We start from the raw sequence: 56334 nt of genomic DNA on the forward strand, positions 1-56334 counted from the left end.
TCTTCGGTGTGGTGTACGTCCTGGACGAGCCGTCGGCGGGACTGCATCCGGCGGACACGGAGGCCCTGTTGACGGTGCTCGACCGGCTCAAGGAGGCCGGGAACTCCGTCTTCGTCGTCGAGCACCACCTCGATGTCATGCGGCACGCGGACTGGCTCGTCGACGTCGGCCCGCAGGCGGGCGAACACGGCGGGCGGGTCCTGCACAGCGGCCCGGTGGCGGAGCTCGCGGGTGTCCGGGAGTCGGCGACGGCCCGCTTCCTCTTCGACGCGTCGCGCACAGCTGACGCGGCACCTGCCCCCGTACGGGAAGTGCGCGCCGCCCGGGGCTGGTTGAAGATCGGCCCGGTCACCCGGCACAACCTTCGCGGGGTGACGGCGGAGATCCCGCTCGGCGCGTTCACGGCGGTCACCGGCGTGTCGGGCTCGGGCAAGTCCACGCTCGTCGGCGAGATCACCGAGGAGCTGCCGGGCGTCGGCAGGCTGGTCCGCGTCGACCAGAGGCCGATCGGGCGCACGCCGCGCTCCAACCTCGCCACCTACACCGGCCTCTTCGACGTCGTGCGCAAGGTCTTCGCGGCCACGGACACGGCGCGGGAGCGCGGCTACGGCGTGGGCCGGTTCTCCTTCAACGTGGCGGGCGGGCGGTGCGAGACCTGCCAGGGCGAGGGGTTCGTCAGCGTCGAACTGCTCTTCCTGCCGAGCACGTACGCGCCGTGTCCCGACTGCGCGGGCGCCCGGTACAACCCCGAGACGCTCGAAGTGACGTACCGGGGAAGGAACATCGCGGAGGTCCTGGACCTGACCGTGGAGTCCGCCGCGGAGTTCTTCGCCGACACCCCGCCCGTCGTACGCAGCCTGCGCACGCTCCTCGACGTCGGCCTCGGCTATCTGCGGCTCGGCCAGCCGGCCACGGAGCTTTCCGGCGGCGAGGCACAACGCATCAAGCTGGCGGGCGAGTTGCAACGCGTCCGGCGGGGCCACACGCTCTACCTCCTGGACGAGCCGACGACGGGCCTGCACCCGGCCGACGCCGAACTCCTCACGCGTCGCCTGCACGAGCTCGTCGACGCGGGCAGCTCCGTGGTCGTCGTCGAGCACGACATGGCGATGGTGGCGGGCGCGGACCACGTGATCGACCTGGGTCCCGGCGGCGGCGACCGGGGCGGCCGGGTCGTGGCGACGGGCACCCCGGCGCAGGTGTCCCGTGCCGGGAACAGCCGCACGGCGCCCTACCTGGCGCGCGCCCTTGGCAGGTAGGGCGGCGACGAGGGTCGGTCAACCGTCCCCATAGGCGGCGCGCAGCCGGGACTTCGCCAGTTTGCCCGTGGGGGTGCGCGGCAGCGACGCGGTGAAGTCGACGGTGCGGGGGGCCTTGTAGTGGGCGAGGCGGTCCCGGGCGACGGCCGGGTGCAGCACGAGGGTAGCGGAAGGACGGTTCGTCGCGCTCGAAGCAGACCGTTCCGGTCTCGCCGGGCGGCAGGACGCGCCCCTCCTCGTCGCAGATCCGCAAGGTGCCGAGGAAGCCGTCGCGGCCGACCGAGCCGGGCTTGCGCAGCCACTCCTCCGGGGAGATGAAGGTGATGCCGTTGCCCTCGGTCGACGAGTAGTACTCGTACAGGACGGGCCCCCACCACTCCATCATCCGCCGTTTGACCTCGACGGGGCAGGGCGCGGCGGCGTGGATGGCGACCTCCATCGACGACGGGTCATACCGCTCGCGCACCTGCGCGGGGAGCTTCAGCATGCGGACGAACATGGTCGGCACCCACTGACTGTGCGTCACCCGGGCCGCTGCGCGGCCGCGAGGGCCGCCTCGGCGTCGAAGGTCTCCATCAGGACGACGGTGCCGCCGAGCGCGGTCACCACGCCGCAGAAGCGCAGGGGTGCCGCGTGGTGGATCGGCGCGGGACAGAGGTAGACGGTGTCCTCGCCGAAGCCGTACATGGCCGACGGTGTACGTCGTGGGCCGGTCCCGCACGTCCCCTTCGGGCAGGGTCGGCTCGATGCCCTTGGGCCGTCCCGTGGTGCCGAAGGAGCAGAGCATGTCGGTGCCGAGCGGCTACCGGTCGGGCGGTACGGGGGATGCCGCGTCCAGCGCCTTCTCGTACGACCCGTCGTCGAGGCCGAGCACGAGCTGCGGCCCGCCCGCCAACTCGCGCACCCGTGCGCCCAGTTCGGTGAGCGACCCGGCGACGATCAGCGCGCCCACGCCGCAGTCGCGCACGATGTAGGCGGCCTCCTCCGCCGTCAGGTGGTGGTTGACGGCGGTGAGGTAGAGCCCGGAGCGCATGGCCGCCCAGTAGACCCGTCGGCGCTGACGACGGCCGTCCTTGCGGGGTCGTACGCTCCAGGATGCATGCCGGGTAGTCAAGCGCCCTGTCAGGGGCGCGGGGAACCGCGCGACCAGCCACAGAAAACCCGCACCCGAATCAGAAGAACTATCGACGCACCTTCCGCGTGGCCCGGAGCCACTCCTTGTTCATCGCGGCGATGGACGGCAGCGGAATGCCCTTCGGGCAGGCGGTCGCGCACTCGCCGGTCAGCGTGCAGCCGCCGAAGCCCTCCGCGTCCATCTGCGCGACCATGTCGAGGACCCGGGTCTCCCGCTCGGGCGCACCCTGCGGAAGCACGTTGAGGTGGTTGACCTTGGCCGAGGTGAAGAGCATGGCCGACCCGTTGGGGCAGGCCGCCACGCACGCCCCGCAGCCGATGCACTCGGCGTGCTCGAAGGCGAAGTCCGCGTCCGGCTTCGGCACGGGGGCGGCGTGTGCCTCGGGGGCGGAGCCGGTCGGGGCGCTGATGTAGCCGCCGGACTGGATGATGCGGTCGAAGGCGGAGCGGTCCACCACCAGGTCCTTGACGACCGGGAAGGCGGCGGCGCGCCACGGCTCGATGTCGATCGTGTCGCCGTCCTGGAAGGACCGCATGTGGAGCTGGCAGGTGGTGGTGCGCTCGGGGCCGTGCGCGTCGCCGTTGATGACGAGCGAGCAGGCGCCGCAGATGCCCTCGCGGCAGTCGTGGTCGAAGGCGACGGGGTCCTCGCCCTTGACGATGAGCTCTTCGTTGAGGGTGTCGAGCATCTCCAGGAAGGACATGTCGGAGGAGATGCCGTCCACCTCGTAGGTGGACATCGCGCCGTCGGCGTCGGCGTTCTTCTGGCGCCAGACGCGCAGGGTGAGCTTCATGCGTAGCTCCGCTGAGTGGGGTGGACGTACTCGAAGACGAGGTCTTCTTTGTGGAGGACGGGGGCCTCGCCGGTGGCGGTGAACTCCCATGCGGCGGCGTAGGAGAACTCCTCGTCGCGGCGGGCGGCCTCGCCGTCGGGCGTCTGGGACTCCTCGCGGAAGTGGCCGCCGCAGGACTCGGCGCGGTGCAGGGCGTCGAGGCACATCAGCTCGGCGAGTTCGAGGTAGTCGACGATGCGGTTGGCCTTCTCAAGGGACTGGTTGAACTCCTCGCCGGTGCCGGGCACCTTGATGCGGCGCCAGAACTCCTCGCGGATCTGCGGGATGCGCTCCAGGGCCTTGCGCAGGCCGCTCTCCGTGCGGGCCATGCCGCAGAACTCCCACATGACCTCGCCCAGTTCGCGGTGGAAGGAGTCGGGGGTGCGGTCGCCGTCGACGGACAGGAGGAGGTTCAGCCGGTCCTCGGTCTCGGCGAGGACTTCCTGGACGACGGGGTGCTCGTCGCTCACCTCGTCCTTGTGCGGGTTGCGCGCGAGGTAGTCGTTGATGGTGGACGGCAGGACGAAGTAGCCGTCGGCGAGGCCCTGCATGAGGGCGCTCGCGCCGAGCCGGTTGGCGCCGTGGTCGGAGAAGTTGGCCTCGCCGATGGCGAAGAGGCCGGGGACGGTGGTCTGGAGGTCGTAGTCGACCCAGAGGCCGCCCATCGTGTAGTGCACGGCGGGGTAGATCCGCATCGGCACCTCGTACGGGTTCTCCGCGGTGATCCGCTCGTACATGTCGAAGAGGTTGCCGTACTTCTCCTCGACCTTCTTCCTGCCCATGCGCTGGATCGCGTCGGCGAAGTCGAGGTAGACGCCCTGCCCGCCGGGGCCCACTCCCCTGCCCTCGTCGCACACGTTCTTCGCGGCGCGCGAGGCGATGTCGCGCGGGACGAGGTTGCCGAAGGAGGGGTAGATGCGCTCCAGGTAGTAGTCGCGCTCGTCCTCGGGGATCTCGTTCGGCGGCCGCTGGTCGCCGCGCGCCTTCGGCACCCAGATGCGTCCGTCGTTGCGCAGCGACTCACTCATCAGCGTCAGCTTGGACTGGTGGTCGCCGGTGCGCGGGATGCAGGTGGGGTGGATCTGGGTGAAGCAGGGGTTGGCGAAGTAGGCGCCGCGCCGGTGGGCCCGCCACACGGCGGTGGCGTTGGAGTTCATGGCGTTGGTCGACAGGTAGAAGACGTTGCCGTAGCCGCCGGAGGCGAGGACGACGGCGTCCGCGAAGTAGGTGTCGATCTTCCCTGTGATCAGGTCGCGGGCGACGATGCCGCGCGCCCGCCCGTCGACGACGATGACGTCGAGCATCTCCGTACGGGGGTGCATCTCCACGTTCCCCGCGGCGATCTGCCGACTGAGCGCCTGGTAGGCGCCGAGGAGCAGCTGCTGCCCCGTCTGGCCGCGCGCGTAGAAGGTGCGGGAGACCTGGACGCCGCCGAAGGAGCGGGTGTCGAGGAGGCCGCCGTACTCGCGGGCGAAGGGCACGCCCTGCGCGACGCACTGGTCGATGATCTCGACGGAGATCTGCGCGAGGCGGTGCACGTTGGACTCGCGGGCGCGGAAGTCGCCGCCCTTGACGGTGTCGTAGAAGAGGCGGTGGACGGAGTCGCCGTCGTTGCGGTAGTTCTTCGCGGCGTTGATGCCGCCCTGCGCGGCGATGGAGTGGGCGCGGCGCGGGGAGTCCTGGTAGCAGAACTGGACGACGTGGTAGCCCTGTTCGGCGAGGGTGGCTCCGGCGGAGCCGCCGGCCAGGCCGGTGCCGACGACGATCACGGTCTGCTTGCGGCGGTTGGCCGGGTTGACCAGCTTCGCCTCGAAGCGGCGGGTGTCCCAGCGCTCGGCGATCGGCCCGCTGGGGGCCTTGGTGTCGACGAGCGGCTCTCCCGTCGTGTACGCGGAGTACTCACTGGAGTGATTCATGGGTCAGCTCACCAGTCCGGTCATGACGGCCACGGGTACGGAGACGAAGCCCACGGTCAGCACCGCGGCGAGGCCGTTGGCCAGGGGCTTGAGGACGCGGTCGCGGGTCGCGGTGCCCACGCCCAGGGTCTGTGCGGCGCTCCACAGTCCGTGCCGCACGTGGAGGCCGACGGCGACCACGGCGACGATGTAGATGACGTTGCCGTACCAGGTGGAGAAGGTGTCGATGATGTTCTGGTACGGGTGCAGGTGCTGGTACTCGCCCGGGTGCACGGTGCCGGTCGTCAGGTCGAGGATGTGCCAGACGATGAAGAGGGCGAGGATGATGCCGCCCCAGCGCATGGTGCGGGTGGCGAAGCTCGCCTCGCGCCTCTTGTGCACGTACCGGGTGGGGCGCGCCCTGATGTCGCGGCGGCTCAGCTGGTACGCGGCGGTGGCGTGCGCGACGACGGCGACGACGAGCACCACGCGGAGCAGCCAGAGCGTCCACTCGTAGTGCATGAAGGGCTCGCCGACGGTGCGGAGCCAGTGCGCGTAGTGGTTGATCTCCGCCGGGCCGAAGAAGATCTTCAGGTTCCCGATCATGTGCAGGAACAGGTAGAGCAGCATGATCAGGCCGCTCACCGCCATCACCGTCTTCTTGCCGATGGTGGAGTCCCACAGCGTGCGGGTCATGGACGGTCGTTTGTCCGTCCGCGTTGCCAGAGCCATGTCACTGACGCTAAGGCCGAAAGTCCTCATCGGTCCAAGAGATGGTTCGGCTCATCTCCATAGTCTCTCCCTATCGAAGGCCGTATCCTGCGGTTATGCAATTCCAGCAGCTGCACTACTTCGTCGCGGTCGCCGAGACCCGGCACTTCACGCGGGCCGCGGAGGCGGTGCACGTCTCCCAGCCGTCGCTCTCGCAGCAGATCCGGGCGCTGGAGAAGGAGCTGGGCGCGGAGCTCTTCAGCCGGGCGCGCGGCAACATCACCCTCACGGACGCGGGCGAGGCGCTGCTGCCGCTGGCCCGCCGGATCCTCGCCGACGCGGACACGGCCCGGATCGAGGTGCAGGAGCTGGCGCAGCTGCGGCGCGGCCGCATCCGCCTCGGCGCCACACCGAGCGTCTGCACGGGCCTGCTGCCCGACGTGCTCCGCGCCTTCCACGACCGCCACCCCGGCATCCAGCTCCTCATCGAGGAGGGCGGCTCCCACGATCTCGTACGCGAACTGGCGCGCGGCGCGCTGGACCTGGCGCTGGTGGTGCTGCCGCTGCCGTCGCCGTCACCGGCCCTGACGACCGTGGAACTGCTCCGCGAGGACCTGGTCGTGGTCTCCTCGCCGGACCGGCGGGGCCTCGGCGGATCGGTCCGGATCGCGGATCTGGAGGGCGAGCGCCTCGTGATGTTCCGGCACGGCTACGACCTGCGGGAACTCACCGTCACCGCCTGCCGCGCCGCGGGGTTCGAGCCCGACTTCGCGGTGGAGGGCGGCGAGATGGACGCGGTGCTCGGCTTCGTGCGGGCCGGGCTCGGCGTGGCGGTCGTCCCGCGCATGGTCGCGGAGCGCTCAGGATCCGGCCTGCGGATGACACCGCTGGCCGGCCCGAGCCTGCACCGCACGATCGCGCTCGCCCACCGCAGCGACGTCGCGCCCCCGCGGGCGGCTCGCGAACTCCAGCGGATGCTGCTGGCACGCTGAGCCCCCGACGGGAGCCGTCACCCGGCGCTCCCCCGCGCCCGCGCCCTGCCCGTCTCCGGGTCACGGCCCGTCAGGCAGTACGTGCCGCCCGCCGGGTCCCGCATCACGAGCCAGTTCGCGCCGCGCGCCACGAGGACCGCGCCGAGGCTCTCGTGCCAGGCGCGCACCGCGTCCGGGTCCGAGCAGGCCAGGTCGAGGTGGGCCCCGGCGCGCCCGTCCGGGCCGAGACGCTGCAACAGGAGCCGGATCGGGAGGTGGGGAGGCTGCTGCACACGGTGGAACTCGGAGAGTGCGCTCGCACTGGACTCCCACCCCGTGAGCGCCGCCCAGAAAGCGACTTCCCCCTCGAACGCGTCCGGGGGCACGTCCAGGCACACCTGGTCCAGGCGGCTGACCGCGCCGCCGGGCGCCGCGACCGGCGCCGGACGCGCCGTCTCGCCCGCCCAGGGCACCACGCAGAAGAGCTGCCCGGCCGGTGAGCGCAGGACTTCGAGGCCCTCCTCCGCGTGCACCGCCGCGGCGCCGAGGCCGCGGGCCGCCCGCGCCGTCGCGGCGACGTCGTCCACCGCGAGGTCCAGGTGCGCGCCGCCGGACCCGGCCACGGCCTGCGCCTTCACGCACGCGTCGGCGGGTGCGCGCGGCAGCAGCGTCGCGAACTCGGCGTCGGCGCCCCGCGGTTCCGACAGGCGCGTGCCGGTGACCGCGGTCCAGAAGGCGCAGGCGCGGGGGAAGCGGTCCCGGGGCCGGTCGATGAAGGCGTACGTCCAGCGGATCACGGGTCAGCCCGTCGCGTCGGCGAGGGCCAGCTCGTGCAGCCGGTCGGGCGGGCCCGGACGGGCGTAGTACCAGCCCTGTGCCGTGTCGCAGCCGAGCTCCCGCAGCTGGTCCGCCTGCGCGCCCGTCTCGACGCCCTCGACGGTGACCGCGAGGTCGAGGCTGTGCGCGAGCGCGACGATCCCCTCGACGATCTTCAGGTCGACGGGGTCGGCGGGGAAGTGCTGCATGCCCTGCGTGAACGAGCGGTCGAGCTTGAGCACGCTCACCGGCAGGCGGCGCAGGTTGGCGAGGTTGGAGTAGCCCGTGCCGAAGTCGTCGAGCGCGATGTCCACGCCCATCTCGGCGAGCCTGCGCAGCGGCTTGAGCAGGTCGTCGTCGGCTCCTATCAGAGCGGACTCGGTGACCTCCAGGCAGAGCGCGCCCGGTTCGAGTCCCTCGCGCTCCAGGATGTCGACCGTGTCGGAGACCAGGCCGGGGTGGGTCAGCTGCATGGGTGAGAGGTTCACGTTGACCCGCAGGGGGCCCGCGGCAGCCGCCCCGTCGAGGGTGCGCGCCTCCCACAGGCGGGCCTGACGCACGGACTCGGCGAGGACCCAGCGGCCGAGGGGCACGATCAGGCCGGTGTGCTCGGCGAGCGGGATGAAGCGGTCCGGGCCGATGACGCCGTGCTGCGGGTGCAGCCAGCGCACCAGCGCCTCGGCGCCGCGCACGCTGCCGTCGGCGAGGTGCACGAGCGGCTGGTACTCGATGAAGAACTCGCCGCGGTCCAGGGCGGTGGGCAGCGCGGTGGTCAGTCCGTGCCGGGTGATGGCGCGCGCGTCGGCCTCGGGGTCGGCGAGCTCGTAGCGGTTGCCGCCCGCGGACTTGGCGCGGTACATCGTGATGTCGGCGCTGCGCAGGACCTCCGCGGCGCCGCGCTCGCCCGCGGGGCCCTCCACGATGCCGATGCTGCCGCGCACGGTCAGCTCGCGGCCGTCGACGCGGATGGGGGCGGCGAGCGCGTTCATGATGCGTCCGGCGAGCTCGTCCACCTCGGTCTCGGTGTCGGGTCCCGTGGTGAGCGCCACGAACTCGTCGCCGCCGAGCCGGGCCACCATCTCGCCGGGCGCGGTCGCGCAGGACTGCAACCGGTCGGCGACCTCGACGAGCAGCCGGTCGCCGGCCGCGTGGCCGAGGCTGTCGTTGACGGTCTTGAAGCCGTCGAGGTCGAGGTAGCAGAGCCCGAAGCGGGCGTCCGCGCCCGCCGCGAGCGCCTTCTCCAGGCGCTCGAAGAACAGGGTGCGGTTGGGCAGGCCGGTGAGCGCGTCGTGCGTCGCCTCGTACCGCAGGCGGAGGTTGAGCAGGCGGCGCTCGGTGGTGTCCTCCATCAGCGCCAGCTGGTACTGCGGGACCCCGTCGGCGTCGCGCAGCAGCGACACGGTCAGGTTGGTCCACAGGACCGTGCCGTCGGGGCGGTAGAAGGCCTTCTCCACGCGGTAGTGCTCGCGCTCGCCGCGCACGAGCTCCTCGTACAGCTTCCAGACGTGCGGCGAGTCGTCGGGGTGCGTCCACTCCCCCACGTTGCGCCCGCGGAGCTGGTGCTCCAGGCCGCCGAACATGCGGATCAGCGCGTCGTTGACTTCCAGGATGCGGCCTTCGAGGTCCGCTATCCCGATGCCGATCGCGGCGCCGTGGAAGACGGCCCTGAACCGTGCCTCGCTGGCGTGCAGGGCCTCGGCGACGGCGCTGCGCGCGCTCAGGGCGGCGCGGGAGATCGCCTCCTGCTCGGCGAGGGTGCGTTCCCGCAGCGCCCGCGCGAAGCCCGCGGCCATGGCGTGCTGGATGCGCGCGGAGCGGGCCCGCAGCGCCTCCTGGGAGCCTTCGCCGCCGCAGTACAGGACCAGGTAGGCGTCGACGCAGTCGAGGGTGCGGCTGAGGGCCTCGGGGTCGGTGCAGTGCGTGGCGACGAGCGCGGCGCCGACGGCCTGGCTCTCGGCCGCGTCGAAGACCCGCTCCTGGAGCGCGTCGTTCAACCGCCTGGCGAGCGGCACCAGTTGCCGCTCGAACTCGGGACGGGTCAGCGAGGTGGCCGTGACGGGGAAGATCGCACGGCTCCAGATGGTGGCGAACCTGCGGAGTCTGTCCTCGGGTCCGTCCTGCTCGCCGCTCAACGCTTCCGTCCCACGCCAGCGAAGCCCGAGAAGGAGTACGGGTCCTCCTCCTCGGGCGCGGTGTCGGGCCGCCAGTGCGGCATCGGCACCAGGCCGGGTTCCACCATGTCGTACCCCTCGAAGAACCGCGCGATCCGGTCGCGCGAGCGCATGATCAGTGGGTTGCGGATGTCCTTGTATACCCCGACCGTCCGGCCGGCTTGCTCGGGGGGGACGGGAATCCCTTCGTACGAGGCGTGACTGAGGATGACGAGGCTGCCGGGCGCGGTCGCGTCCCGCAGCTCGGCGACCGCCGCGTAAGGATCGTACGCGTCCTCGACGAAGTGGAGGACGGCGACGAGGAGGAGAGCCACCGGGCGGTCCAGGTCGAGGACCGAGGCGACCTCCGAACTGCCCAGAATGTCCTGCGGCTTGCGCAGGTCCGCGGCGAGTGCCGCGGTCCCCTCGGTGCCGTCGAGCACGCTGCGGCTGTGGGCGACGGCGACCGGGTCGTGGTCCACGTACACGACGCGGGCCTCGGGGGTGGCCTGCCGCGCCACCTCGTGGACGTTGCCGAACGTCGGGATGCCGGAGCCGATGTCGAGGAACTGGGTGACGCCCTCCGCGACGGCGTGGCGCACCGCGCGCCGCATGAAGGCACGGTTGGCCTGCATGATCTTCGGGAGCCCCGGCATGTGCTCCATGGCTTCGCGGGCCGCCTCCCGGTCCACCTCGAAGTTGTGCGAACCGCCCAGGTAGTAGTCGTAGATGCGGGAGACGCTGGGCATCGAGATGTCGATGCCCGGCGGTGCCCAGGCGGGACGCTCCATCAAGACTCCAAGACGTAGGGGGCGGCAGAGGCGATCCGGTGTTCGAGGGTGAGGCTACTGATCGTCCGCCAAGGGAGCGAGTCAAACCGGAAATTGGTCGTCCGTTCTCGGTCACTGCCTTTGGCAAGTGCCGTATCCCACAAGGACGACCGGCCCGCCCCCTCCCTGTGATATGGGAGGAGACGGGCCGGTTCGTCCGAATGCCGTGCGGGCGGGCTAGGGAGCGCCCACCGTCTTGCCGGTGGGGCTCGCGGCGTACCAAGTGCCGCCCACTCCTTGGCCGTTGGTGTCGCCGGGCTTCTTGTCGCCGGCGAAGGTGTACAGCGGCCAGCAGTCGATCGTCTGCTGCTTCTTGCCGTCGGGCCGGTTGAACACGGTAAAGCCCTTCTTGAGGATGCCTCGAGTGGTGTTCTTGTCCACGGGCTCCACGACGGGCCACTTGTCTAGGCAGGCGCCGGTGCACGCCGACTTCATCGGCCAGGCGGAGTCCTTCGTGAAGCGGTAGACGGTCATGCCGTTCTTGTCGACGACGATCTCGCCGAGCTTCGGGTCCTTGCGGGTGGACAGGCCCGCGAGGTCGGCGGGGGCGGTGTCGGCCGCCGGTGCGGCCTTCTTGCCGTCGGGGGCGGCGGCGAACCAAGTGCCGCCCACGCCCTGCCCCTTGGCGTCGCCGGGCTCGGTGTCCTTCGCGAACCGGTACATCGGCCAGCCGTCGATGGTGAGCTGCTTGGTGCCGTCGGTGGCGGTGACCTCGCCGAGCAGGGACGCGTCGACTCCCGGCGGGGCCTTGGAGCCGTCGGCCGCGACGACGGGCCAGGCCTTCAGACAGGCCGCGTCGCAGGTGGACTTGGGCGGCTGGGCGGTGTCCTTGTCGAAGCGGTAGAGGGTGAAGCCCGCACTGTCGGTGACGACCTTGCCGAGCTTCTTGCTGTCCCACACGGCGAGTTGTCCCGCGGACTTCGCCTTGGCGCCCGCGCCCTTGTCCGCGGCGCCGGAGTCCTCCCCGTAGCCGTCGCCCGCGCCGTAGCCGTCGCTCTTCGCCGGTGCCTCGTTGCCCACGTTCTGCCCGTTCGGAGACTGGTCGCCCTTCTCCTGACCGCACGCCGTCGTCAGCGCCAGCAGGGCCGCGGCTGTCGCTACGAGCGAGGCGTTCCGCCAGGATCGGGGGGAACCCCCACTTGGATGCAGCATCCTTGACTCCCAGTGTCAGCACAGGTGTTGTGGCGCCCGGTTGCGTCACACATGGCCCTAGGTACGGGTCGGGACGGCCGTCGCGTTCAACCCCGCCGCAAGATTCTTTGCGCGCCCCGGGGTGGCAGGGGCGGGGCGCCCGCGGTCGAACCCCTGTCGGGGGCGCGTCCTTCCTTCGGGTCATTCGTGGGCCTCGCGGGCGTGCCGAGGGCGTGCGCGGCTCATGCTCCCCGTCGTGCACGGAACTCCACGAGCCTTGTCGCCTCTGGTCGCCCGCGTGTTGGCGCTCGTCGGTCTCGCGCTGCTGCTCGCCGCGTCGACGGCCGCCGGCTCCGCCTCCGCCGACAACTGCGGGTACGCGTCGGTCAATCAGAGCGGCGGCGCCTCGGGCGGCGACAACGTGGCCGTCTCGGGTGACGGCGCCGGCTGCTGGGCCGGGCCCACACACCACCCGAAGCCCCCACCACCGAAGCCGCCGCCGCCTCCCCCGCCACCGCCGCCACCCCCGCCACCGAAGCCGCCCGCCCCTGAGCCGCCCCCGCCACCGGCTCCCGCGCCGCCGCCCGAGCCGTCCGCGCGGCCCGCGGCACCCCAGCCCCCGCCACCTCCGCCCGCCGCCGCGCCGGCACCCGACCCGAAGCCCGACCCCAAACCCTCCGCCCGCCCCCCGAAATCCCCCGCACCCGTGACATATCCGGAGTACAAGAGCCCGCGCCGCACCCAGCCGCCCCGCCACGGTCCGTCCCTCGTCTCGCTCACCCTGCTCATCACGGCGCCCGCGGTGCTCGCCGTCGCCGCGCTCCGCCCGCGCTGACCGCCGGAGGTCTCCATGTCGGAATGGCTTGTTCTCACCCTCGCGATGGTGGCCGCTTGCGGTGTTGTGCTCATCGTGACACTGCTGCGCCACCGCAGGACCGGCGCGGACTACGACGCGTCCGAGACCCCGGACGTGATCGAGTACATGACGATGATGATCGGTGTCGTGTACGCCATCGTCCTCGGTCTGGCCATCGCGGGTGTCTGGGAGGCGCGCGGCGCCGCGCAGGAACACGTGCGCCTCGAGGCCCAGGCGCTGCACGAGGTCTCGGAGCGGGCGCGGATCTATCCAGAGGAGGTCCGTGACCGGATTCGCGCCGATGTCCACACCTATGTCAGCCATGTCGTCACCACCGAGTGGGACACCATGCGGTCCAAGAACGAACTCACCGACCGCGGCGCGGAGCTCCTGGCCCGCGTCCGGCACGACGTGACGGACTACGAGCCGAAGTCGGACTTCGAGGCGCAGGCCTACCAGCCGCTGGTCGACTCGGTGGCGGCCGCGGACGACGCGCGCAGCGGCCGCGCGGACAGTGTCGGGGCGACCATGCCCGCGGTGGTCTGGTTCGGCCTGATCACCGGGGGGCTGGTCACCATCGGCATGCTCTTCGCCCTCCAGATCCGCCGCACACCACGCGAACTGGTCCTCGCGGGGCTCTTCTCCGCCCTCTTCGCCTTCCTGCTCTTCCTCATCTGGGACTTCGACGCGCCCTACAGCCGTGGCGTCGCCGCGACGGCGGAACCGTTCCGGGCGCTGTTCCCGGGTCTCGGCGGCTGACCGCGCCCCGCCCTTGGGCGCGGGGAGCCCGGCCGGATCGTCTCAGCTCCCCGCGCCCCGGCGGCCGAACCGCAGTTTCCACGGGGTGATCGCCGACTCCGCCTGCACCCGCAGGCTGAGCTTCGACTCGCCGCTGGCGCGCTCCTCGAAGGTGATCGGCACCTCGACGATGCGCAGACCGCGGCGGATCGCGCGGTAGTTCGTCTCGACCTGGAAGGAGTAGCCGTTGCTCCGCACCGACGGCAGGTCGATCGCCCTCAGCGCGGTGGCGCGCCACGCCTTGAACCCCGCCGTGGCGTCCTTGACGCCGAGCCGCAGGACGGCGTTGACGTAGAAGTTCGCCCAGGCGGAGAGCGCCTTGCGGTGCCAGGCCCACTCGGTGGCGAGCGCGCCGCCCGCCACGTACCGCGAACCCAGCACGACGCCCAGGTCGTCGCCGCCCGCGAGCAGGGTGCGCACCATGAGCGGGAGCGCCCGCGCCGGGTGCGAGAGGTCGGCGTCCATCTGGACGACCACGTCGGCGCCGTCGGCGAGGGCGCGGGTCATGCCGGCTACATAGGCGCGGCCGAGGCCGTCCTTCTCGGTGCGGTGCAGGACGGTGACCGTGCCCTGCGACGTGGCCGCGATCCCGTCCGCGACGTCGCCGGTGCCGTCCGGCGAATTGTCGTCGACCACGAGCACGTGGAGGTTGGGCAGCTCAAGCTCCTTGAGCAGGCCGACCAGGAGGGGCAGGTTCTCCCGTTCGTCGTACGTGGGGACGACCACCACGACCTTCGGAGAGGCCGCGTCAGCAGCCCGGGACGCCTGTTCCACGATCATTCCCCCGTGCGATTCCCGTTGCGGTCGGCACCACACTACGGCAGGGATCTTGAAAGTACGCCAACTCCCGCGCGTAGGGCACCTGTTGAGGCACGAGAGAGCCCACCCTCGGCAGGCCCGTCAGCGCGCGGGATGTCGTGGGCCGACGCGCGTTGGCCGTGAACCGCGCTGCGCCGCGCCTTCGGACGGCGCACTCTGGTGCCATGGCCTGGCAGTCACCGATCGTCGTCCATCCGCCCGCCGCCGACGGCGGGCGACGGGTCACCGTGCGCGGCAGGGAGGTGGGCGTCGCACACAGCGACCACGAGCTGACGGAGCTGCTGCGGCGCGCGGGGCTCGGCGAGGCCGACATGGCGCTCGACGACCCGCACCTCGTCGAGTGGCGGGGCGGACCGCACGTATGGAAGAAGACATGAGCCGGGCGAAGACATGAGCCGGGCGAGCACGTGAGGCCGTCGTCGGCGAACGACGTGACCCCCACCGTCGGCGAGGACGTGAAGCCGCCACGCCGTCCCGTTCCCTCGACCGGCCCACACGGTTGCCCCGTTCGCGCGACACGGATCGCGCGGGCCCGGGCCCCTATCTAGCGTTTCGGGCATCGAGGTGCATTTCAGGCATCAGCGGAAGAAGGTCCGCAGCTGCTCCTCGTGGACCCGGAGGATTTCATCATGCGCGCGATACGCGTCGCTTCGGCCGCCCTGCTCACCGCTTCCGCCCTGGCCCTCACCGCCCCGCCCGCATCCGCGTCCGCGTCCTCGCCCGTGCGCGAGGAGAACGTGACCGCGTTCGGCTTCAGCATCACCCCCAAGACGGTCGCCGCCGGCGGACAGGTCACCCTCAACGTCGACGGCTGCGACGGCGAGACCAAGGTCTCCTCCGGCGTCTTCGACGACACCACCATCCCCAAGGGGCAGAAGTCCGCCACCGCCCACGTGTTCTGGGACGCGAAGCCCGGCGCGATGTACGAGGTGACGTTCACCTGCAACGGCAGCAACCCCGGCAGCGACAAGACCGACCTCACCATCGCCACCGGCCGCCCCGACGGCAACACCCGCCCCGACGGCAACACCCGCCCTGACGGCAACACCCACCACAACCCGCAGAAGGGCGTCAAGGCCGGTGTCGGCGGCAGCTTCGGCGGACTCGACCTGCATGAGATCGCCCTCGGCGGCGCCCTGATCCTGGGCACCCTCGGTGCCGCGTACTACAAGACGCGCCGCCGCACCGGCGAGGGCAATTCCTGACCCGCGCGCTCCTGGCCCGGAGCGCCGCCGCGCTTCGCCCCCCGGGCGTCTCCAGGACCCGGGGGCGAAGGACGGTCACCTGCCGGGCACGGGGCGGAAGGGGGGCGCGCCGGCCCGGCGGGAGCTCAGACCTTGTTCTCGGAGCGGCGGCGCATCCAGAATACGCCGCCGCCGACGAGCGCCGCCGTGACCAGGGCGCCGCCGATGGCCATGTCGGTGCCGCTGGCCCCGGAGTTGCTGCTGCCGCCGAAGCCGCCGCGCACACCGCCGTGGATGACGGTGAACGCCGCCGGGCGGGTCAGGGTCTTGCCGCCGCAGTGAGCCGTGATGTCGTACGCGCCGGGGTGGGCGTGCGAGTGGACGATCGCGGTGGCGCTCGCCGTGGTGCCGCCCGCGATGCTGTGCAGCTTCGTGTCAGGGAAGGCGTGCGACGTGATCTTGCTGCCGGGCGACTGGCAGGAGGATCCGTCGACGGTCACCGTCAGGTGGCCGCCCCTCGGGATCACGCTGGGCATCGCCACGATGTTGGTCGGGTCGGCCCACGCGGACGCGGCCGGGGCGGCGAGCCCGAGGGCCCCGACGGCCGCGGCGGCGACCGCGACGGCACGAGTGGTCCGCCTACGAGAAGTACGCATGGCAATCCTCCGCGGAAGGCGCCCCGGGGATACCGTCCCCGGTCGATCGGCGAGAGCGCCTCCCAGACTGACCCTCAGATGCCGAGGTCAGGCCCGCATTTCGGCGCTCGGCCGTCCTGGTGAGACGACACGCCGGGGCGTGTCCGCGCAACCCGCCATCACCGCAGGTCACGGACCGTCAGAAATTTCCTGCCGGGGGCGACTCGGATGGCGCACCCTGGCCCCGGGGCCACCCGTTCGCTCCCGCCCTTTCGCACGCCGCGCGCCCCGCGCTTAGCGTTCTGGTACGCGCTACGGACGCGGCACCTGTGCCGCGTCGAGAGGGGATAGAGAATGCCTTCGCCCCAGCCGGCCGACGAGTTCGAATTCCAGGATCTCCAGGGTTTCCAGGAGGACGAAAAGCAGCGGAAGCGCGCCCCGTGGGGTGTGATGGCGCTTGTCCTGCTGACCGGTCTCGCGCTGATCCGCAATGGTTCCGGGGAATTCGACGTGGGCCCGCCGCAGCCCGCGTCCGCGGCTGCCGCGGACCGCGCGCCCGAGTCGGGCGACGGCGCCCCCGCGCCCCTGACGTTCTCGCCCGCGGAGCGCATCCGGATCAAGGGCATCCAGGTGGACGCGCCGATCATACAGGTGGGGCTGGACTCCGAGGGCTGGGTGGACGCGCCGCCGCCGGGGGACCCGAATCTCGCCGGCTGGTTCACCGGCGCCGTGTCACCGGGCGAGAAGGGCACCGCCGTGGTGGTCGGGCATGTGGACAATCAGCAGGGTCCTGCCGTCTTCTACGGCCTCGGCTCACTGAAGAAGGGGCAGCGCGTCGAGGTCGAGCGCAGGGACAGGCAGACGGCCACTTTTGAGATTTATGGCGTCGAGGTTTTCGACAAGGATGCTTTTCCGGGCGAGCGGGTCTATGGAAACAGCGGAACTCCGGAATTGCGCGTCATCACCTGCGGCGGCGGTTTCTCGCAGCACGCCGGTTATGACGGGAATGTCGTGGTGTTCGCCCGTCTGGTCGCCGGGAGCTGACGCGGGCCGGGGCTGATGGGTCGGGTCATGTCAGGTGGGGGCGCGGCAGCGTGATGCGGTATCCGGAGTCGAGGAGTTCCGGGAGGTAGCTGTGCAGCGCCTCGACGCTGCCCGAGCGGTCGCCCCCCGCGTCGTGCGAGAGGACCACGACGCCCGGCCCGGCGCCCGCGCGGACGCGTCGCACGATGGTCCGCGCGCCGGGTTCGGTCCAGTCGAGGGTGTCGACCGTCCAGGCCAGCGGCTCCATGCCGAGCTGGGCGCCCAGCTGGAAGGCGTTGCGGTTCCACGCGCCGTAGGGGGCCCGGAACCACTCCGGGGGCATCCCGGTCACTTCCTCGATGATGTCGCAGGTGCGTTCCATCTCGTCGCGCATGGTGGCCCTGCCGAGGCGGGGCAGCAGGGGGTGGCTCCAGGTGTGGTTGCCGATCACGTGCCCGTCGTCGGCCATCTCGCGCAGCAGGTCCGGGCTTTCGGCGACCATCTCGCCGCACACGAAGAACACCGCGCGGACGTCGTGCCGGCGCAGCGTCCGCAGGATGGCCGGTGTGTAGAGCGGGTCGGGCCCGTCGTCGAACGTGAGGACCATCGACCGGTCGCGGCCCGGCATGCGCAGGATCGGCGCCTTGCGCACGTGGGACAGGGCCCTGGTGTAGCGCTGCGGGCCGCTTCCCATGATGGGCCGCAGGCGGTACGCGGAGGGCTTGCGTGCGCGTACGGCCTGCGGGCCCCCGGCGGGGGCGGTGGGTGCGGGCGTGGCCGGTCCTTCCGTGCCCGCGCAGCCCGCGGTGGCGGCGAGCCCGAGGACCGCGGCGGCGCCGAGCAGCACCCGACGCCTCGGCGACAGCTGATCGTCTTTCATGACTAATCCGTCGCATGGCCGACAGCCGGCCCCGGACATCAACACCCGTGACGGTCCTGGAAAGCACCCGTTCAGACGCGGCGGACGAGGGGGAAGGGCAGGGTCTCCCGGATGGTCAGGCCGGTGAGGAACATGACGAGCCGGTCGACGCCGATGCCGAGGCCGCCGGTGGGCGGCATCGCGTACTCCAGGGCGTCGAGGAAGTCCTCGTCGAGCTCCATGGCCTCGGGGTCTCCCCCGGCGGCGCGCAGCGACTGCTCGGTCAGGCGGCGGCGCTGCTCCACGGGGTCGGTCAACTCCGAGTAGGCGGTGCCCAGTTCGGTGCCGAAGGCGACGAGGTCCCAGCGTTCGGCCAGGCGCGGGTCCGCGCGGTGCCGGCGGGTGAGCGGGGAGACGTCGGTCGGGAAGTCCTTGTAGAAGGTGGGCAGCTCCGTCTTCTCCTCGACGAGCCGCTCGTACATCTCCAGGACGACGTCGCCGCGGCTGTCCTCCGCCGTGTACGGGACGGCGGCCCGTTCGCAGAGCCGGTGCAGGACCTCGGTCGGGGTGTCCGCGTCGATCTCCTCGCCGAGTGCCTCGGAGAGCGCGCCGTGGACGGTCTTGACCGGCCAGGTCCCGGAGATGTCGTGCTCGACGCCGTCCTTGTACGCCACGGGTCTGCCGAAGGCCGCGGTCGCGGCGCCCTGGATCAGTTCGCGGGTGAGGTCGAGCATCACGTCGTAGTCGGCGAAGGCCTGGTAGGCCTCCAGCATCGTGAACTCGGGGTTGTGTTTGTAGGAGACGCCTTCGTTGCGGAAGGTGCGGCCCATCTCGAAGACCTTCTCCATGCCGCCGACGCAGAGCCTTTTCAGGTACAGCTCGGGGGCGATGCGCAGATACAGGTCGAGGTCGTAGGCGTTGATGTGGGTGGTGAAGGGGCGGGCGTTGGCGCCGCCGTGGATCTGCTGGAGCATCGGCGTCTCGACCTCCAGGTAGCCGCGGTCGAGGAGGCCCTGGCGCAGGGCCTGGACGGCGGTGGAGCGGGTCCGGACCACGTCGCGCGCGGCGGGGCTCGCGACCAGGTCGAGGTAGCGGCGGCGCACCTTGGCCTCGGGGTCCGTCAGGCCCCGGCGTTTGTCGGGCAGCGGGCGCAGGCACTTGCCGGTGAGCCGCCAGCCGGTGACGAAGACGGTGAGCTCGCCCCGGTCGCTGGTGCCGACCGTGCCGGTGGCGGTGATGTGGTCGCCGATGTCGGTGCCGGTGGTGAAGCGGCGCAGGGTCTCGGGGCCCGCGGTGGCGCGGGTGAGGGCGAGCTGCCGGTCGCCGGACCAGTCGCGCAGTACGACGAAGACGACGCCGCCGAAGTCTCGTACGAGCATGACGCGCCCGGCCACGGTGACCTGAAGGCCCGTCATGCTGGGCGTGACGACGGCTAGTTCGTGGGTGCGTGGGGGCAGGCCGACCGGGTAGGGGTCGATGCCCGCGGCGCGGAGCCGGTCGAGTTTGCGGTGGCGGATGCGGATCTGTTCCGGGAGCTTCGATGCCGGGTCGGCGCCGGGGGCGTCCCGGCCGAGGCCGAGTGCGGCGATCGGCGGGAGGCCCTCGGTGGTGGCGGGCCGGTCGACGCCGCGGGGCTTGTGGCCGTTGCCCCACAGCTTGCGCAGGGACGGCACGGAGACGAAGCCCTCGGCGATGCCGGAGGCCAGGCTGATGCGGGCGAGTGCGCCGCTGTCGCCGTAACAGATGAAGCGCGGGTACCACTCGGGGTGGTACTTGGCGTTCGAGCGGTAGAGCGCTTCGAGCTGCCACCACTTGGAGAGGAACAGGAGCAGTCTGCGCCACAGCCGCAGCACCGGGCCCGCGCCGATGCGGCCGCCCTCCTCGAAGACCGAGCGGAACACCGCGAAGTTCAGGGAGACGCGGCGCACGCCGTACCTGGGCGCCGCCGCGCACAGTTCGGCGACCATGAACTCCATGACGCCGTTGGGTGCGGTGCGGTCGCGGCGCATCAGGTCCAGGGAGATGCCGTCCCTGCCCCACGGGACGAGGGAGAGCAGGGCGAGGAGCCTGCCGTCGGCGTCCAGGGCCTCGACGAGGAGGCAGTCGCCGTCCTCGGGGTCGCCGAGCCGGTCGAGGGCCATGGAGAAGCCGCGCTCGGTCTCGGTGTCCCGCCAGGCGTCGGCCTTGTCGACGATCTCCTCCATCTCCTCGTCGGTGAGGGTGGAGTGGCGGCGGATGCGGGTGGTGGCGCCGGTGCGGCGGACGCGGTTCACGGCCTGGCGGGTGACGCGCATGTCGCGGCCGTCCAGGTCGAAGTCGTTGACGTGCAGGATCGCCTCGTCGCCGAGTTGCAGCGCGCCGAGCCCGGCGCGGGCGTACGCGGTCGCGCCGTCCTCGGAGGCGCCCATGACCGCGGGGGCCCAGGCGTACCGCCTGGCCACGTCGAGCCAGGCGCCGATCGCATGCGGCCAGGCCTCGCGGTCGCCGACGGGGTCGCCGCTGGCCAGGCAGACGCCGGCCTCGACGCGGTAGGTGACGGCGGCCTTGCCGCTGGGCGAGAAGACGACGGCCTTGTCGCGCCGGGTGGCGAAGTAGCCGAGCGAGTCCTGGTCGCCGTAGGCGCCGAGGAGGGCGCGGATGCGGGGTTCCTCGTCGCCGTGCAGGGCCGCTTCCATGCGCTGGGAGCGGAAGAGCGTGGCGGCGGCGTTCAGCAGGGCGAGGGCGCCGAACAGGCCGAGCCAGAAGTGGAGGGTGCGCGGCGGGGTGCCGTCGAAGTAGTCGCTGCCGTGCGGGAGGCCGCCGCAGACCCGGTTGGCCGCCCACAGCAGGCGCTCGTCGCGCGGGAGGGTGCCGGGGAACAGCTCGATCAGGCCCCAGCCCACCAGGACCGCGACGCCGAGGCCCGCGACCAGGACGGCGACGGCCCGCCAGACGGCGCCGTGCCGCGAGTCCGCGGAGAACTCGGCGCGGGCGAGGAGCAGCACGACGAAGGCGGCGCCGCAGACGACGAACGAGGGCAGGCACTCCGCCCAGTAACCGAGCGCCGCGCCGACCACGTCGGAGGCGAGCAGCAGGCCCAGATAGCTGACCACGAGCCACCACGCGACCTTCTTGCGGGCGGCGGTGGCGGCGGCGAGCAGGAAGAGGAAGACGGCGTACGCGAGGTTCGCGCTGACCGGGACGGTGACGAGGTCCAGGAAGCGGATGACGGGCATGAGGAGGCGGCGCAGCGGCGCGACGACGGCGAGGACCGCGCAGAAGACGCCGAGGGCTCCGAAGAAGGCGGCGAACCCTTCGGGGACGCGGCCGAGGAAACCGTCTCGGGAGCGTATCCGCCCGCCGGACGCGGGCGCCTCCGTGCTGACAGTCATGGGCACGACTCTAGGAAGAGGTGCGCCGGGGCGCGCGCCGAGCGCGGCGGAACGGGGCACGACCGCCCGGAACACAGGCGGTAGGACTGCTTCCGCTAGCCTCTCGGCGTGAGCGCAGACCAGTCCCAGCAGTTCGAACGCGGCACCGACGGGCCCAAGGTGATCGTGGTCGGAGTCGATGGCTCCGATTCATCGCTCCGCGCGGCGGCATATGCCGGAGGCCTGGCCCGGCGGCAGCGGGCCCTGCTCGCCGTCGTCTACATCCAGCCGGTGCTCGCCGCGGGCGCCGCGTTCGGTGTGCCGGTCGCCGAGACCACCGACGAGATCGCCGAGGGGCTGATCGCGGAGATCCGGGCCGCGACGGAGCGGGTGAAGGACATATTCGACGTCCGCTGGGAGTTCCACACGTTCCGTGGCGACCCCTACACCGGCCTGGTCACCGCCGCGGACGACCTGAAGGCCGACGCCGTCGTCGTCGGCGCCTCCGAGCAGGCGGGCCACCGCATCGTCGGTTCGGTCGCCGTCCGTCTCGTGAAGGCCGGCCGGTGGCCGGTGACCGTGGTTCCCTGACCCCCCGCACCTGAATGGCCCCCGCCGTGACGACGCCCCGGACACCCGGGGTGTGGCGTCTTCCGTCGCGCCCCGGGCTGGGCCATCATGATCCGCCATCAGCCGACTGCCGTCTGCGAAGAGGTGGAGATCATGTCGGGACTCCGGATGGGACAGGGCGTGCTGCGCCGCAAACCCATCGAGCGCATCGACGACACGGAGACGGGGGCGGGCGGCGGGCTCGCGAAAACCCTCGGGCTCTGGCAGCTCACCGCGATCGGTGTCGGCGGCATCATCGGTGCCGGCATCTTCAGCCTCGCCGGCGCCGTGGCGAACGGCACGGCGGGCCCCGCGGTGCTGATCTCCTTCCTGATCGCGGGGGTCGCGAGCGCGGCCGCCGCCTTCTCGTACGCCGAGTTCGCGGGCATGATCCCGAAGGCCGGGTCGGCGTACACCTACGGTTACGTGGTGCTCGGCGAGCTGACCGGCTGGTTCATCGGCTGGGACCTGCTGCTGGAGTACACCGCCATCGTCGCGGTCGTCGCGATCGGCATCTCCGGCTACTTCGGCTTCCTGGTCGAGGAACTGGGAGCCGAGCTGCCGAGCTGGATGATGGGCGCGCCGGGCACCGGCGACGGGCACAAGGTCGACCTCTTCGCCGCGGTGCTGTGTCTGCTCATCGCGTATCTGCTGACACTCGGCATCAAGAACGCCGCGCGCTTCGAGATGATCGTGGTCGTGCTGAAGGTGATCGTGGTGCTCGTCGTGATCGCGGTCGGCTTCTTCCACATCGAGACCGGCAACTACGAGCCGTTCTTCCCGTACGGGATCAGCGGCGCGTTCACAGGCGCGGCGACCGTCTTCTTCGCGGTCTTCGGTTACGACGCGATGAGTACGGCCGCGGAGGAGTCCAAGGACGCGCAGCGGCACATGCCGAAGGCGATCCTCTACTCCCTCGCCATCTCGATGGTGCTGTACGTGCTCGCCTGCCTGGTCCTGACGGGCATGCAGAGCTACAAGGACGTCGACCCGGAGAGCGGCTTCTCCACGGCGTTCAAATCGGTGGGGCTCGGCGGTCTCGCGGACGTCATCGCGGTGGGTGCGATCATCGGCATCCTCACGGTGATGTTCACGTTCATGCTGGGCTGCACCCGGGTGTGGTTCAGCATGTCGCGCGACGGCCTCCTTCCCAAGTGGTTCGCCAAGACGCACCCGACCCGGCACGTGCCGACGCGCGTGACCTGGATCGTGGGGATCGCGTCGGCCGCCATCGCCGGGTTCCTGCCGATCGGCGAGGCGGCCGAACTGACCAACATCGGCATCCTGTTGGCGTTCGTCGTGGTGTGCATCGCGGTGATCGTGCTGCGCTACAAGCGCCCTGATCTGCCGCGCACCTTCCGCTGCCCGGGGATGCCGGTGGTGCCCGCGATCGGAGTGATCTTCTCCATCTGGTTGATCACGTTCCTCCAGTGGCAGACCTGGGCGCGGTTCGCCGTGTGGTTCGCGCTCGGTCTCGTCGTGTACTTCGGGTACTCCTACCGGAAGTCGGAGCTGGCGAAGGCAGAACGCGGCACCGAGACGTGACGCGGGTCTACTTCCCCATGACCAGGCCGTGCTTGCCCGCGCCGCGGCTGAGGACGACGCGGCGGATGCGGTCGCGTACGTCGCGTACGTCGGCGCCGCGGGCCGGCGCCCGGTTGAGGTTCACGACGCGCGCGGCGTCGGGGTCGAACCACATCGGCAGGAACTCGGCCTTGGTCACCTTCCAGCGGGTGCCCGGCCGTGCGGGCGGCGCGAAGGTGAAGCGGCCGATGGTGCCCTGGTTGCCGCGCGGGTCGTGGGCGCCCTCGTGGTTGATCATCTCGCCGGCGATCTGGTCGCCCATGCCGTAGACGACCCAGGTGCCGTGCACCTTCTCGTAGGCCTGCGGGACGTGGGCGTGCGTGCCGATGACGAGGTCGATGTCCGGGCGCCCGCCCGTCCGCGACGCCGTGAGCCGCTTGCCGAGCCGCAGCTGCTGCCGGTTGGGCTCGTCCTGCCACTCCGTGCCCCAGTGCAGGCTGACGACCACGACGTCGGCGCCCGCCTTCCGGGCCCGCCGGGCGTCCGCGACGATCTTGTCGCGGTCGATGAGGTCGACGGTCCAGGGCTTTCCCTTGGGAAGCGGATAGCCGTTCGTGCCATAGGTGTACGCGAGCTGCGCGACCTTGGCGTCGCCCGCCCGCAGCCACGCCGGCTTCTTGTCCTCGGCGGCCGAGCGGGCCGAGCCCACGTGCTTGACCCCTGCCTTGTCGAGCGCGTCCAGAGTGCGGCGCACCCCCGCCGCGCCGTCGTCGAGGGTGTGGTTGGAGGCGGTGGAGCACGAATCGTACCCGGTGGCCTTGAGGGCGCGGGCCACCTGGGGCGGGGACCTGAAGTCGGGGTAGCCGCTGTAGTCGCCGTCCGCTCCGTAGACGGTCTCCATGTGGCAGATCGCCAGGTCCGCCTTGCTGATGACGGGCTTGGCGCCGGCGAGCATCGGCGCGAAGTCGTAGCCGTCGCCGTCCGCGTCGGCGCGTGCCTTGCGGATGATCGAGGCATGGGGCAGGACGTCTCCGGAGGCGGCGAGCGTGAAGCCGCGCCGCGCGGCCGCGCCGGCCGGGGAGTGTGCCGGGGCCGGGCCCGAGGAGCAGGCCGCGGGGCCCGTGGCGCCCGCGATCAGGAGGGCCGCCGCGGCGGCCGCCGTGGGGCGCGGACGCAGGGTCCGCGGTCCGTTTCTCGAGGTGACGGTGGTTCGCGAGTGCCGTGTGGTCCGTGCGTGGTGCTTCATCGGCGGGCTCCGTGGGTGGGGGCGATATCCAGCCAGACGAATCCACATACGGAATTATCGGATAATCAAGCAGCAAGGCCGCCGGAGTCCCTGAAACGGCGTCAAACGGCTCTGCCTGTGACGCGAACAACACACCGCGGCCCACCTGCGGTGAAACCGGGGCCCGGGTCAAGGCTCCGTAAAGCGCCTTGCTCCGCACCCCTTCCGGGTAATCGGCTGTCCTCACCGTGTACCGGATTGGGGGGCCAGAGCCGGAGCGCGCGCGGACCGGAGGAAGGCGGAACGGATGCGGCACGAGAGCAGAGGGAACACGGACGGCCCCCGGGAGGGCGGACTGGCCGTTCCGATGGCGTGGTTGTACGCCGAGTACATCGCCGACGAGCTGCTGCGCACCGGCGATCTGATGCCGCCCACGTCGTTCGAGTACCGGGCGGGGCGCGACGCCCTCGCGCTGACGATCTTCCTGTCGGACAGCGAGGGCGAGCTCTCCGGGATCCGCGTGATCTCCCAGCTGGAGACCTGGCTGAGCCTGACCGCGTACGGCCAGCCGTGGCAGGACTGGGTCAGGGAGCGGATGGCGCTCCGCACGGCGGACGCCGTCGCCGCGGGCGGCCCGCGGCCCGACCTGGAGCTCGCCGAGCGGGCGTGGCGCTGGCTTCGGGAGACCGAGCTGCTCGCCCCCGACCTGGACGCGGTGCCCGGCCGCGGCGGGCAGGGCGAGGAGGACGGGCCGAAGGTGTGGACGCCCGCGTGGCGGCTCGGGCTGCCGCTGAGCCACCTGGCGATCCATCTGTTCTGAGCGGGCCCCGGCCCTTGAGTGATTCGGCGGTCCGCTGCGTACCGGAGGAGGAACAGCACCCGGCAGCGACACCGAACGGCAAGGATCTCCATGAGGCCCCTGGAGCGGCACTGCGACGCGGGCGCCTACGCGCTCGGCGTACTGGACGAGGCGGACACCTGCCGCTTCGAGGATCACCTCGCGGGCTGCCCCGACTGCCTCTTCTCCCTCGACGAACTCCATCCGGCCGCCCGGCAGTTGGAGCTGTACGGGCGGGTGACACCGGCCCCCGTGGAGCCGTTCGCCGCGCCCTCCGCCGGCCTTCTGGACCGCCTCCTGCGGGCGGCGGGGCGGCTGCGCGCGGCGCGGCGCGGGTGGCGGTTGTGCGGGGTCGCCGTCGGGGTCGTGCTGGCCGTCGGCGCCCCCGCCGTGACCGCCGTGACCGCCGTGACCGCCGTGACGGCGAACCAGCCGGGCCCGGTGCGGATCAGCGCGCGGGACGCCCGCAGCGGGGTCTCGGCGACGCTGACCGCCCGGGACCGGTCCTGGGGCACGGAGATCGGGCTCACGGTGCGGGACGCGGCGGCCGACGGGCGGGTCTGCGAACTGGTCGCCGTCGGCGCCGACGGCTCCGAGCAGACCGTCACGACGTGGCGGGTGCCCGCGCCGACCGTGCGGACGCGGGGCGCCGCGGCTCTGCGTACCGCGCAGACGGAGCGGTACGAGGTGCGCACCGCCGACGGGGAACCGCTCCTGACCCTGCCGCGCCCGTGACCTGCGTCGCTGTTTCAGCAGCCGCGCCGCTACTTCAGCAGCCGCGACAGCCGCCGGTCCGCGAGCAGCTTGCCGCCCGTCTGGCACGTCGGGCAGTACTGAAGCGAGGAGTCGGCGAAGGACACCTCCCTGATCGTGTCGCCGCACACCGGGCACGGCTCGCCGGTACGGCCGTGCACGCGCAGGCCGCTCTTCTTCTCCGACTTGAGGCGGCCCGCCGCGACCCCGCGCGAGCGCTCCACCGCCTCGGTCAGCGTGGCCAGCAGCGCCACATGCAGCCCATGGACCTCCTCCTCCGTGAGGCTCGACGTGAGCCGGAACGGGGACATGCGGGCCGCGTGCAGGATCTCGTCGCTGTACGCGTTCCCGATGCCCGCGATCAGGCTCTGATCGCGCAACGCCCCCTTGATCTGCCGCCGTTCACCCGCCAGGAGGCGCGCGAACCGCTCCTCGTCGAAGTCGGCGGCCAGCGGGTCGGGGCCGAGGCGCGCGATGCCGGGCAGCTCCTCCGGCGCCCGCGTGACGTACACCGCCAGGCGCTTCTGCGTGCCCGCCTCCGTGAGGTCGAAGCCCTCCCCCGTCTCCAGGGCCACGCGCAGCGCCAGCGGGCCCTTGCCGGGGCGCGGTACGCCGTCGGGGAGCCGGTCGTGCCACCGCAGCCAGCCCGCCCGGGCCAGGTGTGTGACGAGGTGCGTGCCGTCGGCGTCGACGTCCAGGAACTTGCCGTGCCGCCGGACGGCGGTGACGGTGCGCCCTTCGAGGGCGGTGAGCGGCGGGTCGTACGTCTTGAGGACGCTGATCGCGGTGGGCAGTACGCGCACGATCTCCCGGCCGACCAGATGGTCCGTCAGGAACTCGCGCAACGCCTCTACTTCGGGCAGTTCCGGCATCGTTCTCCCTCACCTCCGCGCTTCGCCGGCGGGCACGACGAACTCGCACCACACGCACTTGCCGCTGCCGCGCGCGTCCACGCCCCACACGTCCGCGAGCCGGTCCACCAGGAGCAGTCCGCGGCCCGACACGCCCGACTCGCCGGCGTCGCGGCGGCGCGGCAGAGCGCTCGACGAGTCCTCCACGTCGACGCGCAGCCGCCGGTCCGTGCCGCTCAGGACCCGCACGGTGACGACCGCGGAGCCGTCGGTGTGCAGCAGGGCGTTGGTGATCATCTCGTCGGCGACCAGCTCGATCTCGTCGGCCCGCTCGCCCGCGCCCCAGGCCCGCACCGCGGCCCGGATCATGTGCCGGGCCTCGGCGAGGGCCTCCGGGTCGCTCGGCGCGACGTGCTGCCGCAGCCGGCCGCCCGAGCGGGGCGCGTCGGCCGGGCGGCGGCGCAGCAGGAGGAGCGCGGCGTCGTCGTCCCCGCCGCGCCGGTCGACGATGCCGCAGAGCCGGTCGGCGAGCCGCTGGAGGTCGCGGGGGCCGACGGCGGCGAGCTCCGCCAGGGCCCGCATGCCGTCGTCCAGGTCGGCGCCCGGCACTTCCACGAGACCGTCGGTGCAGAGCAACAGGGTCTGCTCCGCGTCGAGTTCGAGCGTGGTGACCGGATAGTCGAGCTGGCCGAACTCGGCGGACAGACCGAGCGGCAGGCCGCCGTCGACCGGCATCCGCCGGCAGGAGCCGTCGGTGAGCAGGACGAGCGGGTCGAGGTGTCCTGCCCGGACCAGCTGCACCACACCGGTCGACAGGTCCGCCTCCGCGTACAGGCAGGTCGCGAAGCGGTCGGTGTCCAGCTCGTGCAGGAAGCCGGAGGCGCGGGCCATCACGGTGGCGGGCGTGTGTCCTTCGGCGGCGTACGCGCGCAGGACGATGCGGAGCTGGCCCATGACGGCGGCCGCGTGCGTGTCGTGGCCCTGCACGTCGCCGATGACGGCGCCGACGCGGCCCCCGGGCAGCGGGATCACGTCGTACCAGTCGCCGCCGATGTCCCGGCCGAGCGCTGCCGAGCGGTACCGGACGGCGATCTCCGCGCCCCGCACGCCGGGGATGGTGCGCGGCAGCATGGCCTGCTGAAGGCCCTGGGCGAGGTCCTTCTCCTGCTCGTAGAACATGGCGCGTTGCAGGCTCTGCGCGATGCTGCTGCCGAGCGCGACCAGGACGTTGCGCTCCTCCTCGGTGAAGCCGGTCTTGTTCTGGTAGAGCAGTCCGAGTACGCCGATGGGGCGGGCCTGCGCGATCAGCGGGAGGTACGCGGCCGCGGTGATGCCGAGTTCGTCGATGTGCGGCCAGAGCAGCGGGTAGGACTCCGCGAAGTCGTCGGCCGTCTCGATGTAGCGCGGCGCGAGGGTGCGGACGACCTCGCTCATCGGGTACTGCTCGTCGACGCCCGTCAGGCGGGTGCCGGGCACGAAGCTCCCCGCGGGCCCCTCGGCGACGAGGCGGATGCGGCCCGCCTCGACGAGCCCCATGACCAGGTTCGACGCTCCCAGGTGGGCCAGGCCGTGGGTGTCCCGCAGCACGTCGATGACGTCGCGCACCGTGCGGGCGTGCGCGAGGGCCGCCGTGGTGCCCTGGACGAGGCTGGTGGTGCGGCGCCGCTCGGCCTCCTCGTCGGCCCGCTCGCGCAGCGCGGCGGGGCTGTCGCCCAGCTCGCGGGTGGCGTCCCTGACGATGCCCACGATGCGGCGGGGCCGTCCGGTGGCGTCCCGCTGGATGCAGCCCTGCGTGTGGGTCCAGCGCAGTGCGCCGGTGCGGCAGCGGATCCGGAAGTAGGCGCCGTATGTGTCGCTGCCGTCCTTCAGGGCGTGCGAGACGATCTGGTCGAGGCGGTGTCCCTCGACGGTCGGGACGCGGAAGGCGAGGGTCTCCGGCCGGTTGTCGTACTCCTCGGGGCGGACGTCGAAGACCTCGTGGGCCGTCGCGTCCATGGTCATCAGGCCCGTGTCGAGGTCCCAGTCGAAGCGGCCCATGCGCAGCGCCGCCCCGTACAGCGCGAGGAAACAGCCGGCCGGCTCACCGGCCGGCTGTCCACAGCGGCATTGCCCCGCCGGGTCGTGCTCCATGGGCCCACGCTAGGCGGAGGCCTCGGCGCGCGCATGTGGGAGGGGCGCCGCCGCTTCCCGCTACGCCGACTCGGCGACCTTGCTCTGGACCCGCACCGCGACCTCCGTCCACATCTCGGCGCTCTCACCGGCGAGGTAGGCCACGACGCCCCGGCAGTGCGGCGGCACCTTGTCGATGATCTGGTCCCATTCCTCCCTGCTGATCGTGTGGATGCTCAGCAGCCGCAGCAGGGTGCGGCCGATCTCGCTGAAGCGCAGCGCCGGGTCCGCCTTGAGGCGCTTGACGGCGGTGGCCCGGTCCTGGGCCACGTCCCGGTCGGGCACGGCCGAGGGCCGGCCGACCCGCGGGGCGGTGCCGCGGTCCTCGCGGTTGGCCCGCTTGCCGCGCTGCGGCACGGGGTCCTCGCCCCGCATCATGCGGTTGCGCACATCGCGCACCGTCTCCGGCGAGATGGCCGCCACCCGGGCCACCTGGCGCAGCGAGAGGCCCGGGTTCTGGGCGATCAGCTCACCGGCGACCCTGCGTCCCTCCGCGCCGTTGATGGGCCGGACGCGGCCGTCGTGGCCGATCCGGGTCTCGTCGCCCTGCCGGCCGCCCGGGGCGCGCCTGCGCAGGTCCGCGACGGTGCCGGGCGCGATGCCGCTGACCGACGCGATCATCCGGTCCGACCACTGCGGGTGCGAGGCGATGATGCGCGCCGCGGCCCGCTTGCGGTCCGCCGTCGTCAGCGGCAGACCGTGTGTGACGTTCGATTCGACGGCGAGCACGAAGGCGTCGTCCTCCGCGCCGTCGAAGTACTTCACCGCGATCTTGCTGCGCCCCTGGAGTTCGGCGGCGCGCAAGCGGTGCAGGCCGTCGATGACCCGCATCGTGGGACGGTGCACGGTGATCGGCGGCAGCGGTGTCTGTACGACCGCGAGTGCCTGCACGTGCTCCGGATCGACTCCGGACGTCCGCGGTGAGTCCGTCGTCGACAGCGAGCCGATCTCGACTTCGACGACCATGAGCCGGTCGATCTCTGCATGCCCAGGTGTTGCCAACTCAACTCCCCCTCAAGCTCTGTTGTCCCCCGTGCGCGCGTCCCGGCACACCGCCAGGCCGCGCCCCAGCGCCGAGTCCCCCTGCCGCCGTCCGTCCGCTCCGGTGTGCGTCGCGTACGCGTCAGCCCTTGGTCGAGGGCCCCTGAAGTGAATGCGTCGCGCGCCGCGCAGGTGTGTTCTCCCGGATTACTGAATTCCACCCGCGCCCTGCACCCCGGTCTCTTCGGCGGGAATCCGCGCGCCCGGCCGCGGGAGAATTTCCCCGACCGGGCACTTTCACCCTAACAACGCGCTTTCGGCCCTGGAACCCCTCACTAATAGCGCGCCACGGGTTCCGCCACCCCTATTCACCCCTACCGGCCCGCGCGCCGGCCACCGGCTGCGCGAGGGTGCGGCCCATCAGCGGTGTCAGCGCGTCGACGGCGCCCGCCACCGAGCCGATCTCCGTGCGGGTCAGGGCTTGCGCGCCGTCGCAGAGGGCCGTCCCCGGCTCGGGGTGCACGTCGATCATCACGCCGTCCGCCCCGACGGCGAGCGCGGCACGGGTCAGCGGAAGGACGAGGTCCCGGCGGCCGCCGGAGTGCGAGGGGTCCACGATCACGGGGAGGTGGGACAGGCGCTGGACCACCGGCACGGCGCTGATGTCCAGCGTGTTGCGGGTGGCGGTCTCGAAGGTGCGGATGCCGCGCTCGCACAGCACGATGTCGAGGTTGCCGCGCTGCGCGATGTACTCGGCGGCCATCAGCCACTCCTCGATGGTGGCCCCGAAGCCGCGCTTGAGGAGCACGGGCCGGCCGGCCGCGCCCACCTCCTGGAGCAGCGCGAAGTTGTGCATGTTGCGGGTGCCGATCTGGAGCATGTCCGCGTATCCGGCGACCAGTTCGACGCTGGCCGGGTCGATGACCTCGGTGACGACGGGGAGCCCGGTCTCCTCCCGCACGTCGGCGAGGATGCGCAGTCCGGTCTCGCCGAGCCCCTGGTACGCGTACGGCGACGTGCGCGGCTTGAAGGCGCCGCCCCGCAGCAGCGCGGCCCCGGCGGTCTGCGCCATCCGTGCGGCGGCCAGGGTCTGCGAGTGGGTCTCCACCGCGCAGGGCCCGGCGATCACGGTCAGGGTGTCGGGGCCGATGGGCACGCCCCCGACGGTCACGACGGAGCGGTCCAGGTGGTGTTCCCTGCTGACCAGCTTGTACGGCACCGAGATGCGCACGACGTCCAGGACTCCGCGCAGGTGGGACAGGTTGAGGGCGCCGAACGCCGCCACGTCTCCCACCAGGCCGACGATCGTCCGGGTGACGCCTCGGCTGACGAAGGCGTCCCCGCCGGCCGTGCGGACCAGTGCGACGACCGCGTCCACATCTTCCTGCGTGGCCTCCGGGGCCATCACGACAACCAAGGGGTTCCTCCCGTGAACGGTGTCCCGGCGGGGCGGGACTGATCGCGAATACGTGATATTCCTCGACCGGATCGAAATCCGCCCGCGCTCCTGGCAATTGCGGAAACCGCGGGGAACCGTCGGGGAAATACGTCGGGCGACCACGGTAGAAGTGCCGGTGCCATTTCCTCAACGGAGACCGGCGCCCTTGTCCAACTGCGCAATATCGATGACGCCTGCGCCCGCCCCGCCCGGCTCACCCCGCTCATCGGACTCGTCCGGCCCCAGCGGAAAGGCGACCTCCACCGCGAGCCCGCCGCCCGGCCGGGCCCGGGCGCTGATCACGGCGTCGTGGGCGAGGGCGATGGCGTGCACGATGGAGAGGCCGAGGCCGTGATGGCCGGCGTCCGCCGTGCGGCCGAGGCGCTGGAAGGGTTCGAAGAGCCGTGCCACCTCGTCCGGCGGCACCGGCGTGCCGGTGTTGGCCACGCAGAGGACGGCGTGCCCGCCCCGGCCACCGGTGGTGATCCGCACCCGCCCGCCGGGGGTGTTGTGGCGCACGGCGTTGTCCACGAGGTCGCGGACCAGGCGCTGGACGAGGGCCGGGTCGCCCAGCACGGCCGCGGCGCCGATGGTGGTCTCCACCCGCAGCCCGCGCCCCTCGATCCGTGGCCGCGCGGCGTGCAGGACCCACTCGGTGACGCGGGCCAGGTCCACTCGCTCCCGGTGCCCGAGGCCCCGCTGACTGCCCGCGAGCGTCAGCAGCGACTCCAGGAGCCCGGCCTGCTGTTCACTGATCTCCAGCAGCCGCTCGAAGTTTGCACGGAACGTTTCCGCGGTGGCGTCGCGGTCGATGAGCGCCTCCTCGATCAGCGCGTGCTCCAGGGTGAGCGGGGTGCGCAGTTCGTGGGCGGCGTTGGCGACGAAGCGCCGGTGGGAGTCGAGCGCCGTCTCCAGACGGCCGAGGAGCCCGTCCACGGTGTCGGCGAGGTCCTTGATCTCGTCCGCGGGTCCCTGGACGGCGAGCCGCTCGTGGAGGGTGTGCGCCGAGACGCGCCGGATGGCGCCGGTCATCGCGCGCAGCGGGCGCAGCGCGCGCCGGGCGACCAGCCGGCCGAGGACGGCGGAGACCGCCACCATGACGGCCAGGGCGATCCCGGACTGCACCAGCAACTCCCGCAGCAGGTCCGCGTGCTGGCGTACCGCCTGTTCGTGCAGCCGTCCGACGATGTCGCCGGTCCTGCCGGCGGTGCGGGTCCCGGGCCCGGCCCCGCCGGGACCCGTTCCGGTTCCGGTTCCGTCGACGACGACCCGGTCCGCGGGGAACCGGGCGACGAGCAGATACGTGAGGGTGAGCAGGACCGCCCCCGAGGCGGCGAACAGCGCGCCGTACAGCAGCGTGAGGCGTGTGGTGAGCGAGGGCAGGCGCATGGGCCCCTCAAATCCGGTAGCCGCTCCGAGGAATGGTCTCGATGACGGGCGGGGTGCCGAGCTTCGGCCGCAGGCGGTTGATCGTCGCCTTGACCGTGGTGGTGAACGGATCCGTCGCCTCGTCCCACACCCGCTCCAGGAGCTCCTCGGCCGACACGACCCGGCCGCGGGCCGCGAGGAGGTACTCCAGGACCGCGAACTCCTTGGGACTGAGCGCCAGTCGCTCCCCGGCGCGCGACGCGACCCGCTGCGCCGGGTCGAGTCTGAGGTCGCCGCGTACGAGGACCGGGGGCAGTGCCTCCCGGGAGCGGCGGCCGAGCGCCCGGATACGGGCCACCAGCTCGGCGTAGGCGAACGGCTTGGGGAGGTAGTCGTCCGCGCCGAGGCCGAAACCCGCGACGCGGTGGGCGGTCGTGCCGGACGCCGTGAGCATCAACACCCGTGCGGGCGCGGGCCGTTCGGCGATCCTGCGGCACACCTCGTCGCCGGGCACGCCGGGCAGGTCCCGGTCGAGCACGACCACGTCGTAGTCGGCCGCGGAGGTGCGTGCGAGGGCGTCCGCGCCGTCGAGGGCCACGTCGACCGCCATGCCCTCGCGGCGCAGCACCCGCGCCACCGACTGCGCGAGTTCGGCGTGGTCCTCGACCACCAGGACCCTCATCGCGGGGGCCTCATCGGGGGACTGATCATGAAGTCCACGGTGCCCGAACCGTCGTCACGCACCGGTCACAACCGGTCGCTTCCGGACGGGTCCGGACTTCCTGTGAACCGGTCACAGATCTTCGGACCGCGGTGTGACCGCCCGCCGCGTAGAAACGGAACCGCACCACCGCGACTGTGCCAGGGCCTCGCGACCTCGCGACACCTCGACAAGGAGATGCCGGCCGTGCTCACCAACGGGGAGACGGACATGACCGATGTCCGGTCGTCAGCCCACGTGCAGCCGGTCACATGCGTCGTGCGGCGCGGCCCCCTCGCGGTCCTCCTCCCCCGGTCCCGCGAGGGGGTTCAGTTTGGCCGCGAGGTCCGCCCGCCGCTGGACGGCGAGCTTGCGGTACGCCCGCGTCAGATGCTGCTCGACGGTGCTGATCGTGATGCAGAGCTTGTCGGCGATCTGCCGGTTGGTGTGGCCACGGACGGCGAGCGTGGCCACACGCAGTTCGGCGTTGCTCAGCTCCTCGGGATGTCGGCGGTTCCCGGACGACCACGGCTGTTCGGCGGGGTGCGGACTGCCGGCGTCGGCCGCCTCGGGCATGCTGGGCACGGGCACGCCGCACTCCCCCGCGAGCCGCTGCGCCTTGCGGGCCAGGGCCCGCGCCTGGCCGACCTTGCCGAGCTCGCGCTGCGCGCGGGCCAACTCGTCGATCGCGCGGACCAGTTCGAGACGGTGTCCGCGGTCCCGCAGGATGTCGATGGCCTCGCCGAGCAGCGGCGGCCGGTGTGCGGCGTCGAGCGTGCCGGCGAGCGTCCGCAGCGAGACGGCTCGCGCGCAGTCGTTCTTCCGGTCGCTGAGGGCAAGTTGCTCCTCGGCCAGGGCACGGGCGCGGTCGCGGTCGCCGAGCGACAGGTGGGCCTCGGCCGCGTCGGTGCGCCAGGGCACCAGCGCGGGCAGGTCGAAGTCCCAGCGCCGCATGAGGTCCCCACAGGTGAGGAAGTCGTCGAGCGCGGCGTAGGGGCGTCCGGCGGCGAGGTAGTAGTGGCCGCGGGCGCGCAGGTAGAGCAGGCCGTCGGCGGTCTGGAACGCGGCGTCCGGCACCGGGACGCTGAGATGGGCGGCGGCCTCGTCGAGCCGCCCCATGACGGTCTTGGTGAACACGGCGGTGGCGACGGGCGAGACGACGGCCACGCCCCAGCCGTCCGCGGGGACGAGGGCGAGCGCGGAGCGCGCCGACTCCCGCGCGGCGACGAGCGCGCCCGTCCTGAGCTCGATGCGCGCCTTGGCCGCGGCGAGCAGCGCCTGCCACATGGGGGCGCGCCGCTCGACGGCCTCCTTCAGGAGCGTCTCGCACCAGAACCCCGCCGCCTCCAAGCGGTCGGCGAGGAGCAGGGAGTTGAGCGCGACCAGGAGCGGTGTCAGCGTGCCGTCGTCGAGGCGGGTGCTCTGCAATATCTGCTCGGCCCGGACCACCACGTCGTCGCCGGGACCGTCGAGGAGGGCCTTCATCAGGGTGGCCGCCCGCCGGTGGGGGCTGCGCGCGAGCGCCGCCGCGTGCGGTGGGCTCGTGTCCTCCGCCGTCGTGTGTTCCGGCGTCCCGCCCAGGCAGGCTCCGGCGGAGGCGGGGAGCCCCGGATAGGCGTACGTCATCCAGCGGCGCGGGCAGTCGTGCCGGTACCGGACGCCGGGGCCGGACCGTCCCGGGGGCGCGGTGCTCTGCCGCTCGACGGCACGGAGCACGTCGAGGGCACGCTCCGCCCGGCCGAACCAGAGGAGGTGGCCGACGAGTTCGTCGGCGTGCCGGGTGCCGAGGCGCCCGTCGAGCGCCGCGGCGGTGAGCTCGGGCAGGTGCTGGGCGACACCGGCCGGGTTGACGCGCCAGCCCGCCCGGGTGAGCGCGGCCCTGATCTCCAGGGTCTGGTCCGGGTCGGTGCTGCTGTCGCGGGCGATGCGCAGGCAGGTGAGGGCGAGGTCGACCTCGTCGTCGGCGAGGGCGCGCTCCGCCGCCTCCATCAGGGTGCGCCGCGCCCAGGGCGCGTCGGCCCTCTCCGCCGCGATGAGGTGCCGTACGACGACGGTCGACGCGGCCCCGTGCTCGTGCAGGACCTGGGCGCAGCGGGCCTCGACGCGGGCCCGGTCGGCGGGCTCCAGGCTCCTGAGCACCGCGGCGCGCCCGGCGTCGTGGCGGAACCAGCCCGCGTCGAGGAGGCCCGCCTCGTTCAGCGCGCGCAGGCTGCGCAGGAGCGATTCCCTGCTGGTCCCGAGGACCTCCACCAGTTCGGCGAGGGACATGTCGGCGCCCGCCACGGCCAGCGCCCAGGCGGTGCGGCGTGTGGCGAGATCGCTGCGGTACAGGCAGGTCGCGACGGCGCGGACGAACGACTCACCCGGCACCAGAGTCGCGGGCGGGATGGTTCCGGCGCCCGTGGCGCGGTGGTCCTCGATGAGCGCGCGGGTCAGCAGCGGGCTGCCGCCGCCCATGTGGTGGATCTCCTGGACCAGCTTGCGCGTCCGCCACCCGGGCTCACCGAATACGGAGATCATTTCTGCGACTCCGGAGCGCGTGAGCGGCCCGAGCCTGATATTTCGGCAGCCCGGCAGGCGCAGCAAATCAACGCGTAATCTCGCGTGACCGGCCAGGAAGCCGCTGTTCTCGCCCAGTACGACCAGAATGCGGCTGACGGCCAGCCGGCGGGCGAGGAAGAGGAGGCATTCCAGGGAGTGTTCGTCGGCATGCCGTGCGTCGTCGATACTGAGCACCAGGGGCCTTTCCCTGGCTTTTTCGAGTAGAATCCCGCAGAGCTCGGGAATCTCGTTCATGGCCACGGCGGGCAGTTCTCCCGCTGCCCGTCGCGTCTGGGCCGAGCCGGCGATGAGCTCCACGAGCCGAGCCGCGCGCCGGGCGTCGGTGGCGGGCAGGTCGGCGCCGAGGAGCAGTTGCCCCATTACCCCGAGAGGCAGGTCGCTCTCCGCGTCCGAGGCTGTGGCCTGCAAGTGCAGTGCGCCGGAGGCGTTGACGCGCGTCTCGAAAGCGCGCAGCAGCGCGGTCTTGCCAGTGGCCACCGCGCCGCTGACCAGAATGACTCCGCCATGCCCGCTCGCAGTCGAGTCGAGCATGTGTTCCATGATCGAAAGTTCTTCACCGCGTTCCACCAAGTTCATGAGCCGACTTCTCCCCCGCGGCTGACGGCTGATCCGTGAGCGGCCGTGAGACCAGCTGGATCAATTCCATCGACTGAACCGGCCACCCGACGGACGACTCTGCCATATCTGAAAATCAACTACCAGCGCTATTTGACTCAATGCCACGCCATTACCGTCACGAATGCGCCACATCCGCGGTAATCGGACGCAGTCGCTCCATATCATTCGGAAACTCTTGCGTATTTGCCTGATGACGGAACTCGGCGAATTTCCGGAAGGCGGCTGCGGACCGGATGAAAAGACCGCCGTGGCGAATGGGGCGGCAGCGACGGCAGGGCCGGGGAACGATTGGCCCGTTCCGCATGGCTCTCCGACCCGCCGTCTGACCGATTCGACTCGCCGGCCGTCGAAGGCGCCGGTGTCCGGCCGACCGCACAATGGGCACGTGGAGTGGTTCACCGCGGACGCGTACTGGTTGAGCCGGCTGATCTTCCAGCGGGCCCTGGCCGCGCTGTATCTCGTCGCCTTCCTGGGGGCCGCCCGGCAGTTCCGGGCGCTGATCGGCGAGCGCGGCATGCTGCCGGTGCCGCGGCACGTCGCACAGGTGCCGTTCCGGCGGGCCCCGAGCCTCTTCCAGCTCCACTACTCGGACCGCTTCTTCGCGCTCTGCGCCTGGGCGGGCTGCGCGGTCGCGGTGGCCCTGCTGGCCGGTGCGGACGGGTTCCTGCCGCTGTGGGGCGCGATGCTGCTGTGGCTGGTGCCCTGGGCGCTGTACCTCTCCATCGTGAACGTGGGCCAGACCTGGTACGGCTTCGGCTGGGAGTCGCTGCTCCTGGAGGTGGGCTTCCTCGCGGTCTTCCTCGGCAACGACCGGGTGGCGCCGCCCGTGCTCGTACTCCTTCTCCTGCGGTGGGTGCTCTTCCGCGTGGAGTTCGGCGCCGGGCTGATCAAGATGCGCGGCGACGCGTGCTGGCGCAAGCTCACGTGTCTGTACTTCCACCACGAGACGCAGCCGATGCCGGGCCCGCTGAGCTGGTTCTTCCACCATCTGCCGAAGCCCGTGCACCGGATGGAGGTCGCGGCCAACCACGTCACCCAACTGGCCGTACCGGTCCTGCTGTTCACGCCGCAGCCGGTGGCGACGGGCGCGGCCTGCCTGATGATCGTGACCCAGCTGTGGCTGATCCTCTCGGGCAACTTCGCCTGGCTGAACTGGCTCACCGTCGTCCTCGCGGCGTCCGCACTCGACCTGTCCGCCTGGTACACGGCACCCGCCGTCGCGGAGGCACCCCTCTGGTACGTGGTGGTGGTGACCGCCGTCTCCGCGCTGCTCCTCGCGCTCAGCTACCGTCCGGTGCGCAATCTGCTGTCCCGGCGGCAGATCATGAACCGCTCGTTCGACCCGCTGCACCTCGTCAACGCGTACGGCGCGTTCGGCAGCGTCAGCCGCGTCCGCCAGGAGGTCGTCATCGAGGGCACGGCCGACGAGGCGCCGCGCGAGGACGGCGACTGGCGGGCGTACGAGTTCAAGGGGAAACCCGGCGACGTGCGCCGCTGGCCGCGCCAGTTCGCCCCCTACCACCTGCGGCTCGACTGGATGATGTGGTTCGCCGCGCTCTCCCCCGCGTACGCGCGGTCGTGGTTCGGCCCGCTCGTGGAACGCCTCCTGGAAGGCGACCGGGAGACCCTGCGGCTGCTGCGGAGCTCACCGTTCCCGCCCGACGCCCCGCCCGCGTACGTCCGCGCCCGGCTCTACCGCTACCGGTACACGACCTGGCGGGAGCTGCGCGAGACGGGCGCCTGCTGGGAACGTACTTACGTCCGTGAGTTCCTGTCGCCGACGCGGCTCGCCCCGCCCGCTCAGCAGCGGTAGACGCGCCGGGCCGTGCCACCGAACACCTCGGCGCGCTCGCCCGTGTCGAGCGTGTCCGTCAACAGACGTGCGGCGTCAAGGACTTCGTCGTACTCGGCGGCGAGCGTACTGACCGGCCAGTCGGAGCCGAACATCAGCCGCCGGGGCCCGAACGCCCCGATGACCGTGTCCGCGAACGGCCGCAGGTCGTCCACCGTCCACGTCGCGTGGTCCGCCTCGGTGACCATGCCGGAGAGCTTGCACACCGTGTTGGGGCGCGCGGCGAGCGCCCGGACCGCGGACGCCCAGGGTTCGACGGCGCCCGACACGATGGGCGGCTTGCCCAAATGGTCGAGGACGAAGGTGAGTTCGGGCAGGTCGGCGGCCGCCTTGGCGCAGGCGGGCAGCTGATGCGGCAGGACGACGAGGTCGTAGGCGAGACCGGCCGCGGCGACCGCCGTCAGGCCCCTGCGCACGTCGGGCCGCAGCAGCCACTCCGGCTCGGGCTCGCCCTGCACCTGATGGCGGATGCCCACCAGGTGCTGCCCGCCCGGCAGTTCACGGAGTGCGGCCAGCGTGTCCGCCACGTCCGGACGAGTGAGGTCCGTCCACCCGACGACCCCCGCGACGAGATCGCTGCCCGCCGCCAGGGCGAGCAGCTCCGGGGTCTCGTCCGGCACGGTCACGGTCTGGACGAGCACCGTGGCGCCGACGCCCGCCGCGCGGGCCTCGGGCGCGAGGTCGGCCAGCGTGAAGTTTCTGCGGATCGGCGCGAGGGCGTCACCGGTGATCCACTCCTGGTCGCGCACGGAGAGGTCCCACACGTGGTGGTGGGCGTCGACGAGGAGCGGCCCGGCCCCCGTCACGGCAGCTCCCACACGACGGGCAGCCCGGCGTCGGCGCCCTCGGCGGAGTAGTCGTGGGCCACGTCCAGGAGCTCGGCCATCCGGGCCTGCCAGGCGATGTTGACCGGCAGCCGCTCCAGCTCGGCGAGCATGCGGCCGTAGTCCTCGCACTCCAGAAGATGGAAGAGGTCGGCTCCGCTGCGCCAGATCGTCCAGGAGGAGACGCCCGCTGCACGGATCGCGATGGTGAGTTCGGCGGGCACCTCGCGGTGCGCGGCCTCGTAGGCGTCGATGCGGTCAGGGCGGACTCTGGTGTGCAGGGCGACTCTCACAGCCGGTCCCTTCCCCGTACGCCCCCCGGTATGTCTTCCCCGGCGTCCCGCCGGGCCTCGCCGGGGACCGGCACCTCCGGCGGCAGCAGCCCGGTCTCCCGCGCCTCCTGCCAGAAACCGGCGGGCACCTCGGCGGCGAACTGTTCGGCGGCGTCGGTGACCTGCTCGGGGGCGCGGGCTCCGACCAGCACGCTGGCGACGGCCGGGTGGCCGGTGGGGAAGGCGAGCGCGGCGGCCCGGAGCGTGGTGCCGTGCCGTTCGGCGACCGTCCGCAAGGCCTGGGCGCGCGCCAGCAGTGGGGGCGGCGCCTCGGTGTAGTCGAACCGGGCTCCGGGCCTGGGGTCGGCGAGCAGGCCGGAGTTGAAGACGCCGCCGATGACGACCGAGGTGCCGCGCTCGCTCGCGGCGGGCAGCAGGCCGGTGAGGGCCCGCTGGTCGAGGAGCGTGTAGCGGCCGGCGCAGAGCACGGCGTCGACGTCGGTCTCGCGGACGAAGCGGGTGAGCATCTCCGCCTGGTTCATGCCCGCGCCGATCGCGCCGACGACGCCTTCGGCGCGGAGCCGCTCCAGCGCCGGGTAGCCCTCGCGGAAGGCCTCTTCGGCGTGGTCGTCGGGATCGTGCAGGAAGACGACGTCGACGCGGTCGACGCCGAGGCGGGTCAGGCTGGACTCGATCGAACGGCGCACGCCGTCCGCGCTGAAGTCCCAGACCCTGCGGTGCGTGCGCGGCACCGCGAAGCCGCCGTCGGCGAGGTCGTCGCCGGTCACCTCGTCGGCCGGCGCGAGGATCCTGCCGACCTTCGTCGAGATGACGTACGAGGAGCGGTCCCGGCCACGCAGCGCCTCGCCCAGCCTGCGCTCGGACAGGCCGAGGCCGTAGTGCGGGGCGGTGTCGAAGTAGCGGATGCCCGCGTTCCAGGCGCGGTCGAGGGCGGCGGCCGCCTGCTCGTCGCTGACCGGCGCGTAGAGGTTGCCGATGCCCGCGGCACCGAAGGACAGCTCGGTCACCTCGACACCACTGCCCCCGAGAACGCGCCACGCCGGACCACGCGCCGGTTCCGGGCCACCCGCGTCCCGGCCACCCACCGGCTCCACCCCCCTCACCGGTTCGCCGGCCGAAGGCGCAAGCCCTGCATGCCGCCGTCGACAGCGAGGGCGGTGCCGGTGGTGGCCCCGGACAGGGGGCTCGCCAGGTAGGCGATGGCGCCCGCCGCCTCCTCCGCCGTTACCAGGCGTCCGGTGGGCTGGCGCGCCGCCAGCGCGGCCCGTTCGGCGGCCGGGTCGGGGGCGTCGTCCAGCAAGCGGCCGACCCAGGGGGTGTCGACGGTGCCGGGGTTGACGCAGTTGACGCGGACCCCTTCGCGCACGTGGTCGGCGGCCATGGCGAGGGTGAGGGAGAGCACCGCTCCCTTCGACGCCGCGTACAGGGCGCGTTGCGGGAGCCCGGCCGTGGCCGCGATGGAGCACGTGTTGACGATCGCCGCGCTCGTCGAGACGCGCAGATGCGGCAGGGCGGCGCGGCTGGTGCGGACGACCCCGAGGACGTTGACGTCCAGGACGGTGTGCCACTGCGCGTCGTCGTTGTCCTCGACGGTGCCCTGCGCGCCGATGCCCGCGTTGTTGACCAGGACGTCGAGTCCGCCGAGGTCGGCCGCGGCCGAGGCGACGGCCTCCCGTACGGACGCGTCGTCGCTCACGTCGGCGGCGTACGCGCGAAGGGGCTCGCGCACACCGCTCGGGTCGAGGTCGAGGACGGCGACGTCCGCCCCGCGCGCGGCGAGGAGTGCGGCGGTGGCCCGGCCGATGCCGGACGCCCCGCCGGTGACCAGGGCCTTGAGCCCCTGGAAGTCGGTCATGCGGCTGCTCCCTTGCCCGGTGCGAGGTGGTCGTGCGCGGGGGCGTCCCGTGCGAGGTCGGCGGCCCAGAACGTGCCGTCCGGATAGGTGAACGCGGCGACGGACTCGTCCCGCATGGTCGCCGAGAAGCCCGGCGCCGTCGGGGCCGTGTAGTGGCCCGCGCGGATCACCACCGGGTCGGTGAAGTGTTCGTGCAGGTGGTCGACGTACTCGATGACGCGGTCCTCGGTGGTGCCGGCGAGCGCCACGTAGTCGAACATCGCCAGGTGCTGGACGAGCTCGCAGAGGCCGACGCCGCCCGCGTGCGGGCAGACGGGGACGCCGAACTTGGCGGCGAGCAGGAGGATGGCGAGGTTTTCGTTGACCCCGCCGACCCGTGCCGCGTCCATCTGGAGGATGTCGATGGCGCCGGCCTGGAGGAGCTGTTTGAAGACGATGCGGTTCTGCACGTGTTCGCCGGTGGCGACCTTGACGGGGGCGACGGCCGTGCGGATCGCGGCGTGGCCGAGGACGTCGTCGGGGCTGGTGGGCTCCTCGACCCAGTAGGGGTCGAACTCGGCGAGGGCGCGCGTCCACCGGACGGCCTCGTCGACGTTCCAGCGCTGGTTGGCGTCGACGGCCATGCGGATGCCCGGGCCGATGGCCTCGCGGGCGGTGCGGCAGCGGCGGATGTCGTCGGCGAGATCGGCGCCGACCTTCAGCTTGATCTGGGTGAAGCCGTCGGCGACGGCCTGCCGGGCGAGCCGGGTGAGCTTCTCGTCGCTGTAGCCGAGCCAGCCGGGCGACGTGGTGTAGCCGGGGAAGCCGTGCTCCTTGAGCCGGGCCGCCCGGCCCGCCGCCCCCGCGCGGCCGGACCGCAGCAGCCCCAGGGCATCCTCCGGGGCAAGGGCGTCGGCGATGTAGCGGAAGTCGACCTGGGAGACGAGCCATTCAGGTGTGGCGTCGGCGAGCAGCTGCCAGAGCGGCTTGCGGGCCCGCTTGGCCGCCAGGTCCCAGACGGCGTTGACGACGGCGCCGACGGCCATGTGCATCACGCCCTTCTCGGGGCCGAGCCAGCGCAGCTGGCTGTCGCCGACGAGGGCGCGGTTGAGCGTGCCGGGGTCGGCGCAGAGCTCGTCGACGGGGCGGCCGACCACGTGGTGGCGCAGGGAGCGGATCGCGGCGACCTGGACGTCGTTGCCGCGGCCGATGGTGAAGGTGAAGCCGTGCCCCGCCAGGCCGTCGCCGGCGTCGGTGCGGAGCACCACGTAGGCGGCGGAGTAGTCGGGGTCCGGGTTCATCGCGTCGGACCCGTCCAGCTCCCGTGAGGTCGGGAACCGGATGTCGTAGGTGTCGACCGCGGTGACGCGGGAGGGAGTCGGGGACACAGGAGGCCTTTCCGGAAGGGGCGTGTCGCGCGGGCAGGGGGCGGTGGGCCGGTGCGGGGTCAGTCCTGTGCGCGGCCCCCCTCCGCCACCCTCGGGACGTAGTCGTTGTCCACCGTCCGCGAAGCCCCTTGAGCGATGGGCCTGTTGCGCACCTTCCTGCCGGCCATCTGACAGCTCCTCATCGAGCGGGATCGCTGGGAACGAGCGTGAGCGAATATTTATCAGACCACTTGCCGCCCACAACACCCTCCGTCGTCGACCTTTCGCACTTTCCGGCCGTAGTGGTCCGACCACATCTCTGACTAGACTGCGGCGGACCCGGCCAGCAGAGGAGCGTTACGTGGACCGACCGGAGCAGTCCGCCCCGCAGAAGGGCACCGTGACGCAGCGGGCCATCGAACAGATCAAGGCGATGATCGGCGGGGGGCGGCTCGAACCGGGCCAACGCCTGCCCACCGAGCGGGACTTGGCCACCCAGCTGGGCATATCGCGCAGTTCGATGCGGGAGGCGATCCGCGCTCTGACGGTGCTCGGCGTCCTCGAAGCACGGCACGGCTCCGGCATCTACGTCACGCAGTTGGAGGCCGGGGACCTCCTGGAGACCTTCGGCGTGGTGGCGGACCTGTCACGCGGGCCGCAACTGGTCGAACTCCTCGCGGTGCGCCGGGTCCTGGAGTCCACGGCGACCGCGCTGGCGGCGGCCCGCATCACGGAGACCCAACTGGCCGACGTGGCCAAGCACTTGGAGGCCATGAAGGCCACCGACGACCCGGAGGAGATCCTCGCCCACGATCTCGCGTTCCACCGCACGATCGCCTTCGCGGCGGGCAACGACACGATGGCCGCGATACTGGAGGGCCTCTCCTCGCGTACGTTCCGCGCGCGGGTGTGGCGGGGCTACCAGGAAGAGGGCGCCTTCGAACGCACCCGGCGCGAACACGCCCGCATCCACCGGGCGCTCGTGGCGCGGGACCCGGAGGCGGCGCGGGCCGCGGCGGCGGCACACGTGGGCGAGGTGGAGGAGTGGCTGCGGGGCCAGGTGGAGGGGTGAATCAAATCAGCGGCGCGATCGGGCCGGCCCTGACACCATCCCCCAGTGATCACCGACCCGAGCGACACCCCGCACACGACGGCCCTGCTTTCCGCCGTACGCAACAACGCCGCCTGGTGCGACGCCGTCTGCCGGTCCCACGGCGTGCCCGGCACCGTCGAGGGCGGCGTCTGGGCCAGCCCTCGGCGCACTCCCCCGCTGTACCCCGACGCCGTCACACTCTCCCCCGGCGCGACGCCCGACGACGTGCTCGCCCGCATCGACGTCGCGTCGCCCGGCGCCTCGGTGAAGGACAGCTTCGGCACGCTGGACCTCTCCGCGGCCGGCTTCGAGGTGCTGTTCGAGGCGCGGTGGATCCACCGTCCTGCGACGGAACCCGCACCGCGCGGCGGTGGCTGGGAGCCGGTCGAGGGCGTCGACCGGCTGTCCGCGTGGGAGGCCGCGTGGAGCGGTGACGGGGGAAGCGGTGTCGGGGGGAGCGGTGACGGGGCGGGTGAAGGGCTGTTCCGGCCCGCCCTGCTCGACGACGGAGCGGTGTTCCTGGCGGCCGCGGCCGGGGGCCGCGTCACGGCGGGCGCCGTCGCACATCCCGCCGCGTCCGTGATCGGCATCTCCAACCTCTTCGCCGCCGACGAGGACCTGGACACCGCATGGCGCTCGTGCCTGGACGCCACGGCCCGGCTCTGGCCCGGCGTACCGGTCGTCGGCTACGAACACGGCGACGACCTGGCCGCCGCGCTCCGCCACGGCTTCGCACCGGTCGGGCCCCTGCGCGTGTGGCTGCGCACGCCATAGACGTCATAGAGGTCATAGCCGTCCTAGCCGATCGGCATCCGTTCCACCCGCGGGTTCTTCCACTCGGCGCTGAAGGAGGGGCAGGCCGCGTCACCGCCGTCCCAGGACATGGTGAGCGCGACCTCGTCGGGCGTGCGGTGCAGGGCGAAGTCCGTCCGCACCGTGTACGAGCGCAGCCATCTGAAGCTGCCGCCACCGGCCCGGTCGCCGTCGACGCGGACCTCCCAGCGGATGCGCCGGTCCACGCAGCCACGGGGCACGGCGAGGCTGAGGACGCCGTGCAGTTCATCGCCCTCGAACCCGGAGTCGCGGCCCGGCCCCGCGACACGGAAGCCGCTCTCGGCACGTCGGCGTACGTCCCAGGTGTGGTAGCGCTTGGTGACGGACAATTTCGCACCGGTGATCTCCGTACGGGAGACGGGCGTCGATCCCCGGCCGGCGTACGTCAGAGGGAGGTCGTCCGTCGCGCGGCCCCAGAAGACCGTGCCGACGACGACGAACACGATCCCGAGGAAGAGGGCGATCAGGCAGCCCCCCACCGCGCCGTCTTCGGCGGCCTGCCGTTCCCGTGCGCCCGCCGCTCCCTCAGAAGGCATAGGACACATCCTCAGAAGGCATAGAACACATCGAAGCTCTTGGACAGGCGCGGCCTCTCCCACACCAGCCCGAACGTGTCGCACGTCCCGGCCGCGCCGGTCGCGTCGGCGTGCATCGTGACCTTTTCCGCGGAGGACCGCAGCGGGAAGTCGGTCGCGATCTCCTTGCCCGTCCCCCGCTCGGGCACCTCGATGGTTCCCTTCTTGAAGGGACGCCCGTCGAGGGTGATCTCCCAGGCGGCTTCGACGGGCCTGCTCCCGCACTCCCCTCCCGCCTCCAGGCGCAGCGTGCCTTCGAGCCGGTCTGCCGGGGCATCGCCGTCCACCGTGAAAGTGCTGCTCACACTGCCCGCCACATCCCAGATGTACGTGTCGCCCGCTGCCGTGGGCCGTCGCCCGCCGGACGGTTCGAGAGCGACGGTGCCACCGCTGACGGCGAGGCCGATGAGCAGATAGCCCACCACCGCGACGACCAGCACGGCGCAGAGGCAGCCGCCGACCGCCGACGCGGTGGGAGGCGGGCCCGGCGCACGGCTGGAGCCGGTGGGCGCAACGGACACGCCCGGCCCTGCGGTGGGCGCGGCGGCCCTCTCGTCGCCCTCGGCACGCCCCTCCTGCCCCGCCACGGCCGACACCTTCGCCACGGCGGCCGACTCGTGCCCCGTCGACTCCTCCCTCTCCCCGGCGGAGTCCGGAGCGAGCAGCCTGCGCGCCTGTCGGCGCAGCACATCGACCTCGTGCCGCAGCCGGCCGATGTCCTCCAGCGCCTCCGCCAGCTCGCCGTCGGTGACCTTGATGTACTGCTGGGCCTGTGCGAGCCGGTTCAGCAGGCTGTCGCGTTCCTCGACGAGCGCGGATCCGTTCAGTTCCTCCGCGAGCTCCTCCAGTTCGGCCCTGAGCCGGTCCGACTCCTCCCGCCAGTAGAGCAGTTGCGTGGCCGCGTCCTCGCTCGCGCGCTGGGCGAGGCGTCGCAGCGCGTGCAGCCGTTCCCTCTCCTTCGGCGGCAGCGGCGTGCCGCGGGCACCGACGAGGTCCGTGACGGCGTCGAGGACCGCCTCGGGAGCGATGCGGCTGCCCCGGAGATAGCGCTTGACCTGTGCCGGGGGCAGACCGAGGGCCTCGCCGAGCCCCGCCCCCGTGCCGAGAGCGGGCCCCACGGCGGCGCGCAGGGCGTCCGCGTAGGCGGCGGCTTCCGGGCTCACCGCCCGGTCCCACCGGTTGTGGGCGAGGACGATGCGGTGGCCGAAGTCGTCCGCGCGCTGCTGGGGTTCCGGGCGGCCCTTGGCGATCAGCCGACGGCGGACGTGCACGAAGAGGGAGTCCGTGTCGATCAGGTCGGGGCCGTCCGGGACACCCCTGTCGAGCGCCTCGATGACCTCGCCCGTGAAAGCCGTGTAGGTCTCGTCCCGCGGGGCCAGCGCCCGGACCGTCGCCGACGCCGCAGCCAGCAGATAGGTCCCCTTGATCCCCGCCAGGTCGGCGAGCTCCTCGTCGGGCGAACCGAGGTGATCCGTGAGCGCCCGCCCGCCGTAACAGCAGTCCAGGACGACGAGGCGCTGCCGTGCGGTGCACACCTCGAGCAGGACGCGCCGGATGTGGTTGAAGTCCAGGGCGTTGTACAGCCGTTCGTGGTCGCCGCTGGGCAGGGCCAGGTGCAGACCGAACTTGAGCGGGGAGAGGCCGTGTCCGGCGAAGTACACCAGGAAGGCGTCCGTGGCCTCCGCTGCGGCCGTGTGCAAGGTCTGCATGACCTGCGGGACCGAGCCCACCCTGTCGCCGGTCAGGTCGATGCAGTGTTCCTCGGGCAGGCCCCACAGATCGGCGTCCATGAGCAGTTCCTTCAACTTGCTCACGTTCTTGTCGACCGTGGGCAGGTTCGGCAACTTCTCGTACGTGGACACACCGATCAGCACCGCGCGGGTCCTGGCGGGGTCGGGGAACGCCGACTTCGTGGGTCGCCGTGCGTCACTCCCGGGCACTGGCGTCCTCGTCCCGGTCCTCGTCCCGGTCCTCGTCCCGAAGGTCCTGGAGGACGGCCGTGATGCGGCGGATCTCCTCGTCGGAGCCGCCGTGGACCGTCACGGAGCCGCGCCCGGTCGTCACCGTCACCGCGGGCGCGGAGGGGCGGGCGGCGCGCCAAGCGGCGTACGCCACCGCCAGGTTGAGGGCGGCGATACCGTGCCCCAGCAGCACGTCGATGACGTCGACCGCGCCCATGGTCCCGGCGTCGCCGTCCTGCCGCGCGGGACGGAGGCCGATGTCCGCGTGCTCCCGTACATCGGCGGTCTGCCGCAGCCATGTGTAGAGGTCGAGGGTGGCGCGCTCCCCGCCCCCGGTCCCGGACTCGTCGAGACGGATCTGCACACTCCGAGCGCTGCGCCGGTGTTCCATGCCGAGCCACGCTAACCGGACCGGACGCCCCGCGTGGGTGAGTTGTCGCGCACTCACCCACGCGATGGCGCCCGGCCCGTCGGCACGTCAGGCGCACACGCGTACGGAACCGGCCGTCACGCCCGGCTGAACCGCAGCGTCACCAACTCGAACGGCCGCAGCCGCACCGTCACCGCGTCCCCCGCGAGGTCCGGCGCCGCCGCCCCTTCGAGCGGTCGCTCCAGCAGGTCGGTCGCCGTGACCGAGCCGACCGGGAAGCCCGCCGTCAGTGTGGCGCGGGCCCGGCCGCCGTGCGCCTCGTGGAAGCGGACGACCACGTCACCGCTGCCGTCGTCGGCGAGCTTGACCGCGGTGACGACCACCGCGTCGTCGTCGACCGTCACCAGCGGCGCCACCTCGGAGCCACCGGTGATCCTGCGCTCGGGCAGGTTGACGCGGTAGCCCTCGCGCACCGCGTCGCCGATCCCCGCGCCCGGCACCAGCGCGTGCCGGAAGCGGTGGACGCCCTGGTCCGTCTCGGGGTCGGGGAAGCGCGGGGCGCGCAGCAGCGAGACGCGGACCGTCGTGGTCGTGCCGGAGTCCTCGGCGCGGACCGTGCGGGTCACATCGTGGCCATACGTCGAGTCGTTGACCAGGGCGACGCCCCAGCCCGGCTCCTCGATGTGCACGAAGCGGTGGTTGCACGCCTCGAACTTGGCGGCCTCCCAGCTCGTGTTGGTGTGCGTGGCGCGGTAGAAGTGGCCGAACTGGGTCTCCGACGCGTACCGCTCCGCGTGGATGTCCAGTGGGAAGGCGAGCTTGAGGAACTTCTCCGTCTCGTGCCAGTCGACCTCGGTGTCGATGTCGAGCCGCCGGTCACCGGGGGCGAGCGACAGCACCTGTGTGAGGCGCGAGGCGCCGAAGGTGCGCACGACACGGACGGACGCGCCCTCGCCGGGCACGACCTCGTCGGCGTCCGTGAGGTCGCTGACGGTGTTGCGGTAAAACTCGTCGACGTCCCACGCGTCCCACATGTTCGGGAAGTCGGCGTGGAGCTGCGGCAGGTTCGCCGCCTGTCCGGGCGGGACGGTCTCACGGCCGGCCACGAGGTCGTACGCGGAGACGACCAGGCCGCGGCCGTCGATCTCCACCCGCAGCAGGCCGTTGTCGAGGACGAAGCCGCCCTCCGCGCGCGGGGCGATCGCCGCCTCGCCGTCGGGTGCGGCGGCCCGGGCACCGCCCGCGGGCACGCCGTCGCGGGTGTGGGGCGTGGAGTTGAAGACGAGTGTGCCGGTCCCGTCACCGGCGAGTGCGCGCTGCGCCGCGTCGATGATGCCGTTCAGCTCCTGGGCGAGCGCGGCGTAGGTCGCGCGGGCCTCGCGGTGCACCCAGGCGATGGACGAGCCGGGCAGGATGTCGTGGAACTGGTGGAGCAGCACCGTCTTCCAGATGCGGTCCAACTGCTCGTAGGGGTAGGTGAATTCCGCGCACCGGACGGCGGCCGTCGCGGCCCACAGCTCCGCCTCGCGCAGCAGGTGCTCGCTGCGGCGGTTGCCCTGCTTGGTGCCCGCCTGGCTGGTGAGGGTCGCGCGGTGCAGTTCGAGGTAGAGCTCACCGACCCAGACGGGGGCGTTCGGGTATTCGGCCTCGGCCTTTTCGAAGAACTCCTGCGGCGTCTCCCACCGCACGGTCGCCGAGCCCTCCAGGTCCCGCATCCGCGCGGCCTTCGCGATCATCTCGCGGGTGGTGCCGCCGCCTCCGTCGCCCCAGCCGGTGGGCGCCAGGGAGTGCCGGGCGACGCCCTTGTCCTTGAAGTTCTTCGCCGCGTGGGCGATCTCGCTGCCCTTCATCGAGCAGTTGTAGGTGTCGACGGGCGGGAAGTGCGTGAAGATGCGGGTGCCGTCGATGCCTTCCCAGTTGAAGGTGTGGTGCGGGAAGCGGTTGGTCTGCGACCAGGAGATCTTCTGGGTGAGCAGCCACTTGGAGCCCGCCGCCTTGATGATCTGCGGGAGCCCGGCGGCGAAGCCGAAGGTGTCGGGCAGCCACGCCTCGTCGTTCTCGACGCCGAACTCGTCGAGGAAGAACCGCTTGCCGTGCACGAACTGACGGGCCATCGCCTCCGAACCGGGCATGTTCGTGTCGGACTCGACCCACATGCCGCCCGCGGGCACGAACCGGCCGTCGGCCACGGCCTTCTTGACCTTCGCCCACACCTCGGGCCGGTGCTCCTTGATCCACGCCCACTGCTGCGCCTGCGACATGGCGAAGACGAAGTCGGGCTCGTCCTCGATGAGCGCGGTCATGTTCGACGTCGTACGCGCCACCTTGCGCACCGTCTCCCGCAGCGGCCACAGCCAGGCGGAGTCGATGTGGGCGTGGCCGACGGCGCTGATGCGATGGGCGGAGGGCTCGGCGGGGGTGGCGAGGACCGTCTCCAGCTCGGCGCGGGCGGCGGCGGCCGATCCGTTGACGTCCTGGAGGTCGACGGCGTCGAGCGCACGGCCGACCGCACGGACGATGTCGTATCGCCGCGCCGAGTCCGCGGGCAGCTCCTGCATCAGCTCGCCCAGCACCTCCAGGTCGATGACGAGCTGCCACACCGTCTCGTCGAAGACGGCGAGGTCCATGCGCTCCAGCTTGTACTGGGGTTCGCTGCCCGCGGTCTCCTTGTCACCCAACTGAGTGGGCAGGAACGGGTGGTAGTCCAGGATGACGGGGTTGGAGGCGGCCTCGATGTGCAGCCGCACCTCTTCGCCGCCCTCGGCGGGCGCGGCGATCCGCACCCACTGGTTGCGCGGGTTGAGGCCCTTCACCGGGGTGCCGTCGGGGCGGTAGACGAGGCCCTCGCACTGGAAGCCGGGCATGTTCTCGTCGAAGCCGAGGTCGAGGATCGCCTCCACGGTCTTCCCCGCCCACTCCTCCGGCACGGTCCCGGTCACCCGGAACCAGCTGGTCCCCCAGGGCGCGCCCCACTTCTGGCCGACCGCGGTCGGCGACGGCTCGGCGGCCAGCCCTTCGGCCACCGCGACCGGCTCACCCGGCGCGTGCCACACGGCGACGTCCAGCGGTACGGACGCGGGATACACGGCGGGCCTGATGCGCTCGTCCAGAACGCGCTTGAGACGGGCTTCGACCAGGGTGCGGTCGTCATGCATGAGGGTTCTCCGATTGTTCGGGCGTGCGGGCAATTCCGGGCAATTTCAGCCCCTCCGGCGTTTGAGGAGCGGGGTCCGGGGCGGAGCCCCGTGCGAGACGGGCGGACGGTCGGGCGCCTACCGGACGTCCGCCGGCAGCAGCACTTCGCTGATGCCACGCGCAGCGAGGTACCCGGCGTCCCCCGCCCGTCCGGCGAGGACCACCGCAGGCCGGACACCGTCCTCGGCGAGCCGCGCGAACGCCTCGAAGACGGCGCCGCCGGGGGCACACTCCGAGCGCCTGGACAGGTCGTCGTCGACGACCACCGCGGTCGTCCGCGGCGCCGGAGCGTACGTACGGCCGCGCCACTCCTTCGCGATCCGGGCGATCGCCTCCCCCGCCGGCTTGACCTCACCCCCATTGGTCAACAGACCGAGGCTGTACTCAAGTTCAGGAAAATCCGCGAGATCGCGCGAGACGTCGTGCGAGCACCACCACGTCACCCCCCACACGTCCTGGCAGTCGAGCGCCGCCGTGATCGTGTCCTCGGTGAAGGACGCGGCGTGCTCGGCGGGGATCAGCGGCGCGGGCGCGCCGACCTCCTGGAGCCAGACGGGCCGGCGCGGGTCGTCCGCCCAGGCCTTGGAGAGCTCGATGAGGTACGCCGCGTGGGTCCGGGTGGCCGTGCCGGTGCGCCCGTGGCGCTGGGCCGTACCATTGAACACCCAGGAGTGCACGGCGGTGACCGCGCCGAGCCGGGCGGCCTGCGCCGGGGTGAAGGGCTGGTCGTCCTGGTACCAAGCGGCGTCGTACTCGGCGTGCAGGTGCAGCTTGCCGGGCGCGCCCTCCTCGCAGGCGGCGAGGACGGTGCGCAGCCAGCTCTCCGCCTGCTCCGGGGTGATGCGGTCGGGGTCGGGGTGCGGTCCCGCCGAGAACTGGTTGATCTCGTTGCCGATGGTCATGCCGATGAAGTTCGGCCGGTCGGCGAGGGCCGCGGCGAGTGTGCGCAGGTAGGCGGCCTGCCCGGCCACCACGTCGGGGTCGGTGAAGATGTTCCGCCGGTGCCAGGTCTGGGTCCACGCGGGCAGGAAGTCGAAACTCGACAGATGCCCCTGCAAACCGTCGACGTTGACGTCCAGACCGCGTTCGGCGGCGGCGTCGGCGAGCTGGACCAGCTGGTCGACGGCGCGCGGCCGGATCAGGGTGCGGTTGGGCTGGAAGTACGGCCAGATCGGGAAGGCCCGGATGTGGTCGAGGCCCAGCGAGGCGATCGCGTCGAGGTCGGCGCGCACGGCGTCGAGGTCGAAGTCGAGCCAGTGGTGGAACCACCCCTGGGAGGGGGTGTAGTTGGCGCCGAAGCGCGGCGTGCCCGAAGGCGATGCGGAAGGCAATGCGGATCCTGGTTCTGGTGAGACCGGGGAAGGGCCCGGGAGGGAAGAACGGGGGCTCAGCCCTTGACGGCGCCCTCGCCCACACCGCGGAAGAAGTACCGCTGGAGGCAGGCGAAGAGGACGATCAGCGGGAGCACGGCGATGACCGTGCCCGCGGCGACGAGGCGCTCGTCGTTGGCGAAGGTGCCGTGCAGGTAGTTCAGGCCGATGGTGAGGGTGAACCGCTCCGGGTCGCTGAGCACGATGAGCGGCCACAGGAAGTCGTCCCAGGCCCCCATGAAGGCGAAGATCGCGACGACCGCGAGGGTGCCCTTGACGGCGGGCAGCGCGATGCGCAGGAACCGCTGCCAGACGTTGGCGCCGTCCACGAACGCGGCCTCCTCGATCTCGTAGGGCACGTTCAGGAAGGCGTTGCGCATCAGCAGGACGTTGAGCGCGGAGACGCAGCCGGGCAGCAGTACGCCGACGAGGGTGTTGTTCAGGCCGAGCTCCCGCATGGTGGTGAACTGGGCGATGATGATGCCTTCGACGGGGACCAGCATGGCCAGGATGAAGACGACGGTCGCCGCTTTCCGGCCGCGGTAGCGCAGGCGCGCGAGCGCGTATCCGGCGAGCGTCGCGCCCACGCAGTTGGTGACGACGTTGGCCGTGGCCACCTTCAGGGAGTTGAGGGCGTAGTCCCAGACGGGGATGGTGTCGGCGACGCGCTCGTAGTTGTGGAGGGTGGGGTCGGAGGGCAGGAACTTCGGCGGGGAGCTGAAGATGTCCTCGTGCGGTCCCTTGAGGGACGTGGACAGCTGCCAGAGGAACGGGCCGATCATCAACGCCAGTACGGCGAGGAGGAGTCCGTAGCGCAGGACGATCTCCCACACGGGCATCCGGCGGCCGTTCTCGTCGGTGATCCGGCGGCGGCGGGACTTCCGGGTCGCGGGGGCCGCAGTGGCCGCAGCAGGCCCGGTGGCCGTCGGGGGGATCTTCTCGGCGGTGCTCACGCGTCCTCCTTCCGGTCCGCCCGCAGCACGAGCAGCATCAGTGCGACGGTGACGACGAAGACGACGACCGAGATGGCCGACGCGTAGCCGACCCGTCCGGTCAGGCCGGTGCCAACGCGCTGCACCAGCATCACGAGTGTGGTGTCCTCGCCGGCCGGGCCGCCGGTGGGCCCGGCCATCAGGTAGACCTCGGAGAACACCTTGAAGGCGGCGACCGAGGAGAGCGCGCCGACCAGGACCATGGTGGAGCGCACGGCGGGCACGGTGACGGTGAGGAAGCGCCGGAACGCCCCGGCGCCGTCGACCGCCGCCGCCTCGTGGAGTTCGCGCGGCACGTTGGCGAGCGCCGCGAGATAAATGATCATGTAGTAGCCGAGGCCCTTCCAGACCGTGACGGCCATCGCGCTGAACAGCAGCAGCCACTGGTCGCTGAGGAAGCCGACCTTGCCGACGCCGACCGCTTCGAGGACGGCGTTGACGAGGCCCCGCTCGTCCAGCATCCACACCCAGATCAGGCCCACGACGACGATCGAGGCGACCACCGGGGTGTAGAAGGCGGACCGGAAGAAGGTGATGCCGGGGATGTGCTTCTGGACGAGCATCGCGAGGAGCAGGGGCAGCAGGACGAGCGCGGGGACGACCACGAGGACGTAGATCGTGCTGTTGCGCAGGCCGATCCAGAACATGTCGTCGTGCAGCAGCTCGCGGAAGTTGGCGAGGCCGACGTACTCGCCCGGGATCAGCGTCCGCTTGTCCGTGAAGGAGTTGTTGAGGGTGCTGACGAACGGATAGAGGATGAAGACCGCGACGATCACGAGCCCGGGGGCGGCGAACAGCCAGGGGCTGGTGGGCAGTTGGCGGCGGATGGGGCGGCGGCCGGCGCGCCCGTCGGGGCGCGGCCCCTTGGGCGCGGCGGTCGCGGTGCCGGTGTCGGATGAGGTCGCCTTCGCGGCGGTGGGGCTCTTCATGGTCGTACGGGTCCCTGGCCTCAGCTGGTCTTCAGCAGCCGGTCGCAGTTCTTGACAGCGTTGTCAAGCGCTTCCTTCGGGGATTCCTTGCCCTGGAGCGCCCTGGCGACGGCGTTGCGCAGCTCCACCTTCATCTGCTCGCTGAAGAGGACGGGCGTGTAGTTCACCGCGGTCTTGATGGACTTCGCGGCGGCGACGCGGACCCGGGTCTCCTCCTTGCCGTCCTGCTTCGTGAAGTATGGGTCGTCGAGGGAGCCCTCGGTGCTGGGGAAGATCGCGACCTTCTTGGCGAACTCCATCTGGTGCTTGGCGTCGGTGACGAAGTGCGCGAAGGCGACGGCGGCCGGCGTCTGCTTCGTGCGGGCGTTCACCATCACGCCCATCACGTACATGTTGTCCTTGCCGGTGCTGCTGATCTGCGGGGTGATGCCGATGTTCTTGTAGAGCTTCGGCGCGTCCTTCTTGAACTTCTCCAGGTCGAGCGCGCTGCCGGGGTTCATGGCGACGGCCTCGGTGAGGAACTTCTTGCCCGTCGACTCCGGGGTGGCGGTCAGCGCCTGCCCGTCGAGCGCCTTGGCGTCGTACAGCTTCTTGTACTTCGTGAGGAGTTCGACGCCCTTGGCGTCGTTGAAGGTGAAGCCGGTGCCTTCCTTGTTCATGAGCGGCACGCCGTAGCGGCCGAAGTCCTCGATGGTGGGGACGTTGGCGAGGGTGGCGACCTTGCCGTCGCTCTTCTCGGCAAGCTCCAGGGCGTTGTCGAAGAGCTGGTCGTAGGTCTTCGGGGGCTTGTTCTCGTCGAGGCCCGCGTCCCTGAAGAGCCGCTTGTTGTAGAAGAGCGGGCCGGTGTTGAGGTACCAGGGGAAGGCGTACGTCCCCTCCATGCCCGGTATCTGGTGGCTCTTCCAGGCGCCCGGCAGGTACTCCTTCTCGTACTTCCCGGCGGCCTTGCCCAGGTCCAGGGCGAGGCCGGCCTTGGCGAGCGGGGCGACCAGGTCGGGCGAGACGTTGACGACGTCGGGGAGCGTGCCCGCGGCGGCGTCGGCGCTGATCTTGTCGGCGTAGCCCTCGCCGGGCTGGTCGACCCATTTGACCTCGGTGCCGGGGTACTTCTTCTCGAACTCGTCGACCAAGCCCTCGAAGTAGGGCTTGAAGTTGGCCTTCAGGTTCCAGGTCTGGAAGGTGATCTTGCCTTCGATCTTCCCTGACGCGTCCGTGGAACCGCTGCCGTCACCTCCGTCGCCACAGGCGCTCAGCGGCAGCAGGACGGCGAGGACGGCGCCTGCGGCGACCGCTCTGCGGGGGATACGGGAGATACGCACGGTGAAACGGCTCCTTTGCTCGGCCCAGCGTGAGACGGCGGTGACTGCGACCGTCCGAGCCGGGCAATCCACGCCGAGGCAGACCCTGCACGGAACGGTGGCGCAAAGTCAATGGATTCGGGGAACCGAATTCGAAGATCGGGCGACCTCCGGGGCAACTCCGCTGGTCAGGCAGGTGTGTTGAAAGCCTTGCGGTCGCCGACTAATGCGCTTTAGAGTCGCACCGCTCAAGCGCATTAGTATCCGGCAGCCAGGAAAGGGGCAACGGGTGCAAGGCAAGCGGTCACCGGCGCGCCGGCCGACCATGAAGGACATCGCGCGCCGGGCCGGGGTCTCCGAGAGCGCCGTCTCCTTCGCGCTCAACGACCGGCCCGGCGTCTCCGACATCACCCGGGACCGGGTGCGCCGGGTCGCGGAGCAGCTGGGCTGGCGGCCGAGCACGGCGGCGCGGGCCCTGTCCGGCGAGGGCTCGGCGACGGTGGGCCTGGTCGTGGCGCGGCCGGCGGCGACGCTGGGCGTCGACTCGTTCTTCCTCCAGTTGATCTCGGGCATCCAGGAGGTGCTGGCCGAGCGGCATTTGGGGCTGCTCTTCCATGTGGTGGAGGACGTGGCCGCAGAGTGCGCGGTCTACCGCCG

At 71.9% G+C, this 56334-nt stretch carries 50 protein-coding genes and 1 pseudogene (2 of these 51 only partly in view); 15 read left to right on the forward strand and 36 right to left on the reverse strand.

Annotation, left to right across the window (positions count from 1 at the left end; genetic code table 11):
• Positions 1-1259, forward strand: the 3' portion of a protein-coding gene (locus ACZ4Z4_RS06735) for an ATP-binding cassette domain-containing protein (RefSeq protein WP_468323163.1). It extends 1102 nt beyond the left edge of the window; only the last 1259 of its 2361 coding nucleotides appear in the window; the start codon falls outside the window, past its left edge; the stop codon is at positions 1257-1259.
• Positions 1260-1277: 18 nt separating this feature from the next.
• Here the strand turns inward: ACZ4Z4_RS06735 and ACZ4Z4_RS06740 are convergent, their stop codons facing one another.
• The 7 genes and pseudogenes from ACZ4Z4_RS06740 to ACZ4Z4_RS06770 all read right to left on the reverse strand — a co-directional run bounded on the left by ACZ4Z4_RS06740 (position 1278) and on the right by ACZ4Z4_RS06770 (position 5853).
• Entirely contained in the window at positions 1278-1418 is a 141-nt protein-coding gene (locus tag ACZ4Z4_RS06740) for a hypothetical protein (RefSeq protein WP_468324213.1), read from the reverse strand.
• Positions 1419-1506: 88 nt separating this feature from the next.
• A pseudogene (locus tag ACZ4Z4_RS06745) lies at positions 1507-1758 on the reverse strand (AMP-binding protein); the annotation flags it as partial.
• Positions 1759-1781: 23 nt separating this feature from the next.
• Positions 1782-1946 carry a hypothetical protein gene (locus tag ACZ4Z4_RS06750; protein ID WP_468323166.1) on the reverse strand — a complete coding sequence of 55 codons (165 nt, stop codon included), beginning with the start codon at positions 1944-1946 and terminating at the stop codon, positions 1782-1784.
• 115 nt (positions 1947-2061) lie between these two features.
• Entirely contained in the window at positions 2062-2292 is a 231-nt protein-coding gene (locus ACZ4Z4_RS06755) for a hypothetical protein (protein WP_468323169.1), read from the reverse strand.
• A 148-nt stretch (positions 2293-2440) separates the two neighbouring features.
• Positions 2441-3187, reverse strand: coding sequence for a succinate dehydrogenase/fumarate reductase iron-sulfur subunit (locus ACZ4Z4_RS06760; protein WP_468323170.1), 747 nt, complete (start codon positions 3185-3187; stop codon positions 2441-2443).
• Complete coding sequence (locus ACZ4Z4_RS06765; RefSeq protein WP_468323173.1) at positions 3184-5142, reverse strand: fumarate reductase/succinate dehydrogenase flavoprotein subunit; 1959 nt, start codon at positions 5140-5142, stop codon at positions 3184-3186. Before ACZ4Z4_RS06765 ends, ACZ4Z4_RS06760 begins: the two co-directional genes overlap by 4 nt.
• Positions 5143-5145: 3 nt before the next feature.
• Positions 5146-5853: a succinate dehydrogenase gene (locus ACZ4Z4_RS06770; RefSeq protein WP_468323175.1), complete on the reverse strand. Its 708-nt coding sequence runs from the start codon at positions 5851-5853 to the stop codon at positions 5146-5148.
• 95 nt (positions 5854-5948) lie between these two features.
• Here ACZ4Z4_RS06770 and ACZ4Z4_RS06775 point away from each other — a divergent pair, with 95 nt between their 5' ends.
• Positions 5949-6824: a LysR family transcriptional regulator gene (locus ACZ4Z4_RS06775; protein ID WP_468323178.1), complete on the forward strand. Its 876-nt coding sequence runs from the start codon at positions 5949-5951 to the stop codon at positions 6822-6824.
• A 17-nt stretch (positions 6825-6841) separates the two neighbouring features.
• Here ACZ4Z4_RS06775 and ACZ4Z4_RS06780 read toward each other — a convergent pair whose 3' ends face one another.
• The 4 genes from ACZ4Z4_RS06780 to ACZ4Z4_RS06795 all read right to left on the reverse strand — a co-directional run bounded on the left by ACZ4Z4_RS06780 (position 6842) and on the right by ACZ4Z4_RS06795 (position 11751).
• A complete protein-coding gene (locus tag ACZ4Z4_RS06780; protein WP_468323180.1) occupies positions 6842-7600 on the reverse strand; it encodes a VOC family protein in 759 nt (252 codons plus the stop codon).
• A gap of 3 nt (positions 7601-7603) precedes the next feature.
• Positions 7604-9751, reverse strand: a complete 2148-nt coding sequence (locus ACZ4Z4_RS06785) for a putative bifunctional diguanylate cyclase/phosphodiesterase (RefSeq protein WP_468323183.1) — start codon at positions 9749-9751, stop codon at positions 7604-7606.
• Positions 9748-10560, reverse strand: a complete 813-nt coding sequence (locus ACZ4Z4_RS06790; protein WP_468323186.1) for an SAM-dependent methyltransferase — start codon at positions 10558-10560, stop codon at positions 9748-9750. The genes ACZ4Z4_RS06785 and ACZ4Z4_RS06790 overlap by 4 nt, the downstream gene beginning before the upstream one ends.
• Positions 10561-10776: 216 nt before the next feature.
• Positions 10777-11751: an SCO0930 family lipoprotein gene (locus ACZ4Z4_RS06795; protein ID WP_468323189.1), complete on the reverse strand. Its 975-nt coding sequence runs from the start codon at positions 11749-11751 to the stop codon at positions 10777-10779.
• 256 nt (positions 11752-12007) lie between these two features.
• Between ACZ4Z4_RS06795 and ACZ4Z4_RS06800 the strand changes: the two genes are divergently transcribed.
• Positions 12008-12565, forward strand: coding sequence for a hypothetical protein (locus ACZ4Z4_RS06800; protein ID WP_468323192.1), 558 nt, complete (start codon positions 12008-12010; stop codon positions 12563-12565).
• 15 nt (positions 12566-12580) lie between these two features.
• Positions 12581-13345, forward strand: a complete 765-nt coding sequence (locus tag ACZ4Z4_RS06805; protein WP_468323195.1) for a bestrophin-like domain — start codon at positions 12581-12583, stop codon at positions 13343-13345.
• A 42-nt stretch (positions 13346-13387) separates the two neighbouring features.
• Here the strand turns inward: ACZ4Z4_RS06805 and ACZ4Z4_RS06810 are convergent, their stop codons facing one another.
• Positions 13388-14164 carry a polyprenol monophosphomannose synthase gene (locus tag ACZ4Z4_RS06810; protein ID WP_468323198.1) on the reverse strand — a complete coding sequence of 259 codons (777 nt, stop codon included), beginning with the start codon at positions 14162-14164 and terminating at the stop codon, positions 13388-13390.
• 203 nt (positions 14165-14367) lie between these two features.
• Here ACZ4Z4_RS06810 and ACZ4Z4_RS06815 point away from each other — a divergent pair, with 203 nt between their 5' ends.
• Together ACZ4Z4_RS06815 and ACZ4Z4_RS06820 are read left to right on the forward strand one after the other, a co-directional pair.
• Positions 14368-14580 (forward strand): hypothetical protein, encoded by a 213-nt coding sequence (locus ACZ4Z4_RS06815; protein ID WP_468323201.1) that lies wholly within the window; start codon positions 14368-14370, stop codon positions 14578-14580.
• Between the two features lie 252 nt (positions 14581-14832).
• Positions 14833-15408: a hypothetical protein gene (locus ACZ4Z4_RS06820; RefSeq protein ID WP_468323204.1), complete on the forward strand. Its 576-nt coding sequence runs from the start codon at positions 14833-14835 to the stop codon at positions 15406-15408.
• Positions 15409-15533: 125 nt separating this feature from the next.
• On the opposite strand, the gene ACZ4Z4_RS06825 is transcribed toward ACZ4Z4_RS06820, so the two are convergent.
• Positions 15534-16043, reverse strand: coding sequence for a hypothetical protein (locus ACZ4Z4_RS06825; RefSeq protein ID WP_468323206.1), 510 nt, complete (start codon positions 16041-16043; stop codon positions 15534-15536).
• Positions 16044-16472: 429 nt separating this feature from the next.
• Between ACZ4Z4_RS06825 and ACZ4Z4_RS06830 the strand changes: the two genes are divergently transcribed.
• Positions 16473-17066, forward strand: coding sequence for a class F sortase (locus ACZ4Z4_RS06830; protein WP_468324166.1), 594 nt, complete (start codon positions 16473-16475; stop codon positions 17064-17066).
• Positions 17067-17091: 25 nt separating this feature from the next.
• On the opposite strand, the gene ACZ4Z4_RS06835 is transcribed toward ACZ4Z4_RS06830, so the two are convergent.
• Together ACZ4Z4_RS06835 and lysX are read right to left on the reverse strand one after the other, a co-directional pair.
• Positions 17092-17925: a polysaccharide deacetylase family protein gene (locus ACZ4Z4_RS06835; protein ID WP_468323209.1), complete on the reverse strand. Its 834-nt coding sequence runs from the start codon at positions 17923-17925 to the stop codon at positions 17092-17094.
• 71 nt (positions 17926-17996) lie between these two features.
• Positions 17997-21275 carry a bifunctional lysylphosphatidylglycerol synthetase/lysine--tRNA ligase LysX gene (lysX, locus tag ACZ4Z4_RS06840; protein ID WP_468323212.1) on the reverse strand — a complete coding sequence of 1093 codons (3279 nt, stop codon included), beginning with the start codon at positions 21273-21275 and terminating at the stop codon, positions 17997-17999.
• A gap of 108 nt (positions 21276-21383) precedes the next feature.
• Here lysX and ACZ4Z4_RS06845 point away from each other — a divergent pair, with 108 nt between their 5' ends.
• Positions 21384-21845, forward strand: a complete 462-nt coding sequence (locus ACZ4Z4_RS06845; RefSeq protein ID WP_362989340.1) for a universal stress protein — start codon at positions 21384-21386, stop codon at positions 21843-21845.
• Between the two features lie 132 nt (positions 21846-21977).
• Positions 21978-23408 carry an amino acid permease gene (locus ACZ4Z4_RS06850; RefSeq protein ID WP_468323215.1) on the forward strand — a complete coding sequence of 477 codons (1431 nt, stop codon included), beginning with the start codon at positions 21978-21980 and terminating at the stop codon, positions 23406-23408.
• A gap of 7 nt (positions 23409-23415) precedes the next feature.
• Here the strand turns inward: ACZ4Z4_RS06850 and ACZ4Z4_RS06855 are convergent, their stop codons facing one another.
• Entirely contained in the window at positions 23416-24633 is a 1218-nt protein-coding gene (locus tag ACZ4Z4_RS06855; protein WP_468323218.1) for a CapA family protein, read from the reverse strand.
• Between the two features lie 286 nt (positions 24634-24919).
• On the opposite strand from ACZ4Z4_RS06855, the gene ACZ4Z4_RS06860 reads away from it, so the two are divergent.
• Both ACZ4Z4_RS06860 and ACZ4Z4_RS06865 read left to right on the forward strand, forming a co-directional pair.
• Positions 24920-25432, forward strand: a complete 513-nt coding sequence (locus ACZ4Z4_RS06860) for a hypothetical protein (RefSeq protein WP_468323221.1) — start codon at positions 24920-24922, stop codon at positions 25430-25432.
• A gap of 90 nt (positions 25433-25522) precedes the next feature.
• On the forward strand, positions 25523-26185 hold the full coding sequence (locus tag ACZ4Z4_RS06865; RefSeq protein ID WP_468323224.1) for a zf-HC2 domain-containing protein: 663 nt from the start codon (positions 25523-25525) through the stop codon (positions 26183-26185).
• 29 nt (positions 26186-26214) lie between these two features.
• On the opposite strand, the gene ACZ4Z4_RS06870 is transcribed toward ACZ4Z4_RS06865, so the two are convergent.
• The 7 genes from ACZ4Z4_RS06870 to ACZ4Z4_RS06900 form a co-directional block, all read right to left on the reverse strand.
• Positions 26215-27075: an Fpg/Nei family DNA glycosylase gene (locus tag ACZ4Z4_RS06870; protein ID WP_468323228.1), complete on the reverse strand. Its 861-nt coding sequence runs from the start codon at positions 27073-27075 to the stop codon at positions 26215-26217.
• Between the two features lie 9 nt (positions 27076-27084).
• Entirely contained in the window at positions 27085-29184 is a 2100-nt protein-coding gene (locus ACZ4Z4_RS06875) for a SpoIIE family protein phosphatase (RefSeq protein ID WP_468323231.1), read from the reverse strand.
• 60 nt (positions 29185-29244) lie between these two features.
• Positions 29245-30225 (reverse strand): streptomycin biosynthesis protein, encoded by a 981-nt coding sequence (locus tag ACZ4Z4_RS06880; protein WP_468323234.1) that lies wholly within the window; start codon positions 30223-30225, stop codon positions 29245-29247.
• 343 nt (positions 30226-30568) lie between these two features.
• Positions 30569-31612, reverse strand: coding sequence for a 3-deoxy-7-phosphoheptulonate synthase (gene aroF / locus ACZ4Z4_RS06885; protein WP_468324168.1), 1044 nt, complete (start codon positions 31610-31612; stop codon positions 30569-30571).
• 177 nt (positions 31613-31789) lie between these two features.
• A complete protein-coding gene (locus ACZ4Z4_RS06890) occupies positions 31790-33031 on the reverse strand; it encodes a sensor histidine kinase (protein WP_468323237.1) in 1242 nt (413 codons plus the stop codon).
• Positions 33032-33038: 7 nt separating this feature from the next.
• Positions 33039-33692: a response regulator transcription factor gene (locus ACZ4Z4_RS06895; RefSeq protein ID WP_468323240.1), complete on the reverse strand. Its 654-nt coding sequence runs from the start codon at positions 33690-33692 to the stop codon at positions 33039-33041.
• 267 nt (positions 33693-33959) lie between these two features.
• Positions 33960-36848, reverse strand: coding sequence for a helix-turn-helix transcriptional regulator (locus ACZ4Z4_RS06900; RefSeq protein WP_468323243.1), 2889 nt, complete (start codon positions 36846-36848; stop codon positions 33960-33962).
• A gap of 427 nt (positions 36849-37275) precedes the next feature.
• Between ACZ4Z4_RS06900 and ACZ4Z4_RS06905 the strand changes: the two genes are divergently transcribed.
• Positions 37276-38703 (forward strand): lipase maturation factor family protein, encoded by a 1428-nt coding sequence (locus tag ACZ4Z4_RS06905; protein WP_468323247.1) that lies wholly within the window; start codon positions 37276-37278, stop codon positions 38701-38703.
• On the opposite strand, the gene ACZ4Z4_RS06910 is transcribed toward ACZ4Z4_RS06905, so the two are convergent.
• The 5 genes from ACZ4Z4_RS06910 to ACZ4Z4_RS06930 form a co-directional block, all read right to left on the reverse strand.
• Positions 38691-39548, reverse strand: a complete 858-nt coding sequence (locus tag ACZ4Z4_RS06910; RefSeq protein WP_468323250.1) for an amidohydrolase family protein — start codon at positions 39546-39548, stop codon at positions 38691-38693. The two genes, ACZ4Z4_RS06905 and ACZ4Z4_RS06910, sit on opposite strands and share 13 nt — an antisense overlap.
• Entirely contained in the window at positions 39545-39859 is a 315-nt protein-coding gene (locus tag ACZ4Z4_RS06915; protein WP_468323253.1) for an L-rhamnose mutarotase, read from the reverse strand. The genes ACZ4Z4_RS06910 and ACZ4Z4_RS06915 overlap by 4 nt, the downstream gene beginning before the upstream one ends.
• Positions 39856-40866, reverse strand: coding sequence for an aldo/keto reductase (locus ACZ4Z4_RS06920; RefSeq protein ID WP_468323256.1), 1011 nt, complete (start codon positions 40864-40866; stop codon positions 39856-39858). Before ACZ4Z4_RS06920 ends, ACZ4Z4_RS06915 begins: the two co-directional genes overlap by 4 nt.
• A 92-nt stretch (positions 40867-40958) precedes the next feature.
• Positions 40959-41714 (reverse strand): SDR family NAD(P)-dependent oxidoreductase, encoded by a 756-nt coding sequence (locus ACZ4Z4_RS06925; protein WP_468323260.1) that lies wholly within the window; start codon positions 41712-41714, stop codon positions 40959-40961.
• Positions 41711-43081, reverse strand: a complete 1371-nt coding sequence (locus tag ACZ4Z4_RS06930; protein ID WP_468323263.1) for an enolase C-terminal domain-like protein — start codon at positions 43079-43081, stop codon at positions 41711-41713. The genes ACZ4Z4_RS06925 and ACZ4Z4_RS06930 overlap by 4 nt, the downstream gene beginning before the upstream one ends.
• 340 nt (positions 43082-43421) lie before the next feature.
• On the opposite strand from ACZ4Z4_RS06930, the gene ACZ4Z4_RS06935 reads away from it, so the two are divergent.
• Positions 43422-44132: a FadR/GntR family transcriptional regulator gene (locus ACZ4Z4_RS06935; protein WP_468323266.1), complete on the forward strand. Its 711-nt coding sequence runs from the start codon at positions 43422-43424 to the stop codon at positions 44130-44132.
• 45 nt (positions 44133-44177) lie between these two features.
• Positions 44178-44927, forward strand: coding sequence for a hypothetical protein (locus tag ACZ4Z4_RS06940; RefSeq protein WP_468323269.1), 750 nt, complete (start codon positions 44178-44180; stop codon positions 44925-44927).
• Between the two features lie 23 nt (positions 44928-44950).
• On the opposite strand, the gene ACZ4Z4_RS06945 is transcribed toward ACZ4Z4_RS06940, so the two are convergent.
• From ACZ4Z4_RS06945 to ACZ4Z4_RS06980, 8 genes are all read right to left on the reverse strand, one after another.
• Positions 44951-45523: a hypothetical protein gene (locus tag ACZ4Z4_RS06945; RefSeq protein ID WP_468323272.1), complete on the reverse strand. Its 573-nt coding sequence runs from the start codon at positions 45521-45523 to the stop codon at positions 44951-44953.
• An 11-nt stretch (positions 45524-45534) separates the two neighbouring features.
• Positions 45535-47436 (reverse strand): caspase family protein, encoded by a 1902-nt coding sequence (locus tag ACZ4Z4_RS06950; protein WP_468323276.1) that lies wholly within the window; start codon positions 47434-47436, stop codon positions 45535-45537.
• Between the two features lie 52 nt (positions 47437-47488).
• Complete coding sequence (locus ACZ4Z4_RS06955; protein WP_468323279.1) at positions 47489-47914, reverse strand: effector-associated constant component EACC1; 426 nt, start codon at positions 47912-47914, stop codon at positions 47489-47491.
• Positions 47915-48030: 116 nt separating this feature from the next.
• Positions 48031-51048, reverse strand: coding sequence for an alpha-mannosidase (locus tag ACZ4Z4_RS06960; protein ID WP_468323282.1), 3018 nt, complete (start codon positions 51046-51048; stop codon positions 48031-48033).
• 117 nt (positions 51049-51165) lie between these two features.
• Positions 51166-52419, reverse strand: a complete 1254-nt coding sequence (locus ACZ4Z4_RS06965) for a glycoside hydrolase 5 family protein (RefSeq protein ID WP_468323285.1) — start codon at positions 52417-52419, stop codon at positions 51166-51168.
• 56 nt (positions 52420-52475) lie between these two features.
• Positions 52476-53411 (reverse strand): carbohydrate ABC transporter permease, encoded by a 936-nt coding sequence (locus ACZ4Z4_RS06970; protein WP_468323288.1) that lies wholly within the window; start codon positions 53409-53411, stop codon positions 52476-52478.
• Entirely contained in the window at positions 53408-54379 is a 972-nt protein-coding gene (locus ACZ4Z4_RS06975) for a carbohydrate ABC transporter permease (protein WP_468323291.1), read from the reverse strand. The genes ACZ4Z4_RS06970 and ACZ4Z4_RS06975 overlap by 4 nt, the downstream gene beginning before the upstream one ends.
• 20 nt (positions 54380-54399) lie before the next feature.
• Positions 54400-55698, reverse strand: coding sequence for an extracellular solute-binding protein (locus ACZ4Z4_RS06980; RefSeq protein ID WP_468323294.1), 1299 nt, complete (start codon positions 55696-55698; stop codon positions 54400-54402).
• Between the two features lie 268 nt (positions 55699-55966).
• Here ACZ4Z4_RS06980 and ACZ4Z4_RS06985 point away from each other — a divergent pair, with 268 nt between their 5' ends.
• Positions 55967-56334, forward strand: partial view of a LacI family DNA-binding transcriptional regulator gene (locus ACZ4Z4_RS06985; protein ID WP_468323297.1) — the 5' end (the start) only. 682 nt of this gene lie beyond the right edge of the window; 368 of the gene's 1050 nt are visible here — the first part of the coding sequence; its start codon is at positions 55967-55969; its stop codon lies beyond the right edge, outside the window.

The organism is Streptomyces sp. NPDC030245 (assembly GCF_055572995.1).

Bases quoted from the DNA above. Each gene is read 5' to 3' on its own strand.
- ACZ4Z4_RS06830 (WP_468324166.1), top strand. From the start codon at position 16,473: ATGGCGCTTGTCCTGCTGACCGGTCTCGCGCTGATCCGCAATGGTTCC.
- ACZ4Z4_RS06755 (WP_468323169.1), bottom strand. From the start codon at position 2,292: ATGCGCTCCGGGCTCTACCTCACCGCCGTCAACCACCACCTGACGGCG.
- ACZ4Z4_RS06870 (WP_468323228.1), bottom strand. From the start codon at position 27,075: ATGCCGGAACTGCCCGAAGTAGAGGCGTTGCGCGAGTTCCTGACGGAC.
- ACZ4Z4_RS06765 (WP_468323173.1), bottom strand. From the start codon at position 5,142: ATGAATCACTCCAGTGAGTACTCCGCGTACACGACGGGAGAGCCGCTC.
- ACZ4Z4_RS06815 (WP_468323201.1), top strand. From the start codon at position 14,368: ATGGCCTGGCAGTCACCGATCGTCGTCCATCCGCCCGCCGCCGACGGC.
- ACZ4Z4_RS06835 (WP_468323209.1), bottom strand. From the start codon at position 17,925: ATGAAAGACGATCAGCTGTCGCCGAGGCGTCGGGTGCTGCTCGGCGCC.
- ACZ4Z4_RS06775 (WP_468323178.1), top strand. From the start codon at position 5,949: ATGCAATTCCAGCAGCTGCACTACTTCGTCGCGGTCGCCGAGACCCGG.
- ACZ4Z4_RS06860 (WP_468323221.1), top strand. From the start codon at position 24,920: ATGCGGCACGAGAGCAGAGGGAACACGGACGGCCCCCGGGAGGGCGGA.
- ACZ4Z4_RS06805 (WP_468323195.1), top strand. From the start codon at position 12,581: ATGTCGGAATGGCTTGTTCTCACCCTCGCGATGGTGGCCGCTTGCGGT.
- ACZ4Z4_RS06855 (WP_468323218.1), bottom strand. From the start codon at position 24,633: ATGAAGCACCACGCACGGACCACACGGCACTCGCGAACCACCGTCACC.
- ACZ4Z4_RS06960 (WP_468323282.1), bottom strand. From the start codon at position 51,048: ATGCATGACGACCGCACCCTGGTCGAAGCCCGTCTCAAGCGCGTTCTG.
- ACZ4Z4_RS06770 (WP_468323175.1), bottom strand. From the start codon at position 5,853: ATGGCTCTGGCAACGCGGACGGACAAACGACCGTCCATGACCCGCACG.
- ACZ4Z4_RS06750 (WP_468323166.1), bottom strand. From the start codon at position 1,946: ATGTACGGCTTCGGCGAGGACACCGTCTACCTCTGTCCCGCGCCGATC.
- ACZ4Z4_RS06795 (WP_468323189.1), bottom strand. From the start codon at position 11,751: ATGCTGCATCCAAGTGGGGGTTCCCCCCGATCCTGGCGGAACGCCTCG.
- ACZ4Z4_RS06945 (WP_468323272.1), bottom strand. From the start codon at position 45,523: ATGCCTTCTGAGGGAGCGGCGGGCGCACGGGAACGGCAGGCCGCCGAA.
- ACZ4Z4_RS06865 (WP_468323224.1), top strand. From the start codon at position 25,523: ATGAGGCCCCTGGAGCGGCACTGCGACGCGGGCGCCTACGCGCTCGGC.
- ACZ4Z4_RS06790 (WP_468323186.1), bottom strand. From the start codon at position 10,560: ATGGAGCGTCCCGCCTGGGCACCGCCGGGCATCGACATCTCGATGCCC.
- ACZ4Z4_RS06925 (WP_468323260.1), bottom strand. From the start codon at position 41,714: ATGACCGACTTCCAGGGGCTCAAGGCCCTGGTCACCGGCGGGGCGTCC.
- ACZ4Z4_RS06820 (WP_468323204.1), top strand. From the start codon at position 14,833: ATGCGCGCGATACGCGTCGCTTCGGCCGCCCTGCTCACCGCTTCCGCC.
- ACZ4Z4_RS06975 (WP_468323291.1), bottom strand. From the start codon at position 54,379: ATGAAGAGCCCCACCGCCGCGAAGGCGACCTCATCCGACACCGGCACC.
- ACZ4Z4_RS06810 (WP_468323198.1), bottom strand. From the start codon at position 14,164: ATGATCGTGGAACAGGCGTCCCGGGCTGCTGACGCGGCCTCTCCGAAG.
- ACZ4Z4_RS06760 (WP_468323170.1), bottom strand. From the start codon at position 3,187: ATGAAGCTCACCCTGCGCGTCTGGCGCCAGAAGAACGCCGACGCCGAC.
- ACZ4Z4_RS06900 (WP_468323243.1), bottom strand. From the start codon at position 36,848: ATGAACTTGGTGGAACGCGGTGAAGAACTTTCGATCATGGAACACATG.
- ACZ4Z4_RS06875 (WP_468323231.1), bottom strand. From the start codon at position 29,184: ATGGAGCACGACCCGGCGGGGCAATGCCGCTGTGGACAGCCGGCCGGT.
- ACZ4Z4_RS06850 (WP_468323215.1), top strand. From the start codon at position 21,978: ATGTCGGGACTCCGGATGGGACAGGGCGTGCTGCGCCGCAAACCCATC.
- ACZ4Z4_RS06955 (WP_468323279.1), bottom strand. From the start codon at position 47,914: ATGGAACACCGGCGCAGCGCTCGGAGTGTGCAGATCCGTCTCGACGAG.
- lysX (WP_468323212.1), bottom strand. From the start codon at position 21,275: ATGACTGTCAGCACGGAGGCGCCCGCGTCCGGCGGGCGGATACGCTCC.
- ACZ4Z4_RS06890 (WP_468323237.1), bottom strand. From the start codon at position 33,031: ATGCGCCTGCCCTCGCTCACCACACGCCTCACGCTGCTGTACGGCGCG.
- ACZ4Z4_RS06825 (WP_468323206.1), bottom strand. From the start codon at position 16,043: ATGCGTACTTCTCGTAGGCGGACCACTCGTGCCGTCGCGGTCGCCGCC.
- ACZ4Z4_RS06895 (WP_468323240.1), bottom strand. From the start codon at position 33,692: ATGAGGGTCCTGGTGGTCGAGGACCACGCCGAACTCGCGCAGTCGGTG.